This window comes from Pseudomonas sp., from assembly GCF_036404235.1.
Lineage (GTDB): Bacteria > Pseudomonadota > Gammaproteobacteria > Pseudomonadales > Pseudomonadaceae > Aquipseudomonas.
The window spans coordinates 1-41,647 of record NZ_DASWOT010000099.1 but is presented as its reverse complement, the minus strand read 5'-3'; the positions used below and the strand labels follow the sequence as shown (position 1 = coordinate 41,647).

At 58.2% G+C, this 41,647-nt stretch carries 26 protein-coding genes; 11 read left to right on the top strand and 15 right to left on the bottom strand.

Translation table 11 applies throughout. The annotated features are described in order from the left end of the window. Positions 1-324: 324 nt before the first annotated feature. The gene (locus VGC62_RS12625; protein WP_331187415.1) at positions 325-1,539 is read left to right on the top strand and encodes an MFS transporter; all 1,215 of its coding nucleotides are present in this window, start codon (positions 325-327) and stop codon (positions 1,537-1,539) included. Between the two features lie 185 nt (positions 1,540-1,724). Continuing rightward, entirely contained in the window at positions 1,725-4,346 is a 2,622-nt protein-coding gene (locus VGC62_RS12620; protein WP_414705789.1) for an autotransporter outer membrane beta-barrel domain-containing protein, read from the top strand. 248 nt (positions 4,347-4,594) lie between these two features. On the opposite strand, the gene glgB is transcribed toward VGC62_RS12620, so the two are convergent. The 3 genes from glgB to VGC62_RS12605 form a co-directional block, all read right to left on the bottom strand. Further along, positions 4,595-6,802 carry a 1,4-alpha-glucan branching protein GlgB gene (glgB, locus tag VGC62_RS12615; protein ID WP_414705790.1) on the bottom strand — a complete coding sequence of 736 codons (2,208 nt, stop codon included), beginning with the start codon at positions 6,800-6,802 and terminating at the stop codon, positions 4,595-4,597. Between the two features lie 62 nt (positions 6,803-6,864). Continuing rightward, positions 6,865-10,185, bottom strand: coding sequence for a maltose alpha-D-glucosyltransferase (gene treS, locus VGC62_RS12610; protein WP_331187413.1), 3,321 nt, complete (start codon positions 10,183-10,185; stop codon positions 6,865-6,867). A gap of 17 nt (positions 10,186-10,202) precedes the next feature. Continuing rightward, the gene (locus tag VGC62_RS12605; protein ID WP_331187412.1) at positions 10,203-12,239 is read right to left on the bottom strand and encodes an alpha-1,4-glucan--maltose-1-phosphate maltosyltransferase; all 2,037 of its coding nucleotides are present in this window, start codon (positions 12,237-12,239) and stop codon (positions 10,203-10,205) included. 472 nt (positions 12,240-12,711) lie between these two features. Between VGC62_RS12605 and VGC62_RS12600 the strand changes: the two genes are divergently transcribed. Further along, the gene (locus tag VGC62_RS12600; protein ID WP_331187411.1) at positions 12,712-12,900 is read left to right on the top strand and encodes a hypothetical protein; all 189 of its coding nucleotides are present in this window, start codon (positions 12,712-12,714) and stop codon (positions 12,898-12,900) included. A gap of 113 nt (positions 12,901-13,013) precedes the next feature. On the opposite strand, the gene VGC62_RS12595 is transcribed toward VGC62_RS12600, so the two are convergent. Continuing rightward, on the bottom strand, positions 13,014-13,535 hold the full coding sequence (locus VGC62_RS12595) for an MgtC/SapB family protein (RefSeq protein ID WP_331187410.1): 522 nt from the start codon (positions 13,533-13,535) through the stop codon (positions 13,014-13,016). Positions 13,536-13,691: 156 nt separating this feature from the next. Between VGC62_RS12595 and VGC62_RS12590 the strand changes: the two genes are divergently transcribed. Next, positions 13,692-13,940: a DUF3203 family protein gene (locus tag VGC62_RS12590; protein ID WP_331187409.1), complete on the top strand. Its 249-nt coding sequence runs from the start codon at positions 13,692-13,694 to the stop codon at positions 13,938-13,940. Between the two features lie 155 nt (positions 13,941-14,095). Next, positions 14,096-15,532 carry a GntR family transcriptional regulator MpaR gene (gene mapR, locus VGC62_RS12585; RefSeq protein WP_331187408.1) on the top strand — a complete coding sequence of 479 codons (1,437 nt, stop codon included), beginning with the start codon at positions 14,096-14,098 and terminating at the stop codon, positions 15,530-15,532. A 130-nt stretch (positions 15,533-15,662) separates the two neighbouring features. Here the strand turns inward: mapR and VGC62_RS12580 are convergent, their stop codons facing one another. The 7 genes from VGC62_RS12580 to VGC62_RS12550 form a co-directional block, all read right to left on the bottom strand. Next, positions 15,663-16,409 carry an SDR family oxidoreductase gene (locus tag VGC62_RS12580; protein WP_331187407.1) on the bottom strand — a complete coding sequence of 249 codons (747 nt, stop codon included), beginning with the start codon at positions 16,407-16,409 and terminating at the stop codon, positions 15,663-15,665. A gap of 197 nt (positions 16,410-16,606) precedes the next feature. Continuing rightward, the gene (locus VGC62_RS12575) at positions 16,607-18,097 is read right to left on the bottom strand and encodes an efflux transporter outer membrane subunit (RefSeq protein WP_331187406.1); all 1,491 of its coding nucleotides are present in this window, start codon (positions 18,095-18,097) and stop codon (positions 16,607-16,609) included. Further along, a complete protein-coding gene (locus tag VGC62_RS12570; RefSeq protein WP_331187405.1) occupies positions 18,094-21,201 on the bottom strand; it encodes an efflux RND transporter permease subunit in 3,108 nt (1,035 codons plus the stop codon). Before VGC62_RS12570 ends, VGC62_RS12575 begins: the two co-directional genes overlap by 4 nt. A gap of 112 nt (positions 21,202-21,313) precedes the next feature. Then, positions 21,314-24,409, bottom strand: a complete 3,096-nt coding sequence (locus VGC62_RS12565) for an MdtB/MuxB family multidrug efflux RND transporter permease subunit (protein WP_331187404.1) — start codon at positions 24,407-24,409, stop codon at positions 21,314-21,316. Continuing rightward, complete coding sequence (locus tag VGC62_RS12560) at positions 24,406-25,746, bottom strand: MdtA/MuxA family multidrug efflux RND transporter periplasmic adaptor subunit (RefSeq protein ID WP_331187416.1); 1,341 nt, start codon at positions 25,744-25,746, stop codon at positions 24,406-24,408. The genes VGC62_RS12565 and VGC62_RS12560 overlap by 4 nt, the downstream gene beginning before the upstream one ends. 208 nt (positions 25,747-25,954) lie before the next feature. Beyond that, a complete protein-coding gene (tpx, locus tag VGC62_RS12555; protein ID WP_331187403.1) occupies positions 25,955-26,455 on the bottom strand; it encodes a thiol peroxidase in 501 nt (166 codons plus the stop codon). 111 nt (positions 26,456-26,566) lie between these two features. After that, positions 26,567-27,484 carry a LysR family transcriptional regulator gene (locus tag VGC62_RS12550; RefSeq protein WP_331187402.1) on the bottom strand — a complete coding sequence of 306 codons (918 nt, stop codon included), beginning with the start codon at positions 27,482-27,484 and terminating at the stop codon, positions 26,567-26,569. Between the two features lie 129 nt (positions 27,485-27,613). On the opposite strand from VGC62_RS12550, the gene VGC62_RS12545 reads away from it, so the two are divergent. Then, positions 27,614-28,609, top strand: a complete 996-nt coding sequence (locus VGC62_RS12545; protein WP_331187401.1) for an aldo/keto reductase — start codon at positions 27,614-27,616, stop codon at positions 28,607-28,609. 354 nt (positions 28,610-28,963) lie between these two features. On the opposite strand, the gene VGC62_RS12540 is transcribed toward VGC62_RS12545, so the two are convergent. The 3 genes from VGC62_RS12540 to VGC62_RS12530 all read right to left on the bottom strand — a co-directional run bounded on the left by VGC62_RS12540 (position 28,964) and on the right by VGC62_RS12530 (position 35,101). Further along, complete coding sequence (locus VGC62_RS12540) at positions 28,964-32,656, bottom strand: translocation/assembly module TamB domain-containing protein (protein WP_331187400.1); 3,693 nt, start codon at positions 32,654-32,656, stop codon at positions 28,964-28,966. Continuing rightward, positions 32,653-34,383: an autotransporter assembly complex family protein gene (locus tag VGC62_RS12535; RefSeq protein WP_331187399.1), complete on the bottom strand. Its 1,731-nt coding sequence runs from the start codon at positions 34,381-34,383 to the stop codon at positions 32,653-32,655. Before VGC62_RS12535 ends, VGC62_RS12540 begins: the two co-directional genes overlap by 4 nt. Before the next feature lie 67 nt (positions 34,384-34,450). Next, complete coding sequence (locus VGC62_RS12530; RefSeq protein ID WP_331187398.1) at positions 34,451-35,101, bottom strand: GNAT family N-acetyltransferase; 651 nt, start codon at positions 35,099-35,101, stop codon at positions 34,451-34,453. 210 nt (positions 35,102-35,311) lie between these two features. On the opposite strand from VGC62_RS12530, the gene xthA reads away from it, so the two are divergent. Together xthA and VGC62_RS12520 are read left to right on the top strand one after the other, a co-directional pair. Continuing rightward, the gene (gene xthA / locus VGC62_RS12525) at positions 35,312-36,124 is read left to right on the top strand and encodes an exodeoxyribonuclease III (protein WP_331187397.1); all 813 of its coding nucleotides are present in this window, start codon (positions 35,312-35,314) and stop codon (positions 36,122-36,124) included. A gap of 176 nt (positions 36,125-36,300) precedes the next feature. Next, a complete protein-coding gene (locus tag VGC62_RS12520; RefSeq protein ID WP_331187396.1) occupies positions 36,301-37,650 on the top strand; it encodes a phosphate ABC transporter substrate-binding/OmpA family protein in 1,350 nt (449 codons plus the stop codon). A 219-nt stretch (positions 37,651-37,869) separates the two neighbouring features. Here the strand turns inward: VGC62_RS12520 and VGC62_RS12515 are convergent, their stop codons facing one another. Beyond that, positions 37,870-39,102: an acyl-CoA dehydrogenase gene (locus VGC62_RS12515; RefSeq protein WP_331187395.1), complete on the bottom strand. Its 1,233-nt coding sequence runs from the start codon at positions 39,100-39,102 to the stop codon at positions 37,870-37,872. A 159-nt stretch (positions 39,103-39,261) separates the two neighbouring features. Here VGC62_RS12515 and VGC62_RS12510 point away from each other — a divergent pair, with 159 nt between their 5' ends. From VGC62_RS12510 to VGC62_RS12500, 3 genes are all read left to right on the top strand, one after another. Then, positions 39,262-40,188 (top strand): LysR family transcriptional regulator, encoded by a 927-nt coding sequence (locus VGC62_RS12510; RefSeq protein ID WP_331187394.1) that lies wholly within the window; start codon positions 39,262-39,264, stop codon positions 40,186-40,188. Between the two features lie 168 nt (positions 40,189-40,356). Further along, on the top strand, positions 40,357-40,755 hold the full coding sequence (locus VGC62_RS12505; protein ID WP_331187393.1) for a MerR family DNA-binding transcriptional regulator: 399 nt from the start codon (positions 40,357-40,359) through the stop codon (positions 40,753-40,755). A gap of 41 nt (positions 40,756-40,796) precedes the next feature. After that, a partial coding sequence (locus tag VGC62_RS12500) for a hydroxymethylglutaryl-CoA lyase (RefSeq protein ID WP_331187392.1) occupies positions 40,797-41,647 on the top strand: 851 nt, incomplete at its 3' end.

Here is a 41,647-nt window from a genome sequence, read left to right as displayed (position 1 = left end):
AGAGATCCAGAGCAGATGCCACCCACTCAACGGGGATATTTTGAGTGAAGGTACTCAAGTCAGAGAAGTTGAAAAGGTCGCCGAGGTCGAGCAGGTGCTGTTGAACAGACATAAAAAATCCGATGCCAGATATCTGGTATCGGATTTTCTAGGAACCCTGGCGTGAGCTCAAATGCTTAAGTGAACAGCATTATGTCTTTGCGACGGGTTTTTTTATACACCTGTTTACCCCATGTACCCCGTTGAAATCGTTAGGCTGCTTTCTTTTATTGCGTTCACGGGCGATGATGATGGCACTCCCACCGCCTGCCAGCGAAGAGCCTAATGTCTGCCGCCCTGCCACCGCCAATGCCCGCGTCAAACGCCAACACCTTGGCGGTCACTCTGCAAATAGTTTCTATCGTTTTCTATACCTTTATTGCCTTCCTGTGCATCGGCCTGCCAATTGCCGTGATGCCTGGCTACGTCCATAACCAGCTGGGTTTCAGCGCAGTCGTCGCCGGCCTGACCATTGGCGCGCAATACCTGGCCACCCTACTCAGCCGTCCCGTGGCCGGCAGGATCTCGGACAACATCGGCACCAAGCGCGCCATTGTTTATGGCCTTAGCGGGATTGCCCTGAGCGGCGTACTGACTGTCCTGGCCAGCCTACTGGACAGCTTGGCGACGGTGAGTCTGACCATTTTGATCATCTCCCGGTTGTTTTTGGGCGTATCGCAAGGACTGATCGGCGTGGGCACGATCAGTTGGTGCATCGGCCAGGTAGGTCCGGAGCATATGGCCCGTTCGATCTCCTGGAACGGTATCGCCTCCTATGGCGCCATTGCCATCGGCGCTCCGCTGGGCGTCGTCATGGTGGACAGCCTGGGGTTCATTACCCTTGGTGTTGCGCTGACGATCATGGCCTGCGGCGCATTGTTGCTGATTCGCAACAAACCCTCAGTGCCGGTGATCCGTGGTGAACGAATGCCATTTTGGTCAGTGTTCGGACGTGTAGCGCCTTTTGGCCTGAGTCTGACCCTGACCTCAATCGGTTATGGCACGCTTACGACCTTCATTACCCTGTTCTATATCAGTCGCGGCTGGGACGGTGCGGCATGGTGTCTGACGGTATTTGGCATCTGCTTCATCGTCGCACGGCTGCTTTTTATCAATGCCATCAATCGTTTCGGTGGCTTTCGTTCGGCGATCACGTGCATCGCCATCGAAACCGTTGGGCTGCTGTTGCTGTGGGCCTCGCCGAACACGACATTTACCCTGATCGGTGCAGCCTTGACCGGGTTCGGCTTGTCATTGGTGTATCCGGCCATTGGGGTTGAGGCCATCAAGCAGGTCCCCAACAGCAGCCGCGGCGCAGGCTTGAGTGCTTATGCGGTGTTCTTCGATCTGGCGTTGGCTATCGCGGGGCCGCTGATGGGCGCCATCGCGTTGGGCGTGGGGTATGGAGCGATCTTTTTTTTCGCGGCGTTGTTATCGCTCGCAGGTCTTGCGTTGACGGTGTTGTTGTCTCGCCGCACGCAGATCGATACGTGGGTGTGAGGGCACGGCATGCGCGGAGCCTACTGGCGTAAGCACCATCGGTCGGTCAAGACATTGACGTAACCCGGTATGCGTCCTTGACTGAACATTGATCATACTGAAATGACTCAGTATTGCTGGACGGTCACCGGGTAGGTTTTGGATGTTCTTCGCTCTCCCTGACCCCACGCTCAGGGAGAGCGGACATGGACAACGTCCTCCGCAACAAAGGAATGCGTAGCGCCTGCTGGTTCTCGGCATCCATTATTCTTGCAGTGCCTATCGCTTCGCAGGGCGCCTGCAACCTGGTGTCCACGGTGGGCGGCGATACGCAAATCTGTGACAGCGGCAGCAGCGGTCCGCTGACCAACCCCGGCGGTAATAACGTACTCATCTTCCCTGCGGGCGGTACAGGTTCTATCGTTGGCAGCGTGACCTTTGGGGCCGGCAACGATCGTATCGATATGAATTCCGGCAGTATCGTGGGCGACTTCAATCAGGGCGCCGGGACGGATCAGTTCCGCATCACCCAAGGGACCATCACCGGCGACGTCAATCAAAGTTTTGATCCCGACGATTTCTTCATGAGCGGCGGCACGATGCGTTCGCTGACCCAAGGCGATGGTTTTGACACCTTCCTGATGACCGGCGGCACCATCACCAACGCATTTGAAGACGGTGATTCCGCTCGAATGACGGGAGGCACCATCGGCCGGGTAGACATGAAACTCGACGATAATCTTTTCGACATGTCAGGCGGGACCATCGTCAATAACCTCGTCACAGGTTTTGGCAAGGACACCATCATCGTGTCCGGCGGCCTCATCGGCGGCGCGATCAGTGTCAGCGGTGGCAACGACAGCATCACATTCAGCGGTGGCGAGGTACGCGGTGGAGTCCGCGCCAGTTTTGGCGATGACCTGTTCATCTGGCGCGACAACGGCTTTATGCGTGGCAGCGTATTGATGGGCGACGGCAACGACCGTGCAACAGTGGCTAACCTCACGGAGGCCAATCTCTCTTCGAATCCCCTGCTCGATGGCGGGGCGGGGGTCGATACGCTGACGTTCGATGCGACAAGCACCGCAGTCCCCAGCCGCTACATCAATTGGGAATCGGTAAGCCTGAACAACGCTTCCCACCTGGACCTGGCCGGTAATTTTGTGCTGGGTGACAGCGTCAGCGCAACGGGCGTATTGAATGTCGATGCCAGCAGTGTGGTGAGTTCAAGCGCAGGCTCGATTAGCCCCTTTGCCGCAGGCCAGCTTGCGACGCTGAACAACGCGGGCACGCTGGACATGACCACGGGTAGCAGCAGCGCGGTGGACACATTGACCGTGCGCGGCAACTACGTGGGTAACAATGCCCGGTTACTTCTGCAATCAGTATTGGCAGGCGACCAATCGCCGAGCGACAAATTGGTGGTGACGGGTGGCGCACTCGGTGGCACGACGCAAATCGACGTAACCAATCTCGGCGGAACCGGCGCTTTTACCGCACAAAATGGTATTGAGGTGGTGCAAGCCACGGACGGGGCTGTCAGTGATAACGCGGCGTTTTCCCTGAAGGGCTCGCTGTCGGCAGGCGCCTATCAGTACTACCTGTTCAAGGGCGGTGTGGACGCAGGCTCCGAGAACAACTGGTACCTGCGTTCGGCAGTGGTAGCCCCACCAGCCGCTCCAGCTGCGGTACCTCCCACCGAACCTGTTACGCCTACCGCCCCAACTGCCCCAACTGCCCCAACCGAGCCTACTACGCCTGCGGCTCCCGTTCCGCCGACGGCGCCGGTAATTGTTCCTGCCGCCACGGCGCCAGTGGCGGCCATTGGCACGCCGGTCTTGCCGGTTGCAGTCGTGGGTGCTGCGCCTATCACGTTGTATCGTCAGGAAGTGCCCAATTATTCAGTGGTGCCACCCGCCGTCACCGTACTGACCACCACGGTGCTTGGCACCTTTCATGACCGCCAGGGCGATCAAAGCCTGCTCGACGAGACGGGCGTGGTGCCCGCCGCATGGGGACGGATGTTGAGCAACGACTTCAAACAAAGCTGGTCAGGCACTGTCGATCCCAAACTCGACGCCTCAATCAAGGGCTATCAGATCGGCCACGACCTGTACGCACTTCAAACGGCTGGAGGCAGTAATCAGCGTCTGGGCCTGTTTGTCGCACACAGCCGAATGGACGGGCACGTTGAGGGCTTCGCCGAAGGCTTCGACAATCGCAAGACGGGCAAGATCAAACTCGAAGGCGATTCACTGGGTGCGTACTGGACGCTGATCGGACCTTCCGCCGGGTACGTTGATGCAGTGATCATGGGCACGCGGCTGGACGGTTATAGCCGCTCGGATCGCGGCGTGCGCATCGACACCCAAGGCCATGCGCTGAGTCTGTCGCTGGAAGCGGGCTACCCGATCAAGCTATCTCCCAATTGGGTGCTCGAACCGCAGGCGCAGTTCATCCATCAACGGATTCACCTGGATGCCCAGAACGACGGGATAGCCGAGGTGTCTTTTGATTCCGATGCGTACAACACCGCAAGAGTCGGCGCCCGTCTCAAAGGGCGTTATGTTGTGCAAGGCGTGCCATTCGAGCCCTACGCGCGCGCCAACCTGTGGCGCACATTCAATGGCACCGACACCGTAACGTTCGACCACGTGACGCGGGTTGAAAGCGATCATCAATCGACGACCGCAGACCTTGGGGTTGGGTTTATCGCAAAAGTGGGCAAAGGGGTGAGTCTGTATGCCAGCGCCGATTACAGCAGTAACGTCGATGACAACGACCTCAACGGCATCATCGCCAACCTGGGCGTGCGGGTGAGTTGGTAAGCCGCTCTTATTTCACTCCGTAGGAGCCGGGCTTGTCCCGCGACCGGCGGGGAACCCGGCGTAAAACCTGAGCACGCGGTGTGACAGACACACCGCGCAAACTGGCTTTACTGCCGCTGCGCGCCAGGTCGCGGGACAAGCCGCGCTTCTACACTGCGTGTTGGCCATAAAGCCCCTATAAATGAAGGCTCAGGAACGCATGCCCTGTGAGAGCGAGCGTGCTCGAAGGCTTCTGTGAAACGAGTGCATCAGTCCCCACCACCCACCGGCTTAAGAATCAAAACCGCCAGCGGTGGCAGGTTCAGCGACACCGAGACCGGCTGCCCGTGGCTCTTGATGTCGTCGGTATTCACGCCACCACCGTTGCCCATGTTCGATCCTGCGTACAGGCTTGCGTCGCTGTTGAGCAGTTCAGCCCATTTGCCAGTAAAGGGTACGCCAATCCGATAACCCTGACGCGGCACCGGCGTCAGGTTAGCGACCACCAATACAGGCTCGCCCGCCGCACTCCAGCGCAAATACGCATACACGCTGTTGGCGGCGTCATCACCAATCAACCACTGGAAACCCTGCGGCTGGCAGTCCTGCTCGTGCAGAGCCTTTTGCGAGCGATACAGCCGGTTCAAGTCCCTGACCAACGTGTGTACGCCCTTGTGCTCCGCGTACTGCAGGAAGTGCCAATCAAGTTCGGTGTCGTGGTCCCACTCGCGCCATTGCCCGAATTCGCAGCCCATGAACAACAGCTTCTTGCCCGGATGGGTCCACATGAACGCCAGATAAGCCCGCAGGTTGGCAAACTTCTGCCAGCGATCACCAGGCATCTTGTCGATCAACGAGTGCTTGCCATGAACCACTTCGTCATGGGAGATCGGCAGAATAAACCGCTCGGACCATGCGTATATCAAGCCGAAGCTGAGTTCGCCATGATGATGGGCGCGGTGAATCGGGTCCTGTTCGATGTAATGCAACGTGTCGTGCATCCAACCCATGTTCCATTTGTAGTCAAAACCCAAGCCTCCCTGCTGCACAGGTTGCGTGACGCCCGGCCAGGCCGTGGACTCCTCGGCGATGACCAATGCACCCGGTGCTTCGAGCTTAACGACATCGTTCAGATGACGCAGGAAATCGATGGCTTCCAGATTTTCGCGGCCACCGTAACGGTTCGGCACCCATTCGCCGGCTTTACGTGAATAGTCGCGATACAACATGGATGCCACGGCGTCCACGCGCAGGCCGTCAACGTGGAAATGCTTCAGCCAATGCAGCCCCGAGGCAATCATGAAGCCATGCACTTCAGTGCGGCCCAGGTTGTAAATCAGGGTGTCCCAATCCTGGTGAAAACCTTCTTGCGGGTTGCCGTATTCGTACAACGCGGTGCCGTCAAATTGCGCCAGACCGTGGGCGTCGGTCGGGAAGTGCGCCGGCACCCAATCGAGGATCACGCCGATGTCATTCTGGTGACAGGCATTGATAAATTCAGCGAAGTCGTGCGGTGAGCCGTAGCGTGCCGATGGCGCAAACTGTGACAGCAATTGGTAGCCCCACGAGCCGCCAAACGGGTGCTCCATGATCGGCATCAGCTCGATGTGGGTGAAGCCCAGGTCCTTGATATACGGAATGAGTTTGCCGGCCAATTCATGCCAGTTGTAAGGCCGATCAGGCTCGTCTTCACCGCCGTGATGCCACTGCCAGGAGCCCGCGTGAAGTTCGTAGATCGACAGCGGCGCTTTGATATCGTGTTTTTCGCCACGCGACTGCATCCAGTCGTTGTCTTGCCAGTCGAACTGTAACGGCGATGCCACGCGGGACGCAGTGTCCGGTGGCAGGGTTGTCGCCAGCGCCATGGGGTCGGCCTTGAGCGGCAAGATGCCATGCTGACCGAGGATTTCGTATTTGTATGCCTCGCCTGGCGTCAGACGCGGGATGAAAATCTCCCAGACGCCGGAGGGATTACGCTGGCGCATCGGGTGTCGCCGGCCATCCCAACTGTTGAAGTCACCCACCACGGAAACCCGACGCGCATTAGGCGCCCAGACCGAAAAACGTACACCGTCCACGCCTTCGACGTTGACCACTTGCGCCCCCAAGGCGCTGCTCAGGTCGCGGTGGTTCCCCTCGGCAAACAGATACAAATCCATTTCGCCCAACAGCAGGCCGAAGCTGTAAGGATCTTCAGTGATCTGCTCGCCGGTGGCCCAATTGATTTTCAATAGATAGGGTTGACGCGTTGGAAAACGCCCGGCAAAAAAACCGGGCTTGTCGCTCATGCTCAACTCGCCGAGGTCTTCGTGGTTGTCACGCGACAGCACCCGGACGCTCAGCGCGTTGGGCAGGTAAGCACGGATGATTTGTCCGTTCTCGCCATCATCGTGCGGGCCGAGCATGGAGAACGGGTCGCTGTGTTCGGCGCGGATCAACGCGTCCATGTCGACAGCGCTGGGCAACAACGCGTCCATGTCGACAGCGCTGGGCAACAACGCGGGGTTGCCTTTGCCCAATTGGTCAGACGCACTCATTTTCACTCTCCATCAGACAATGTCAGTAACCCACGCAAGCCTTGCAACGGCACGGACAACCAGGTCGGGCGGTTTTCAGCTTCATAGGCCACTTCATAAGCAGTTTTTTCCAAGGTGAATAACGCCAACGCAGCGCCCTCCCCCTTGGCATCTTTCCAGTCATGGGCCATGTCCACCGTGGCTTTGCGATAGCCGTCGATGAACGCGTCACGCGCCTGGCTTAAATAGGTTTGGGCAACACGCCGCCGAGCTGCGCTGGCCTCTGGTGAGTTGTCCGCGCTCTGGGCGTTGCGTACCGCCATTGCCGCAGCGTAGTCGAAAGAACGCAGTACGCCGCTGACGTCTTTGAACGGGCTGAATTTCCCACGACGCTCCTCCAGCGCACGCGCCGGTTCACCCTCGAAATCGATCAGGTACGCATCGCCTTTCACTACCAGCACTTGCCCCAGGTGCAGGTCGCCGTGGACACGCATGCGCAAGCCCCCGACCGATTGCTTCGCAAGGGTTTGCACATGCGCCAGTAGCTGTTTGCGCTTGTTCAGCAACTCACCCACCAGTTGCTGATCTTTGGGCTCCAACGTTGCTCGATGTTGCTCCAGTAAGTGCAAGGCGCGGTCCAATTGCGCGCTGACGCTCTTGGCCAATGCCTGGCTGTCCTTGATGCTGGTGTTCTCGGTCTTGAAGTCGGGGTTGTCGGTGGGCGCACTGAGCACCCCGTGCATTTCGCCCAGGCGTTGCCCCAAAAGGGCTGCGAACGCTTTGAGTTCCAGCAATGCATTGACGTGCTGTTCAATCTCGGAGCGGCCATGGGTCATCTCGTCGCGCACCGCGCGTTCAAGATTGTTTTGTGTCCATTCCCAGGCATCACCCTGATTGCTCAAATAACCTTGGGCAATCATCAGCAGATTGCTCTGACCTTTTGGGTCGAGCCGTACCACCGCACCGAGCAAAGGCGAGATGTGTCTATAACCAGCTTTGGTCAGATAGGCGCCCATTTCCAGTTCAGGATGAATGCCGGATGCAACCCGGCGGATCATTTTCAGCACCAACGATCCACCGACCACCACCGAACTGTTGGACTGTTCGGCAGACAGGTAACGCACTTCGGATTCGCTGTTGAGCCCTAGCGGCGCGAGTTGCGTGGTCTGCTCGAAGCGCAATTCACCGTCGCTGCAAGGCAGCACCGTTTCGTCATGCATCCCCTGAATCACCGCCCGGATGAATGTCTCCAGCGTAAATGCATCGGTGATAAACCCAACCTGGCGGCCCCGGCGTACGCGGGCCAGCGCCAATTGCTGTGGCAGCGCGGTGCTGATGTCATCCTCTGCCAGCAACCCGAAAGGCAACTGATAACGAACCGTCTCCCCCCCCGAGGTGACCTCGATTTCGCTGAGCAGCACAGGCCGCACTGCGTCGCCAAAACGAACGGCATACGCGATATGAACCTGATCGATGGCCGACCCCTTGCCAGCGAACCAGCGGCGCTTGGGCAGATAAACCGCCAACGACGCTCGCTCCATGGTATTGCGCAGCGGCTGGTCGAGCAGTTCTTCCAGGCGTTTCTTGAGCACCAGCGTCGGGAAGTCCGGCAGACTTTGCGCAGGTTCCACGTGCCAACTGGGCATCTGATTCTCGGTGGCCAGCAAGAACCAATAGAAGCCGTATGGCGCCAGCGTCAACAGGTAGGTCAACTGGCCAATCGGCGGAAACGCGCTGCCGCCGAGCATCTCGACCGGCACAGTACCCACGTAGAGCGACAGGTCCAGCTCAGCGGCTTGAGAAGCTCTCGACACGTTGGCTACGCACAGGATGATTTCAGTCTTGCCGTCTGGCCCGGTGTATTCGCGGGTATACGCCAGGATGCGGCGGTTGCTCGGCGAGAGCATTTTCAGTGTGCCCCGGCCGAACGCCTTCTGCTGTTTACGCACAGCCAGCATGCGCCGCGTCCAATTGAGCAATGAATGCGGGTCACGGTCCTGGGTTTCAACGTTGATCGACTGAAAACCATACAGCGGGTCCATGATCGGCGGCAGCACCAGGCTCGCCGGGTCCGCGCGCGAGAACCCGCCGTTGCGGTCTATCGACCACTGCATGGGCGTGCGCACGCCGTCACGGTCGCCCAGGTAAATGTTGTCGCCCATGCCGATTTCGTCGCCGTAATACAGGGTTGGTGTGCCCGGCATAGACAGCAACATGCTGTTGAGCAGCTCGACTCGACGACGATCGCGCTCAAGTAGCGGCGCGAGGCGGCGGCGGATGCCGAGGTTGATCCTGGCCCGGCGGTCGGCGGCATAGTAGTTCCACAGATAGTCACGCTCACGGTCGGTGACCATTTCAAGGGTCAGCTCATCGTGGTTGCGCAGGAAAATCGCCCATTGGCAGTTTTCCGGAATTTCCGGTGTCTGGCGCAGAATGTCAGTGATCGGAAACCGGTCTTCCTGTGCCACTGCCATGTACATGCGCGGCATCAGCGGGAAGTGGAACGCCATGTGGCATTCGTCGCCGTCTTTGCCTTTCTTGTCGCCAAAGTACAGCTGAGTGTCTTCCGGCCATTGGTTAGCCTCCGCCAACAACATGCGGTCGGGATAATTGGCGTCGATTTCAGCACGAATCTGTTTAAGAACAGCGTGAGTTTCTGGCAGGTTTTCGTTATTGGTGCCGTCCCGTTCGATGAGGTACGGGATTGCATCCAGTCGCAAGCCGTCAATGCCCATGTCCAGCCAGTAGCGCATGACATCGAGCACCGCTTTCATGACCTGGGGGTTGTCGAAGTTCAGGTCCGGTTGGTGAGAATAGAAGCGGTGCCAGAAGTACTGCCCCGCGACCGGGTCCCAGGTCCAGTTGGATTTTTCGGTGTCGAGAAAAATGATCCGCGTGCCATCGTACTTCTGGTCACTGTCGGACCAGACATAGAAATCCCGTGCCCTGGAGCCCTTCTTGGCCGCGCGAGCCTTCTGAAACCACGGGTGTTGATCGGAGGTGTGATTGATCACCAGTTCGGTGATCACCCGCAGCCCGCGCTTGTGCGCCTCGGCGATGAACTTCCTGGCATCGGCCAGGGTGCCGTAGTCGCTGTGTACACCGTGGTAATCGGCGATGTCATAGCCGTCATCGCGACGCGGCGATGGGTAGAATGGCAGCAGCCAAATGGTGTTGACGCCAAGCTTGGCGATGTAATCAAGTTTGGCAATCAGCCCTGGAAAATCCCCGATCCCGTCGTTGTTAGAATCGAAATAGGATTTGACGTGTACCTGGTAAATCACCGCGTCCTTGTACCAAAGCGGATCGTTGATGAAGGCGGCACTGCGAGGCTTTTTCGCCATTGTGACATCCCTTTTAATTATTGATTTGCGGCCTGGAAGCGCCAGATCCCAAAGGGCTGATAGGACGGGTCGATGCGCATGAACTGCGTTTTGCCGTACCAGTTCCAGATATGCCCGGTCATCAAATCCTCGCCTTGGGTGACCGCATCATCAGGCAGCCCGAGTTCCCACAACGGAAGTTCAAAATGTGCCTCTTGCGCGTTGAAAGGGTCGAGACTAACGGCCACCAGTACGAAGTTACTGCCATCGACGCTGCGCTTACCGAAATACAGAATGTTGTCGTTCCAGGCGTTATACAGCTTCAAACCAAGATGCGTCTGCAACGCCGGGTTTTGCCGGCGAATGCGATTGAGCTGGGCGATCTCGGCGATAATGTTGCCCGGCGCAGTAAAGTCCCTGGGGCGAATTTCATATTTCTCGGAGTCCAGGTATTCCTCTTTGCCTGGCACCTGTGCCGATTCACACAACTCAAAACCTGAATACATGCCCCACAAGCCGGAACCCATGGTCGCCAACGCCGCACGAATCAAAAAGCCAGGGCGGCCCGAGGTGTGTAGAAAGGGTGGGTTGATGTCCGGCGTATTGACGAAGAAATTCGGACGATAGCAATCGCGCCAAGGCACCTCGTTGAGCTGCGTCAAGTATTCGGCCAGTTCGGCCTTGGTGTTGCGCCAGGTGAAATAGGTGTAACTCTGCGAGTAGCCGACCTTGCCCAAGCGCGCCATCATCGCCGGTTTGGTAAAGGCCTCGGCCAGAAACATCACATCCGGGTGTTGGCTGCGAATGTCGGCGATCATCCATTGCCAGAAAGGCAGCGGCTTGGTGTGCGGGTTATCGACACGGAAAACCTTCACGCCCTCCTCGACCCAGCCCAATACCACATCGCGCAACTCCAGCCATAGGCTCGGAATGGCATCCGGCGCATAAAAGTCGACGTTGACGATGTCCTGGTATTTTTTTGGTGGATTTTCCGCGTAACGGATCGTGCCATCCGGCCGCCACGAAAACCAACCCGGATGCTCTTTGAGCCACGGATGATCCTGGGAACATTGAATGGCAAAATCCAAAGCGATTTCCAGGCCGTGCTCGGCAGCAGCGGCGACCAGATTGCGGAAATCCTCACGCGTGCCGAGCTGCGGATGAATCGCCTCATGGCCACCCTCGGCACCGCCAATTGCGTAGGGGCTGCCAGGGTCATCAGCCCCCGCCTCAAGGGCATTGTTAGGCCCCTTGCGATGAGCGCGGCCAATCGGATGAATCGGAGGGAAATACAACACGTCGAAGCCCATGTCGCGGATCATCGGCAAACGGCCATGCACATCGTTAAAGGTGCCATGACGTGTCTTGTCGTCAGTGATCGAGCGCGGGAACAGCTCATACCAACTGGCGAATTGCGCCAGCTCACGCTCGACGTCCAGCGGGAACTCAATGCTGCGGCTCAAATAGGCATGATTATCCGCCTGAGCCATCGCTGCTGCCGTTTCGCTGTGCAGCAGCAAAGCGACTTGAGCTTCCTCCTCGGAGTTTTCCAGAAACTGTTTCAGCACGGCCTCGATCTGCCCGCGCACTTGATCGTGACTGCGCCCGATGGCCTGCACCAGATGCAAGCGCCCTTCTTCCAGCTCCAGGCTGATCGAGACCCCCGCCGAGTACTTTTTCTCCAGCTCGTATCGATAGCTGGCGAATTGATCGATCCAGGCTTCCAGGCGGAATACGTAACGCGTCACGCGGGTCGGGGTGAACTCACCGACCCAACTGTCGTTGACCCGTTCGCGCAAGGGCGTGGTGTGCCAACCTTCTTCATCAATTGCGCGCCAGCAGACACGCACGGCCATTTTGTCGTGACCATCGGCGTAGACCTTACTGGTCACGGAAACCGGCTGGCCAATAATGGCTTTGGCCGCAAACTGACCGCCGTCGATGACCGGCGTGGTGTCTTCAATGACAATCCTCGGTAGCTGCAACGCTTGGGTCAGCGGCAGCGGTCGAGTTGGATGGGGGCTATCGGTGGCCAGAGAATCCGGACCGTACGGCTGATCAGCAGTCACATTCATCGAGCATCACTCCTCACGCCCTCAGGGACGCTCTTTGTGCGAGTCCATTTAAAATGTCCGTTAAACACATCATTGGGCGCGTGCCAGGTCGACCACACCCCGACATCGCCGCCGCATAGGTTCCGAACGGTTCGGACCTAAAAAAGTTCAACCCAATCGGTCCCGTGGCTATCGTCGCTATCGGCAACATAATCAGGTCAGGATGGCACGTTGACAGCCGTATTGTCTGGCGTCGTGTGTCCGCGTCTCAAACGCGCCCCGCAGGCGCCTAAAACTGATTAATCCAGAGCTTAATAGGGAGTTCGAAGCTGTGCTCGCCGCTCGCTGATAAGCGTGGGGTCAACCTATGTAAATAAAGCCAACCGTTAACTGCGCAACGGCTCACTAAAGTGCCCCCCGCCCAAAAAAACGTCCGGAATTATGGGCTGCTATTGGAGTCAGAGTCGTTGTACTGATTCAGGAGGGTGACGAAATGAACATTCCCATTCCCGCAGAAACGCCCGATCCCAATATCGATGACCCACAACTGCCTGTGCCAAAACCTCAGGAACTGCCGCCTGACACTGTGCCGCCAGTGATTGAGCCGCCAGTAGGCGACCCTCCATCGAAGGAGCCGCCCGCGATTCTTGGGGATGCATTTGCTGAAAATGATTTTATGTAGCTCTCGTGTTTGCCGTGCGACAGCGCGGGGTCTGGACGACAAAGCGGTTGCGGTAGGGGAACGAGGCTTGCCCGGATCTTCTGGGCCAGCCCTGCACTTGTTCCGCCACACGATCACGGCTGATGCGATCCGCCGTCTCGCTCCGACGGCGGATCAAAGCGATTAACGATCATCGGCATCAGGCTGAAAATACCCAACGCCAGAATCGTACTCAGTACCGCCGTTGCTTCCCGGCCCATGCCTGCGGCGATGCCTATAGCTGCCGTCATCCACAGCCCTGCTGCGGTGGTCAGGCCCTTGACCTTCGATACATTGATTTCATTACCCTTGAGAATCGTGCCGGCGCCAAGAAAGCCGATGCCGGCCACGATACCTTGCACCACGCGACTGAGGGCTGCGTCATCGGCGCCAGCCATGCGCGGCACCAAGACGAATAACGCCGCCCCCATCGCTACCAGCATGTGCGTTCGCACTCCGGCAGCCTTGCCCTTGTGTTCGCGCTCGAAGCCAAGAATCCCACCGAGAATCGCCACAATGAGCAGCCGCACGGTGACGCGCGTCAGCTGTGAGGGGTCAGCAATGTCGGAAAACTCTGCGTGAAGTGTGTCGACAACTTCCTGCCACCAACTGTTCATGTCTTTCCCTTTTTGCACAGGCGTAAGGGATGGACAGCAGCCTAGGGTCAGAGTGCAGAGGGGCAATTGCTGGCTACGGCTACCTGCGGTCAGACAATGAAGAACATTGCCGACCAAGCGCAGTCATAAACCGTATAGCCCGCAAGGAGAACGACCATGCCACTGGAATTCGACAGCACTCACCAATACTGCAGCGCCGTTATCGACGATATTGAATGCCGCAGCGCGGTGACCGATGTGGAAATCACTACCAACGACACAACGCACATGTCCGAGGCCAACATCGGCGGACACAAGGTGCCCATTACCGAAGCCGAAGCGGATGCCCTGACCGTGTATAAAGCCAAGGACCTGCGCCACCACACGATTGGCGTCGAACCGGGAGAAGATTCCCCGGTGATTTGATCACATCGGCTTTTGCCAAGCCCTGCGGGTAGAACGCAAAGAACATGTTCATCTGATCTGCTTTTTATAGAGCCATGTGACGCTGTTCCGAATACAGTTTTACGCTCATAGTCTGCGCTGACGGCTCCCCTCTACCCGCACGCCAGCGAGACACCATGAAGCGTTATGAAAAGTTTGCCGAAGACATCGCCGAACTGATCCGCAGCGGCGTGCTCGCTGCCGGGCAGCGCGTACCCTCGGTACGTTATGCCAGTCAAACCCACGGCATCAGCCCTTCTACCGTTTTCCAGGCGTATTACTTGTTGGAACGACGGGGCCTGATCCGAGCCAGGCCACGGTCCGGTTATTTTGTAAATGACAACTTCGTCGGGCCAAGCTTGTCAGCGCCTGAGTTGGAAGCTGTTCCCGCGGCAGAACAGGTTCGTGAAACCACCGAAGTGGATGTCAGCGAGTTGGTGTTCTCGGTCCTGGACTCCATCAAGGATCCTCATACTGTTCCGTTTGGCTCGGCGTTCCCCAGCCCTGCGTTATTTCCACTGCAACGGCTGGCACGCTCTCTGTCCAGCGCAACCCGTGACATGGACCCACGGGTCACCGTGACTGATCTGTCGCCGGGCAATCCCGTGCTGCGTCGGCAAATAGCGTTGCGCTATATGGTGGGAGGCCTGATGCTGCCAATGGAAGAGTTGCTGATCACCAATGGCGCGCTGGAAGCCTTGAATCTTTGCCTGCAGGCCGTCACTCAGCCCGCAGACCTGGTGGCGATAGAATCCCCCGCATTTTACGCCTGTTTGCAGGTGCTGGAGCGGCTGAAACTCAAGGCCGTGGAGATCCCCGTCCATCCGCAAAATGGCATCGACCTGGACGTGCTTGAACTCGCGCTGGAACGTCACCCGATCAAAGCCTGCTGGAGCATGACCAGCTTTCAAAACCCCACCGGCGCTCAGGTGCCCGAAGAGCGCAAGCGTGCGTTGGTCGAGTTGCTGCGCACGCATCAAGTGCCACTGATTGAGGACGATGTCTATGGCGAACTGTATTACGGCCAGCACGCGCCCAAGCCTGCCAAGGCCTTCGACACTGAAGGATTAGTGATGCATTGCGGTTCGTTCGCCAAGAGCCTGGCCCCCGGATATCGAATCGGTTGGGTGGCGGCGGGTCGGTTTGCGCAGAAAGTCGAACGCCTCAAACTGATGACGTCGCTGTGTGCTTCGATGCCCGCCCAGGCGGCGATTGCCGATTATCTGCAACACGGCGGCTATGATCGGCATCTGCGTAAATTGCGCAATACGCTCGAAGATCAATTGCGGGCGATGCTCGGTGCGGTAACGCGTTACTTCCCCGCCCAGACCCGCGTCAGTCCGCCTTCGGGGGGATATTTCCTGTGGTTGGAACTGCCCGAGCAAGTGGATGCTCTGAAGGTGTTTCATGCGGCGCTGGCTCAGGGCATCAGCATCGCACCGGGCCCGATATTTTCACCGACACGGCGATTTCGCAATTGCATCCGCCTGAACTACGGCACCCCGTGGACTGACACCTCGGAAACAGCCATGCAGACCCTGGGCAAAATTATTCGGTCGTTGATGGGTCATTGAGCCTGACACCCCGTTGGAGCGAGGCTTGCCCGCGAAAAGGCCAGCACATTCAGTAGATTTCCGAATGTGAGCGGCCACCTTCGCGGGCAAGCCTCGCCAACAGGGAAGATGTTGCTGTTGTAGCTCAGCGTCAACGTCCACCGCCCAAATCAATAAACGTCCCGGTCGAATACGATGCTTTGTCCGACAGCAACCATAGAATGGCCTCGGCCACTTCGTCCGCCAGGCCACCACGGCCCATGGGAATAGTGGGCTCAAGTTTGCTGACCCGGTGTGGGTCGCCGCTCAGGGCGTGAAACTCAGTGAAAATATAACCGGGGCGCACCGCGTTGACGCGTACGCCCTCGCCCGCCACTTCCTTTGCCAGGCCGATGGTAAAGGTGTCCAACGCGCCCTTGGACGCTGCGTAATCCACGTACTCGCCAGGCGAGCCCAGTCGCGCCGCCACCGATGACACATTGACGATGCTGCCGCCGTGCCCACCATGACGGGGCAACATTCGCAGCAGCGCATGTTTACTGCACAGCATCGGCCCGACTACGTTACTCATCATCATTTTGAGCAGGCGAAATTCCGACATCGACTCAACGCGCGATGCATGAGCCACGGTTCCAGCATTGTTGACCAGGGCGGTCAGCCGACCCAACTCAGTATCGATACGACCAAACAGGTGAATGATTTCGTCTTCGTTGCTGACATCGGCCTGTACAGCGATGGCGTGGCCGCCTGCTTCGCGAATCTGCCCGCACACCTGCTCCGCCGCCGCGTGGTTTGTTAAATAATTGATGCAAACGCGATAACCCTGCGCTGCCGCCAACAAGGCCGTGGCGGCGCCTATGCCACGCGACCCGCCAGTGATGAGTAGATTTTTGTCCATGGAGTGCTTTTCCGAATCGATGCCCAATGCTTTAGGGGTACACAGCGACAAATGTCAGACGGTGGTTTGGACCGGACACCGTTACGCTGCACTAATATCCGCTATGAAGCGCTTGGCTGGCAATGGATGCCCCAGGGTCTGTTGCCATTTCGTTGTGAGCGACAACGAAATGGCAACAGCATCGGCTGAGTTTTGCTCTATCGTTCGGTCAGCGTGGGGTCTGGATCATTCAGGCCACTTTGCGCGTTCCACCCCCCGCCTAACGCCGCAATCAGCTGGACACTGGCAATCAGGCGGCTTTGCAGCAGGGTCAGCACACTTCGCTCGTTGCTCAACGCCGTGGTTTGCACGTTGACCACATCCAGATAACCAATTAACCCGGCCTTGTACTGATTGCTGGTCAGACGCAGCGACTCGCGGGCGGCCGCCAACGCTTCGGCGCGCACCCCTGCCTCCTGCTCGTAGACCTTGAGCTGGACCATGTAGTCCTCAACTTCGCGAAAGCCGTCGAGTACGGTCTGGCGATACTGAGCCACGGTTTGATCGTAGACGGCCTCGGTGCGGTCGACTTCTGCCCCGCGCTGTCCGCCGTCGAACAGGGTCATTGCCAACTGCGGCCCCACTGACCAAAAACGGTTCGGCAGGCTGATCCAGTTAGTGAACGTGCTGCTGCTGTAACCGCCGTTCATGCTCAGGGTGAAATCCGGGTAATAGGCCGCTTTCGCGACGCCGATGTTGGCATTGGCCGCCATCACCGAACGCTCGGCAGCGGCGATGTCCGGGCGGCGCTCCAGCAATTGCGACGGCAGTTGCACCGGAATCGGCGGCAGGATCGGAATATCTTTGCTTGTCTGCAAGCTGAAATCGGCAGGTGCCTGCCCCATCAACACAGCGATTGCGTTTTCGAATTGTGCGCGTTGCCAAGCCAGATCAATCAGATCTGCCTGCGTACTCTTAAGCTGGGTTTGTGCCTGCGCTACTGCATCGCGTCCAGAGACCCCTGCGCGATACTGATTTTGCGTCAGGTCCAGCGAGCGCTGATAGGCCACAACCGTTGCTTCGAGCAGGCGTTTTTGCTCGTCAATCACCCGCAATTGCAGGTAGTTCTGCACCAGTTCCGATTGCAGGCTCAGTCGCATCGACGCCAGATCGGCAAGGCTGGCCTGTGCGCTGGCCGTATCAGCCTCCAGACCACGGCGCAACTTGCCCCAAATATCGGCCTCCCAACTGACGCCCAACTGAGCCGAATAGGTATCACGAATCCCGCTACTTGAACTGCTCAAGCTCGAACTGCTGCTGCCGGTGCCCTGGCTGGATCGGTTTTTGCTCGTAGTCAGGTCCAGCGTCGGGAAAAACGCGCCACGCGCGCTGCGCACCAACGCCTGTGCCTGGCGGTACTGCGCTTCGTACTGGGCGACGGTTTGGTTCGAGCTGTTGAGCTTGACCACCAGCGCGTTTAGCTGCGGGTCATCGTAGATTTCCCACCACGCACCCCGGGTAATGGCATCGCTGGGATTGGCCTGAGTCCAGCCCTGAGCTTGTTTGAACTGCGCAGGCGCATCCATTTTTGGCGTGTGATAGTCCGGACCGACAGCACAGCCGCCCATTAGTAGAGCGCATATGCCGATGCCCAAGCGTCGTTTGAGGGGGAGCCGCTGTTCCAGGGAATAATGCAAGCGATCGGTCATAGCGGAGTTTCCAGGGCAGCATCGGTCCGCACGCCACGCCATGTGTTGACGCGACGACGCAGACGGTCGAGATAAAGGTAAACGACAGGCGTGGTGTACAGCGTAAGCATCTGGCTGAGAATCAGCCCACCGATGATGGTCAATCCCAGGGGGCGACGCATCTCCGCACCTTCTGCACTGCTCAGCAACAACGGGACAGCGCCCAGAATGGCCGCCAGAGTGGTCATCAAAATCGGTCGCAAACGCTGCAAACAGGCGTGACGGATCGAGTCCAGGGGAGTCATGCCCCCTTCACGCTCAAGTTGCAGGGCCAGATCGATCATCAGGATGGCATTCTTCTTCACCACGCCGATCAGCAGGAAAATCCCAAGCAGCGAGATCAGGCTGAACTGCCCGCCCGTCAGGTAGATGCTGAGCAACGCACCGACGCCCGCCGACGGCAGGGTCGAGAGAATGGTCAGCGGGTGGACGTAGCTTTCATACAGAATCCCCAGCACCAGATACACCGCCACCAGCGCACCTAGAATCATCCACGGCTGGCTCTTTTGCGTGGCAGCGAAGGCATCGGCGGTACCCGCCATTTTGGCGATGATTTCTTCCGGCAAGCCCACCGCCGCAATCGCCCGCTCAATGGCGACCGTGGCCTGATCCAGCGACACGCCTTCAGCCAGGTCGAACGATAGGTTGTCGGAGGCGAACTGGCCGTCATGCGCCACACGGTCAGCTTCCAGGCTGCGCTCGTAATGGGCAAAGGTCGACAGCGGTACCCGCGCACCGTCGGCGGTGATCACCTGCACCTGCTCCAGCGTAACCGGGTCCTGGGCATATTTGGGATTGACCTCCATCACCACCTGATACTGGTTCAGTGGATCGTAGATGGTTGAAACCTGACGCTGGCTGTACGCGTTATTGAGCATGGTGGTGACCATGTTCATGTCGATGCCCAGACGCTTGGCGGCGTCGCGGTCGACCTTCAGGGTCACTTGTTGGGTACCGCCGCCGTCATTGGCATCGATGGCGGTCAACTCCTTGAGCGATTTAAGGGCTGCGACCACTTTCGGGTACCACAAGCGCAGGCTATCCAGATCGCCGCTTTGCAGGATGTACTGATACTGCGAGGTGGTCTGCTCGCGACCGCCGCCCAGTTGCAAGTCCTGGTCGGGGGCCAGAAAAAGCCGCCCGCCCGGCACCTTCGGCATTTCCTTGCGCAGGCGCTCCACCACGGCCTCGGCGCCGATGCCGCGCTCCTTGATCGGCTTGAGGCGCACGATGATGAATGCGTTGCCCGTTCCGCCGTTGCCCCCGATAAAACCTGCAACGCTTTCCACTGCGGGGTCTTTGAGGATCGCTGTGCGGTAGATGTCCATCTTCGGCTGCATGATCGAAAACGACAGACCGTCGTCGCCACGCACAAAGCCCATCAGTTGACCTGTGTCCTGTTGCGGCAGAAAAGTCTTGGGCACCACGATATACAGCGCGATGTTGACACCGACGGTAACCAGCAGCGTCAGCAGGGTCAGGCGTCGATGCCGCAGCACCCAGCCCAGGCTGCGGTCATAACCTGCGACCATGCGGTCGTTGATGCGCTGGCTCCAGCGCTGCAAACGGTTTTCCTGCCCCGGCACGTGCGGCTTGAGCCAGCGCGCACAGAGCATCGGTGTCAGCGTCAGGGACACAATCAGCGACACCACAATTGACGCCGACAAGGTGATCGAGAACTCGCGGAACAGGCTTTCCACCAGGCCGCCCATGAACAGGATCGAAATGAACACCACCACCAGCGACACGTTCATTGACAGCAAGGTGAAGCCGACTTCCTTGGTGCCCAGAAAGGCGGCCTGCATCGGCGGTACGCCTTGATCGATGTGCCGTGAAATGTTCTCCAGCACCACAATGGCGTCATCGACCACAAGCCCCGTGGCCAGAATCAGCGCCATCAGAGACAGGTTGTTCAGGGAGAATCCGCACAGGTACATGATCGCGAAGGTGCCGACCAGCGACACCGGTACGGCAAGGGTCGGGATCAGCGATGCGCGGAAGTTACCGAGAAAGGCAAACACCACCAAAATCACCAGTACCACGGCGATCAGCAGGGTCATTTCCGCCTCGTGCAGCGTAGCCTTGATCACCGGCGAACGGTCCATGGCCAGATCCAGTTTTACGCTCGCCGGTAACACGGCTTGCAAGGCTGGGAGCTGCGCCTTGATGCTGGCCACGGTCTCGATGATGTTGGCGCCAGCCTGACGGTTGATCACCAGCAACACGGCAGCATTTTCATTGAAGAAGCCGCTGTTGTAGCGGTCTTCGACCGAATCCTTGACCTTGGCCACGTCCTTGAGGCGTAGCGCTGCACCGTTCTGGTAGCGAATGATCAGCGGCTCGTAATCCTTGGCCTTTTCCAGCTGGTCGTTGGCCTGCACCTGCCAGTTATGCTCGGCATCCTCCACTGACCCCTTGGGCCTGCGAACGTTGGAGCCCGTGATCGTGGTGCGGACTTCGTCCAGCGAGACGCCGTATTGGTCGAGCATTTTCGGTTCCAGCTCGACCCGCACGGCAGGCAAGGAGCTACCGCCAATCTGCACTTCGCCGACGCCGTTCACCTGGGACAGGCTTTGCGACAGGATGGTCGAGGCCAGGTCGTACAGTTCGCCTTTTTCCAACACATCGGAGGTCAGCGACAGGACCATGATCGGCGCCTGTGACGGATTGACCTTCTTGTAGGTCGGCATGCTGCGCATACCGCTGGGCAACAGGCTGCGCGAAGCGTTGATTGCGGCCTGCACTTCCCTGGCAGCGCCGTTGATATCGCGGTTCAAGTCGAACTGCAGGATGACCCGTGTGCTGCCCTGACTGGACCGGCTGCTCATGGTGTTGACCCCGGCAATCGCGCCGAGCGAACGTTCCAGCGGCGTCGCCACGCTGGAGGCCATGATTTCCGGGCTGGCACCGGGCAGCGACGCCGACACCACGATGACCGGGAAGTCCATGTTCGGCAGCGGCGCCACCGGCAGCAGACCAAAGCTCATACCGCCCAGCAGCATGATTGCCAGGCTCAGGAGCATGGTCGCCACGGGTCTACGTATGAACGGAGCGGACAGATTCATGGGCGACAGCCCCGAGCATCAAGCTGCAAGCTGCCAGTAAAAGCAACGGCCCTCGCGGTCCCGCTTCTAGCTTGCAGCTTAGCGCTTGAAGTTTGCAGCTCGAACGCGCCCCTCACAGCGCCACCTCGGCCTTGGCCTGACGACTGAATCGACGCGCCAACCGATCAAAAAACAGATAAATCACGGGGGTAGTAAACAGCGTCAAGACCTGACTCACCAGTAACCCGCCGACCATCACCAGCCCCAATGGTTGACGCAGTTCAGCCCCTGAGCCTGTGGCGAACATCAACGGGATGGCGCCGAACAGCGCCGCCATGGTGGTCATCAGAATCGGTCGGAAGCGCAGCAGCGCCGCCTCATAGATCGCGGTTTCAGGGTCCACGCCCCGATTGCGTTCGGCGTCCAGCGCAAAGTCGATCATCATGATCGCGTTCTTTTTGACGATACCGATCAGCAGAATAATGCCGATTATCGCGATCATCCCCAGGTCGTTACCACTGAGGATCAGCGCCAGCAGCGCACCGATTGCCGCTGACGGCAGTGTCGACAGAATGGTGATCGGGTGAATGTAGCTCTCATACAGAACGCCCAGCACGATATACATCGTCACCACCGCCGCCAACACAAGCAGTAGCGTACTCGACAGTGAAGCCTGGAATGCTTCGGCAGCGCCCTGGAACTGGGTCTGTACGCCAATCGGCATACCGATGTCTTTTTGCACCTGTTCGATGACCTGCACCGCCTTGCCCAACGCCACGCCCTGAGCCAGATTGAATGACATCATCACTGCCGGGAACTGGCCGATATGTGCAATCGCCAACTGCGCCTGGCGTTGTTCAACCCTGGCCAGACTGGACAGCTTGACCTGCCCGCCGTCGGTGGTCTTGACGTGGATCTGCTCCAATGCCTGTGGGCCGAGGTCGGCGCTGGAGGCCGCCTGCAATACCACACGGTACTGGGTGGCCTGTGTGTAGATGGTCGAAATCTGCCGCTGACCGAATGCGTCATACAGCGCATCGGTGATGTTGGCGACTGTTACGCCGAGACGGCTCGCGGCGTCGCGGTCGATGTTAAGAAACACTTGCAGGCCCTTGTCCTGCAAGTCGCTGGCGACGTCGGTCAGTTCGGGGCGTTGACTCAATGCCTCCACCAGCTTGCCGCTCCATTGGGCAAGCAGCTCGGAATCCGGCGAAGACATGCTGAACTGATACTGCGTGCGGCTGACCCGATCCTCGATGGTTAAATCCTGCACCGGCTGCATATAAAGACGGATGCCCGGCAGGTCTGCCAACTGAGGTTGCAGACGTTGAATCACCTGCGCGGCGGTCAAATCGCGTTGCGCGTGGGGTTTGAGGTTGATCAACAAACGGCCGCTGTTGAGCGTGGCGTTGTCGCCGTCGACACCGATGTAGGACGAAAGGCTGGCCACGGCCGGATCTTTCAGAATGATGCTGGCTAAAGACTGTTGGCGCTCGCTCATTGCCGCAAACGAGACCGATTGCGGCGCTTCGGAAATGCCCTGGATCACGCCGGTGTCCTGCACCGGAAAAAATCCCTTGGGTACGGCCAGATACAGCACAACCGTAATCCCCAACGTAACGACGGCCACTAGCAGGGTCAACGGCTGATGCTTGAGCACCCACTTCAACTTGCGCCCATAAGCGGCGATCAGCCAATCGATCCACGCACCACTGGCGCGATAGAAACGGCCCTGGTCTTTCTCCTTCGGTTCGCGCTTGAGCAAACGCGCGCACATCATTGGCGTCAGGGTCAGCGATACCACCAGCGAAATCAGGATCGCCACCGCCAAGGTGATGGCGAACTCGCGGAACAGGCGCCCCACCACATCAGCCATGAACAGCAACGGAATCAGTACCGCAATCAGCGAAATGGTCAGGGAGATCAGGGTGAAGCCGATTTGTTTCGCGCCCTTCAACGCAGCCTGAAGTGGCGTCTGGCCCTCCTCCAGATGCCGGGATATGTTCTCCAGCATGACAATGGCGTCGTCGACCACAAAACCGGTGGCGATGGTCATGGCCATCAAGGTCAGGTTGTTGATCGAGAACCCGGCCAGGTACATCACGCCGAACGTGCCAATCAACGACAATGGCACGGCCACTGAAGGAATGATCGTGGCACTGAAGTGGCGCAGAAACAGGAACGTCACCAGCACCACCAACACCACAGCGATCAGCAACTCATGCTGCACATCGGTCACTGCGGCGCGGATGGTCTGGGTGCGGTCGGTCAGCACCGTCACGTCCAACCCAGCGGGCAGGTTATCGGTGATGCTGGGCAGCAGGGTCTTGATCCGGTCGACCACGTCGATGACGTTGGCCCCAGGCTGACGCTGAATATTGAGCAACACCGCCTGGTTTTCGTTGGCCCAGGCGGCGAGACGGTCGTTTTCAGCGCCGTCGACGATCTGTGCAACATCCTTCAAGCGCAACGGGCCGCCATTGGCGTACGCCAGGATCAGGTTGGCGTACTCCTCAGGAGACTTGAGCTGATCGTTGGCGTCCAGCATCGACACCCGGGTTGGGCCGTCGAAGTTACCCTTGGGCGTATTAACGTTAGAGGCGCTGACCAGCGTGCGGACATCGGCCAGATTCAGGCCATTGGCCGCCAGCGCATCCGGGTTGACCTTGATCCGTACGGCCTGACGTTGACCGCCCGCGATCGTGACCATGCCGACGCCGCTAATTTGGGCGATCTTCTGCGCCATGCGCGTATCGACCAGATCATTGAGTTTGGGCAAGAGCATGGTTTTCGAGGTAATTGCCAGCGTCAGTACCGGGGTATCGGCTGGGTTGACCTTGTTGTACACCGGTGGCGCGGGCAAATCGGTCGGTAACAGGTTGGTCGCGCCATTGATCGCCGCCTGCACTTCCTGTTCGGCGACATCCATATTGATGTCGAGGCTAAAACGCAAGGTGATCACCGAAGCGCCGCCAGAACTGGTAGAGGCCATTTGGGTCAGCCCTGGCATTTGCCCGAACTGGCGTTCAAGGGGCGCGGTCACCGCACTGGTCATCACCTGCGGGCTGGCGCCGGGATACAGGGTCATCACACGGATGGTCGGATAATCTACCTGCGGCAAGGCGGAAACCGGCAGCAAGGTATAGGCGATCAGACCAGCAAGGACAATCGCCAGCATACTCAGCGTGGTCGCAACCGGCCTCAGGATGAACAGGCGAGACATGTTCATACGTCGTCTGTCTTCACAGTACCGACTGCTGCGGAGTCACTCGATTCCTTCGACGGCTGACCCTGCAAATGCTGGCCCGGCGTCGTTGGCACATCCTTGCTGTCGTTGACCACTTCGACATCGCTGCCGTCCTTGAGCCGATCGGTGCCTTCGAGCACGACCCGGTCGCCTGCCGCGAGGCCCTCAGTGATGACCGTCGAGGTTTCGTCGCTCGCACCTGTTTTCAACGAGCGGATCTTGACCTTCTTGTCGCCGTCCATGACATAAGCAAAGGTGCCGTTGACGCCGAACTGCACAGCAGGTGTCGGGATCAGCACCACGTTTTTCAGGGTATCGGCGCGCAGACGCACGTTGACGAACTGGTTGGGAAACAGCACTTCATCCTGATTGTCGAAGCGCGCCTTGAATTTCAGCGTGCCGGTGGTGATGTCGATCTGGTTGTCGAGGCTGGCCAGCACGCCGGTGGACTGCAGTTTCACATCGCCACGATCCCACGCTTCCACTGGCAGCTTGTCGCCGCTGCGATAACGGCTGATGACCGCCGACAAGTCTTTCTCTGGCAGGGTGAAATTAACGGTGATGGGTTTGGTCTGCGTGATGACCGCCAGCGCGGTGGTGTCGTTGGCCGCAACCAGGTTGCCAACGTCCAGTTGGCGCAGGCCGATGCGCCCCGAAATGGGTGCTCGAATGTTGGCGAAATCAAGGTTCAACTTCGCGTCACCGACCGCTGCCTGATTGGTTTTGATCGTGCCCAGGTATTGACCGACCAACGATTCGGCGGTGTCCAGCGTCTGTTTTGCAATGCTGTCTTCTTTGTACAAATCCCGATAGCGCTGCACATCGATCTGCGCGTTCTTCAGCAGCGCCTGGTTCTGCAGCAACGTGCCCTCGGCCTGTTGCAATGCGATCTGATAGCTGCGCGGATCGATTTGCGCCAGCAGGTCGCCGGCCTTGACCAATTGTCCTTCCTGGAAATTGAGTTTGACCAACTCCCCCGCCACGCGGCTGCGCACGTTGATAGTGTTCATCGCCGTGACGGTGCCGAGCGCCTTGTAGTAGATAGGGAAATCGCTCGTGGTGGCCGGCGCCACGCGCACAGGGACCGGGCCGGTTGCGCCGCCAAAACCAGGCCGGCTGGCAACCCCTTTACCCGCTGCGCTGCTACGGCCAGCACCTTTGTGGGCCTGCTCGCCGGTTTGCGTGGTGGCGCCTTTTTGCGGCGAGGCTCCCGGCCAATACCACCAGCACAGACCCGCAATGATCAACAGAACCAACAGGCTAATCAGCCAGCGACGGGAGTTACGAGGACCAGACGATTGCATGTATAAATTGACCAGTGTGCGCGTGAGCGTCTTCGGGAGGCTGAACAATAAGCATAGATAGGTGCCCTGCAAAGCGCCTTTACCGGCAATTTACCTAGTGCTTACTTTGGTTAAAGTGCTGAAGCATAAATAGAAACGGCCTGATCAGGTCAGGCCGTTCAGCACTGTTATGTATCAGCGCTGTGTGTCGCCTGCATACCGACTCGTCGGTGCGACAGACAACTTACTTCAATACCGCCAGTGCTGCGTCGTAGTTCGGCTCTTGGCCGATCTCGGGAACAAGTTCGCTGTGCAGCACTTTGTTGTTTTCATCCAGGACCACGACTGCGCGGGTCGTCAGACCGACCATTGGGCCGTCGGCAATGGCAACACCATAGTCCTTCATGAACTCGGCGCCACGCATGGTGGAGAGGTTTTTGACGTTTTCCAGGCCTTCGGCACCGCAGAAACGGGCTTGGGCGAACGGCAGGTCAGCTGAAATGCACAATACCACCGCGTTGTTCAGATCATTGGCCTGGGCATTGAATTTACGCACTGAGGTGGCGCAGGTCGGGGTATCGACGCTTGGGAAAATATTCAGCACCTTGCGCTTGCCAGCGAAGGTTTCCAGCGTTACATCTGCCAGGTCACCACCGACCAGTTTGAACGCAGGAGCGCTGCTGCCAACTTTTGGCAATTCACCTTCGATCTGAACCGGATTGCCGCGACGCGTTACTTGAGCCATGAGCTGAGTCCTTGTTTTGGGTTGCAATTCTGGGTTTCGGGAAAACCGGAAGTTAACCACGAAAGTGATTAGCGACCTATGGGTGTCAACGAATTTGTTCGCACGCTCAGGTCACGCACCGGCTTTATCCAGCAGCCCCGGTTTAGCACACAATTCCACTAGCCAGTCGATGAATACCCGCACCCGCCTCGACATTTGCCGGTGCGCAGGGTACAGCGCGGTCAACGGTAGCAATGGCTGCGGGAATTGACCGAGCACTTCTACTAGAGCCCCGCTGCGCAATGGTTGCGCGACATGGTAGTAAGGCGTCTGTACCAAGCCGTAGCCTGCCCCGCAAGCGGCCAGATAACCATCGGCGCTATTGATCGACAACGCCTTGGGCATGCTGAACTCCCGCTCTTTGCCATCGACAATAAACTCCAGGCCATAGCGTTTGTTGGAGCCGCTGGAAAAATATTCGATGACCCTGTGCTGCGCAAGGTCATCAAGCGACAACGGCGTGCCATAACGCTCAAGGTATTCACGACTGGCACACACCACCTGACGCATTTGCGCCAAGGGCCGCGCGACCAGGGACTGGTCCAGCGATTGACCACCTCGGACCACACAATCAACGCCTTCACGGATCAAATCTACCGGGCGATCGGTCATGCCTACTTCCAGTTCGATCTGCGGGTAGCGTTGGCTGAATTCGGGCAGCGCGGGGATCACGATCAACCGCCCAAGCCCTGCCGGTATGTCGATGCGCAAGACGCCTTTGGGCGCACTGCCGATGGCCGAGAACGCACTTTCGGTTTCTTCCAGGTCGCCCAGCAAGGTGACGCAACGCTGGTAATACGCCTGACCGTCAAGCGTCGGGCTGACGTGTCGAGTGGTACGTTGCAGCAACTGAACGCCCAAATGCGCTTCCAGTTGCTTGATGAGAATGGTCACCGAGGCGCGAGGCATGTGCAGGTCATCGGCGGCCTTGGCGAACCCGCCAAGTTCGACAATGCGTGTGAACGCACGCATGGCATTGAATTTATCCAAGGCACTCCCTGAGTATTCATCGAGGGTTTATTTAGAAAATCCAAACAGTGAAAGCACTTTTACCCGGTTTATCCTGAATCTGTCGAGGAGTAACAATACTGAGTCTTTTCACTCAAGAAGGATTCTTTCATGCAAACGCGTCAACTCGGCAAGAACGGACCCCAGGTCTCTGCCATCGGTCTCGGCTGCATGGGCATGACCGACTTTTACACCACCGGAACCGATACGCAGGAAGCCATCGCCACGATTCACCGTGCGCTTGAGCTCGGCGTGACCCTGCTCGACACCGCCGACATGTATGGCCCACACACCAACGAAGAGCTGATTGGCAAAGCGCTGCAAGGCAAACGAGACAAGGTGTTCCTGGCCAGCAAATTCGGCTTCGTGCGTGACCCCAATGATGCTACTGCCCGGGGTGTAAACGGCAGCCCGGAATATATCCGCAAGGCCATCGAAGGCACCCTGCAACGGCTGAAAATCGACGTACTGGATCTTTACTATCAGCATCGTATCGACCCGAATATCTCGGTCGAGGAGTCCGTGGGCGCCATGGCGGAACTGGTCAAGGAAGGCAAGGTTCGCTATCTGGGGCTGAGTGAAGCCTCGGCCGCCACCCTTGAGCGCGCGCACAAAGTGCATCCGATCACAGCGTTGCAGACCGAATATTCATTATGGAGTCGCGACCCTGAAGAAAACGGTGTGCTGCAAGCCTGTCGTCGGCTTGGCATCGGTTTTGTACCCTACAGCCCACTGGGCCGTGGTTTTCTGACCGGCACGTTGAAAAGCCCCGATGACTTCGCGGCCGACGATTATCGCCGCAGCAGTCCACGTTTTCAGGGTGAGAACTTTGCAAAGAACCTGTTGCTGGTCGAGAAAGTGCAGAAACTGGCGGTCGACAAAGGCGTCACCGCAGGACAGTTAGCGCTGGCCTGGGTGCTGGCGCAGGGCAACGACATCGTGCCGATTCCTGGCACCAAACAACGCAAATACCTGGAAGAGAACGTCGCGGCACTTGAGATCAAGCTCAGTGCGCAAGAGCTGAAGGCGCTAAAGGATCTGTTCCCAGTCGATGCAGTCGCCGGCGAGCGCTATACCGAAGCATCATTGAAACTGGTTAACGGCTGATCTAGCTGCAGGAGCCACCGTGTTGGCGAGGCGGCCAACACGGTGCGCCGGTGACACCGCCTCGCGAACACGTTCGCTCCAGCGCGTTGCGATGACGGCTCAGGCAAGCATCCGTAGGAGCCGGGCTTGTCCCGCGACCGGCGGGGAATCCGTCGTAAAACCTGCGCACGCAGTGTGACAGGCAGACCACGTACACCGGGTTTACTGCCGCTGCGCGCCAGATCGCGGGACAAGCCACGCTCCTATAGGGCGTTCTGGCCCTTTTGATACCACCTGCTGAAAGCTTGACCGGGAACAGAGTATCTACCGCTGATCAACCGCCAAGTTGAAGACATCCACCTGATCCAGATCGCTTTAGAAATCGCGCTTGTAGAAAATATCCAGCGAACTCGCCACCCCGCTCGCCACCTCCAGATACACCTTCTTGCTCAAGAGGTAGCGCAAAGTCAGGGTGTTCTGCGGATCAAACACCCCGACCCCGTAACGCAGGCTGAGCTTGTCGGTGATTTTGCCACTGGCAACCACGGCAGTTTTATCGCCGCTGCCGGACGTGTCCAGGTCAAAATCCTTGATCCCCAGATCAGTGGCCAACTTACCCGCTGTTGATGAACCGCCCGCCAGCCCAAGGGCCAGCGCTGCCTGGGCCAGCATGTTGCTGTCTTCGCCATTGGTGCTCAATGGACGCCCCAACACCAGATACGACAGCGCCTGCTCCTGGCTCATGGCAGGCTCTGAAAACACCACCGTCGTCGGCTGCTCGGCGTTGCCGGTCAGCCTGATCCCGGCGATCACATCGTCGGTCTGGCGAATCGCTTCAATATCCAGGTAGGGCTGGTCGATGGGACCGGCGAACAGCAGACGGGCCTTGCGAATCGTCAGTCGCTGCCCGTAAGCCCGATAGCGTCCCTCGTTCAGGTTCAGCTCGCCGCGGGTATCAAGGTTGTCACCGATGTGTACATGCCCCGCCAGATTGGCGGTCAAGCCAAATCCATTGAATGTCAGCTTGTCCTTGCCCACTTCTACATCGATATCCATCGCGATTGCCATTGGCGACTTACCGGCTTGCGTCTGTTGACCAACGATCACCGTATCGTCCGAGACCTTGACAGTTGAAGGCGGCAACTGCCGGACAGTGATGTCGCCGGAGGGGATCAACACCTTGCCCGCCACAGCCAGCTTATCGCCCTGGAGAGTGATTTTTAGGTCAGGCGCGGCTTCCAGCGTGGCGTAGGGCTCAACGGTGATGGGTAGGCGCGAGCCTTTGAGGCTGACATCCACGTTAAGCGCCTGCGCCCACGCTATTTGACCGGCCAACGTGCCCTGGCCATTTGGCCCGCTGGTCCAGCGCCCTTGCAGTTGAACGTTTTCACCGGCGATGAGCGCCTGAACGTTGAGCTTTTCGAGGCTGATGGGCAGTTCCGGCCCGGAGACTTCGCCCTCGCTCAGAACCACATTGCCGTTGATCTGTGGGGCCAACAGCCCGCCCGAAATACGTCCACTGCCGTCGAGATGTCCGTTGAGCTTCTCCACCACGGGTACAAAAGGACGTGCTACCGAAATGTCCAGGCCGGACAGGCTGAAGTCTCCGTTGATGGTTTTATTCCTGGCCAACGGATCGATGGTGGCGTTCAGTTGCAGCGAACCCAATTTGCCGCCGCGAAAATCCAGATGGGTATCGACGCGCCGGGGTTTGAACGTACTGGTCAACTTGAGGCTTTCATAGGGGAAGTCCAACCACTGGTTTTTGTCGCGAACCCGCAGCGTGCCGCCGCTGGCATCTACCATGATTTGCCCGTTGGGCCCCGATGCTGGCAGATCAAGTTGCAGGTCGGCGTTGAGCGCACCCTTCCAGGCGAAATCCCTAGGCAGCCATTGCGCCAGGCTGTCCAGCGGGAATTGCTTGAGGTGGTAGCGCAGCCGAGGCTCTGGCATCAACCGTTGATCTTCACCACAAAGACTGGCGGGCCCTGACAGCCAGCAATGGGCACCAAAGTTGATCTTGCCGTCCGCCAGCCGCTCCAGCCTGGCGGGCTGTTGCAGCCGCCAATCCTGGCCTCCGGTCTGAATGTCGCCACTGGCAAGCGTGCCCCGCCAGTTGCCTTTGTCCAGATTGCCGTCCAGTGCAAGGGCCAGCTTGAGCAGTGGTCCTTGTAGATCGAGTTTCATTTGCTGGCGTTTGACGTCGCCTTGCCCATTGACCGTTAAAGTGCCCAGAGCCGTATCACCGGCCTGAATACCAGCAGCTTTCAGGTCGATGACCGCACGCTGGGCAGCGTCGAGTTTCGCCGCCAGCGTCAGGGTTTGCAGGTGATTGTCTTCGAACCCCCATTGCGAGCCTTGCAGGGCAAACTGACCTTGTGGCGCCTGCACCGTACCTGTCAGGTCGAAACGCCCTTTGGCTTGACCCTGCAAGCGCGGCCACAGTTGCGCAAGACGTGGCAAGTTCAGGTCCAGTTGAGCGACGAGCTTTTGTTGCAGGCTGCCGCTGCCGTGAATCCGGTTGTCGCCCAGACGAATCTCCAGCGTGCTGACGTTCCACTTCTCGCCCGCTCCGTCGGCCTTGACCTGAAGCACCGCTGGCTGCCCACGCAGGCGACCCTTGAGGTCAAGATCGGCGTTCACACTCAGTTGTTGGTTGCGCAAAGATCCACTACTGCGCAACGGCCCAGCGAGCGTACCGGGCAGTTCGGCCACCCAATACGAAGGGTCGAAGGCGCTGAGGTCCAGAGCTGTGTCCCAGGCGATCCCGTCGGCGAACTGCACGTTCAAGCGTCCACCCGCCTTGCCTTTGCCAGCAACCAGCTCCAGTTGCGGCAGAAAAATTTGCTGCAAATCGCCACTGAACGGGCTGTTGAGGCTAAAGGGGCCAGCCGGTCCGGTAAAATCGCCCGCGAAGTTGCCCAGGTATTTGCCGTCGGTGTAGGAAATCTCGCCATTGAACGCATGGACTTTGACGTCAGGTTCGGCGATTACCGGATAGAGCCGATGCCACGGAAAATCCAGCCAGTCGATTTTGGCGTCTGCACTCAGACCTTTCTGCCAGTCGAGCTTGCCACTGAGCTTGAGCCGTTGTTCGGCGCTGCTGGTCAGGTCAAGTGCCGCCAATTCAGCGCCGTTAGCATCGACCCGTCCTTGCACGGCCAGCGTGATCGGCCCTTGCTCGGCAGGTAGGCTGGCATTGCCCAGAATCGCGTAGCCGTTGGCGAGGTCGCCTTTGGCATTGAGCGTCAGTTGATTGAGTTGCAGGGTCTCGGGCAAGTGCGCAGCAGGTTTGAACTGCTCGGCAGTGATGGTCACTTCAGCAGGCAGGTGGTCAGCCAGTGGCTGCAGTTGGCCGACCAGTTTGGCGTTGAGATAGCCGCTGCTTTGCGCGTTGAGCGTGAGTGTTTTCAGGAGGTCGCCACCGATATTCAGTGCCAGCGACAGCGGTTGACCGTCCACCGCAGGCAATTGCAACTGACCTTGGGCGGTCAACGGCCAATCAGCCTCGGGTTTTAAAATACCGGTGAGCTCCAGTGTCAGATCATCGCGCTGTAGATACGCAGAATCGATCTTCAAACCATCAACGGTCCAATGCGCGGCAAGCTTCAGATCACGCAGTTGCTCTGCGCCGTCCAACTGCACGCTGCCAATCTGCACATCGCCCAGCTCAATCGCCAACGGCAGTTTGAGGTCGGGCAAGCTGATCGGGCTGTCGTCTGCCGGACTGGTCGACGGCGCAAGTTGCAGCCGAATATCGCCCGCCTTGAGTGTATTGATGCACAAAGTCATGCGCGCCAGACAGCCGAGGGACCAGTCAAACACTGGCGCGTCGATCTCCACCTTGAATGCGCCCTGCTCCCAAATCAGGTGATCGGCGCGCCATTGTGCGCCCAGACGCCCCGTAAAATTGTCCACTTGCAAACCGGGCACCAGGCCCATCGCCCAACGGCTTCCCGTTTGCGTGCCCAGGACCAGGCTCAAGCTGGCCACCAGCAAAACCAGAATCAAAACAACGCTGATCGCGCTGATTTTTGCAACACGTTTGAGTCGTACGGTATGAGTCACAGTTCAGGTCCCATCGAGAAGTGCAGACGAATACCGCCGTCGTCATCCAATGCGTGGGCGAGGTCCAGGCGCAACGGCCCTACAGGTGAGACCCAGCGAATACCAATACCAACGCCGGTTTTCAGGCTCGGCAGTTCGAGATTATTGAAGGAGTTACCCTGATCGACAAAGGTCGCGATACGCCACTTTTCGGCAATTGAATATTGGTATTCGGCGCTGGCAGCCACCATGTATCGACCACCGATTTTGTCGCCATCGGAGTTTTCCGGGGAGAGCGACTGGTAGTCATAACCCCGTACGCTCTGGTCGCCGCCGGCGAAGAAGCGCAGCGACGGCGGAATCGACTGGTAGCCGTTAGTGGCGCTTCCGCCGACCTGGACGCGCCCCAGAAACCGATGGTTTTGCCACAACGTGGTCAGGCCTTTGATCATCGCTGTGCCGCGCAGCAGGTTGGCGTCGGAACCCAAACCTTCTTTGGCCACCTGAGTCTCGAACTGCAACCGATAGCCATTGTGCGGATCGACGAGATTGTCACTGCGCAGGTAGGAATAACTGACGCCCGGCATCAGCAGCGTGCTCAACCCCGCGTCATCACCGAGCTGATATTCTTCACGTTGCCATTTCAGGGAAATCACCCTTTCCCAACCGCTCGGCAATTTGCTGTGCCACTCGGGGCCTACCGTCAGCAGCTTGCTCAGGCTGTCGGTATCTGCCATTTCTTCATATTGATAGCCACCGGCCAAACGCAGTTTGTCGGTCAGTGGTGGGTCTAGCGGAACGTCGTACCACAGCCCGACGTTTTGTTTGGGGGCGGACAATTCCATTTCGGCACCGTAGCTGTGGCCCTGCGCGTTGACCCAATGCCGCGTCCAATTGGCTTTGGCACGTGGCCCGACATCGGTGGAGTATCCAAGGCCCAGGCCCATCGTCCGCGGTTTACGGGTCTGCAACTGGACCTCTACCGGAATCACCTCGCCTTGCGCGGCGGTGGGCGCAGCGTCGACCCGCACACCCTCGAAATAGCCGCTGGCCTGCATGGCCTGATTGAGTTCGGCAATCAGTTCTGAGTCGTAGGGGGTGTTTTCCTTGAACGGCACCATGCGCCGCAACAAGTCGTCATCGAAAGGAGCGTCGCCGCTGAATGAGACCTTTCCCATCGAGTAGCGTGGGCCGCTGTCGTAGATCAGTTCGATATCCGCCACGCCTGCTCGCGGATCTACAGACAAGCGTTGGCTGGTGAAGCGCCCATTGAAAAATCCATAACGAGCGGCCTGATTCTGGATTAGGCGCTTGGCGTCTTCGTAATGGCCATGATTAAGAACAGCGCCGGTCTTCAGCTCGTCGCTCTTGGGTACGCGAAAGGCTTTGAGCTGACTGGCCGGGCCGTCGACACGCAAAGTGACCGTGCGCAGATGAACCGGCTCGCCGGGCTGGACATTCAGGATCAACTGCGGGGCTTGGCCCGAGGTTTTGATTTCGCTGTCGATCTGCGCCTGGTAATAACCCAGGGCCTGGGCGGCTTTTTGCGCCTGCTCGATAGCGCCCACACTGAAGCGCTCAAGCGCGTGTTCATCGCGCTCGCCAAGATCGCCCACGTACCCTTCGATGTTGGATTTGAGCGCAGCGTTGGAAGGTTTGATCCGCACGTCCAGTTGGTCGGCAGCAAATGCCGTAACACTGGAGAACATAAGGAGAAAACCGCTGGTGAATCTACCGGGAAACTTCATAGGCGCGGATGCTAACACGAGCTGCGGGGGCTACTGGAACCGGCTTGAGATCAGAAGTTTCCTGCTTTCACGCCATCGCTTCGCGTGAAACCTGGGGATTAGGATGAAAGAACACGTGTTCTCGGATTGGTCCTACAGCAACTTCTCCAACTTCCTCATAACCCTGTCGTTTGTAGAACTCCAGATAGTGAGTATTCCCCGTATCGAGGACGATGCCCTGCGAGCGTTCGTCCTGCGCGCACCACTCATGCAGCGCCTGAAGCATTTGCTCGCCGTAGTGCTGACCCTGGAAGTCCGGATGAATGCCCAGCAATGGCAACACGTGTACCGAGTCGGACGGCAGGCACGCCAGCACGGCCTGGTAATACTCAAGATAACGCTGGGTGCAACGCAGCCCCGTGCTCATCACCATGCGCAAACGCCACGCCCAGCTTTCGGTGATGCCCAGCCGACGTTGTGGCGGCGCAATCAGCACAACGCCGATCAAACGATCCTCGACGAACAGCCCCAACGCCGGCAAATCTTGCAGGAAGTGCTGTTTGACCAGTTCGCGAATGGTCGCCCGTACCCGGTGTTCATATCCTGAGCGTCCGGACTCAAAGAGGTAGGCAAAGCTTGGTTCATGTCGATACGCCTGATACAGCAGCGATCGCGACTCTCGTGAATAACCGCTGTCGAGCTGGCGGATTTCTGCGGGCGCAGGTGTAGATACAGGCATGTGATCGACCTCGTAATGACGACGCCCGATGGGCAGCGTTTGCAATCTCAGGGCTTCGAGTCAAGGCTGGGGGTGACAGTTCAGGTTTATTTTGCCTCGCCTGCAGACAGCGTAGCAGTTGGCGCGGGCGGCAAAGCCCATCGATACTGCGCTGGCCGTAGCCGGAAAGGTCGGCTAGCATCGCTTTTTGCTTTCTGCCAGGTGCCGCCCATGAAACTTGTGTCTTTCAACATCAATGGCCTGCGCGCCCGTCCGCATCAGCTGGCGGCGCTGATCGAAAAACACCAGCCGGACGTTATCGGCCTTCAGGAAACCAAAGTCTCCGACGACCAGTTCCCCCAGGCCGACATCGAAGCCCTGGGTTATCACGTACATTTCCATGGACAGAAAGGCCATTACGGCGTCGCCCTGCTCTCGCGCCAGCCCCCGCTGACCTTGTATAAAGGCTTCGAGACTGACGACGATGAAGCGCAAAAGCGTTTCATATGGGGTACTTTCGCCGACCGCAATGGCGTGCCGGTGACGATCATGAATGGCTATTTCCCACAGGGAGAAAGCCGCGACCATCCGACCAAATTCCCGGCCAAGCAACGTTTCTACGCAAACTTGCAGCACTTGCTGGAAAGCCGTTTCAGCAATGATCAGCCGTTGGTGGTCATGGGTGATGTGAACATTTCTCCGGAAGACAGTGACATTGGCATCGGACCGGATAATGCCAAGCGTTGGCTTAAAACAGGCAAATGCAGTTTTCTGCCCGAAGAGCGTGAGTGGATGGCCAAGCTCAAAAGCTGGGGTCTGGTAGACAGCTTCCGTCATCTTTATCCGGAAGTAATCGATCAGTTCAGCTGGTTCGACTACCGCAGCCGTGGCTTCGAAGACTCGCCCAAACGCGGTCTGCGCATCGACTTGATCATGGCCTCCCACGGATTGCAGCCACGGATCAAAGCCGCAGGTGTGGATTACGACCTGCGGAGCATGGAAAAACCATCGGACCATGCACCGATATGGCTAGAGTTGAGTTGAAATATCTAACGTTTCTGTAGGGGCGAACGTGTTCGCGAAGCTTTCCCCGGTATGGCTGGCTATCGCTTCGCCGACAAGTTGGCTCATACAGACGCTAGGCAGTTATGAGTTGTCATATTCCAGTAACGCAGCTGTCTTATTCTGCCGGCATTGCCGCCGATAAGAAGATCTCGCACATGCTGCGAACGCTCTGTTTTCGAACACTCCTGACTCTACTCATTACAGTGTTCTCCCTGTCGGCGCAGGCGGCCCTGCCCGTTCCGTCCGACGGCTCCCCGGCATTGCGCATCCAGGGCTCCAATACCCTTGGTGCTCAGCTCGGCCCCGCCTTGGTCGAGGGGCTTATGGCCCAGCAAGGCCTGCAGTCCATCGAAAAACATCCTGGTGCCATGCCCAACGAAATGCGCATTACAGGCCGTACAAGCACCGGCCAGCGGGTCAGCATTGATGTTGCCGCGCATGGGTCCAGCACCGGATTCAGCGCATTGCAAGCTGACAAGGCAGACCTTGCCGCCTCCTCACGGCCCATCAAAGACAGCGAACTCAAAGCGTTAAGCGCATTAGGTGATCTGAAAAGTCACGATGCCGAGCACGTTATCGCCATTGATGGCGTCACGGTCATCCTGCACCCCAGCAATCCCCTGCGAGAGCTGAGCACCGCCCAATTGGCGGAAATTTTTTCGGGTGAAGTCCAGGATTGGCAGCAGCTCGGTGGATCGGCCGGGCCCATTCATGTGTATGCGCGGGATCAGCAATCAGGCACCTATGACACCTTTAATGAGCTGGTGCTGGCCAAATTCGGAAAAACCCTGGTGCGTGATGCCAAACGTTTCGAGTCCAGCGAGCAGTTGTCGGACGAAGTCAGTCAAGACCGTCAAGGGGTTGGTTTTATCGGCCTGCCTTACGTGCGACGTGCCAAGGCAGTAGCGATTACCGATGGCGAGTCCAACCCCATGCTGCCAACCATGGGCTTGATCGCCACCGAGGACTACCCGCTGTCGCGCCGCTTGTATTTCTATCTGCCGCCGCAGTCCAGACAACACTGGGCCAAAGCGTTGGTGCGCTTCGCCCAGAGCGCTGCCGGCCAGGCCATCGTCGCGAACAATGGCTTTGTCGCGCAGACAGTGCAGTCGGTCAAGGTGCGGGCAACGTCCGAAATGCCTGCGCAATATCAAAGTTTGACGCGTAAAGCCGAGCGGCTTTCAGTGAATTTTCGCTTCGCCCAGGACAGCGCGTCGCTGGACAACAAGGCGCAAATCGACCTGCAACGGGTGGTGGATTATTTGCAGGCTCACGACAAGCTCAATCAACGAGTCACGCTGGTGGGGTTCGGGGATGCCAAAAGCGACTCGGCAAGGGCCCAACTGCTGTCCAAATTGCGTGCAATGGCTGTGCGACGAGAGCTGCTCAAGCGCAATGTAATTCTGCGCGAGGTACTGGGGTTCGGGGATGAAATGCCGGTCGCGACCAATGAGGGCGACGAAGGCAGGATCAAAAATCGGCGGGTGGAGGTTTGGGTGGAGTGAATTTGCACCCAATCTGGATCTGCGCGACGAGCTTCGCGAGCAAGCTCGGCGTCCACAGAAACAGGCGCCGCTGCCGCAACAGGAATCGGCGATCCCTGTTGAAGCGAGGCTTGCCCGCGACGCTTTCCGGTTCGGCACCGACGTGCTGATTTAACAAGCTCTTCACAGCAAACAGGCCGCCATCGGCCTCGCATCAAAGGATGATTTGCTGTTGGCTAATCACCGCTGCTCACTGCGCAGCATTTCCCGGGGCACGTATTTGCCTATTTCATATTTGCCAATCGCTGCACGATGAACTTCATCCGGGCCGTCTGCCAGGCGCAAGGTACGTTGCATGGCATACATGTAGGCCAAGGGGAAATCCCCCGACACGCCTGCTCCGCCATGAATCTGGATCGCCCGGTCGATCACCCGCAGCGCGACATTCGGCGCGACTACCTTGATCTGGGCAATTTCACTCTTCGCCACTTTGTTGCCCACAGTGTCCATCATGTACGCCGCTTTGAGGGTCAGCAGCCGCGCCATGTCGATTTCCATGCGCGAATCGGCAATCTTGTCGATGTTGCCACCCAACCGCGCCAAGGGACGACCGAACGCTGTACGTTGCACTGAGCGTTTGCACATCAACTCAAGCGCACGTTCCGCCATGCCGATTGAGCGCATGCAATGGTGAATACGGCCAGGCCCAAGACGCCCCTGAGCAATTTCAAAGCCACGCCCCTCGCCCAACAATACGTTTTCGTAAGGCACTCGCACGTTGTCGAACAACACTTCGGCATGCCCATGTGGCGCGTCGTCGTAACCAAATACCGGCAGCGCTCGCACGATGGTCACGCCCGGCGTATCGATGGGCACCAGAATCATCGAGTGCTGTTGATAGCGCGGGCCATCGGGGTTGCTCAACCCCATGAAAATCATGATTTTGCAGCGTGGATCACATGCCCCGGAGGTCCACCATTTGCGGCCGTTGATCACCCATTCGTCACCGTCGCGGGTCGCGCGGGCCGCCATGTTGGTGGCATCAGAAGAGGCGACATCCGGCTCGGTCATGGCAAACGCGGAACGGATTTCACCACGCAGCAGCGGCGCTAGCCATTGCTGTTTCTGGGTTTCGCTGGCATAGCGCACCAAGACTTCCATATTGCCGGTGTCAGGCGCCGAACAGTTGAACGGCTCAGGCCCCAACAGCGAGCGGCCCATGATTTCGGCCAAAGGCGCGTATTCCAGATTGCTCAACCCGGCGCCCATTTGCGATTGCGGCAAAAACAGATTCCACAACCCTAAAGCTTTGGCCTTGAGCTTGAGTTCTTCCATGATCGCCGTTGGCTGCCAACGATCGCCTTCGGCAACCTGACGCTCAAAGACAGGTTCGGCGGGATACACGTAGGTGTCCATGAATGCGGTGACGCGCTCGCGCAGTTCCTGAACCTTTGGAGAGTAAGCGAAATCCATGGGCAGCTACCTTCTGGGGAGGTTATGTAGGTCTTGGCGCCGATGCTAGAACACGCCTTACCATTTATCTAACCTATTCTCGGCGTGTATTAACATTCATAACCGATATATGATCGGGCCATTCACCCCATAACAAAAAACAGCACGAGGCGCGCAGCAATGAACCTGAGCAAGGTCGATCTCAACCTCTTTATTGTCTTTGACGCCATCTACACCGAAGCCAATCTGACTCGCGCCGGCCAGATCGTCGGCATCACCCAACCTGCCGTATCCAATGCATTGGCCCGTTTGCGGGAAACCTTCAACGACCCGCTGTTCGTGCGAACATCACAGGGCATGGTGCCGACGCCGATGGCTCAGAACATCATCGGTCCGGTGCGCAACGCGTTGTCGCTGCTGCGTGTGTCGGTGCAGGAAAGCCGCATCTTCAACCCCTTGCAGGCCAACAAGAATTACCGCATCAGCATGACCGACCTGACCGAAGCGGTGATTTTGCCGTCGTTGTTCCAGCGTCTACGCCGCCTGGCGCCTGCCGTGGTGATCGAAAGCTTCCTGTCCAAGCGTCGCGAAACGACCAAGGAACTGGCGGCAGGACGGCTGGATTTCGCCATCGACGCGCCGCTCAATACCGACCCGCAGGTGCGCCATGTCAAATTGATGGAAGACAAATACGTGTGCGCCATGCGCAAGGGCCATCCGCTGGCCAACAAAAACCCGATTACCCTTGATGATTATCTGGGGCTGACCCACATCCATATTTCAAGCCGCCGCGCCGGCCTGGGTCATGTGGACCTTGCGTTGGGCAAGATGGGCATTCAGCGCAAGATTGCCCTGCGCTCCCAGCATTACCTGATGGCGTCGCAGGTGCTGCAACAGACCGACATGGTGATGACCGTGCCTGAGCGTTTTGCCCGTCGCAATGACTTGCACTACGTCTACCTGCCCGTGAATGATGTGCCCACGGTCGAAAGTCATCTGTATTGGCACGAGAGCACCGATCAGGACCCTGCGAATCGGTGGATGCGCGAACAGATTATCGAGCTGTGTCAATTGCTGACGGCCAATGAGAAAACACTCGAAAGGTAATTAGCTTTTAATCTTATTTATCTGTTTTATAAGCAATTAATAAAAATACTTAATGTGAATTGTAGGATGCAGACAGGAGCTGAGCAGATACTTGAGGCGCCGCCATCTTGACGTTAACGTTAAGTGTGCCTTAGCTTAGCCCTTCGTTATCTTGGTACGAGCCTCTCCATGAGTAACCAGACTTACAGCATCTCCGACCTGGCTCGCGAGCTGGACATCACGACGCGCACCATTCGCTTTTACGAAGAACAAGGCATGCTGATGCCCGAACGGCGTGGCCTGGAGCGTATTTATACGGGGCGCGACAAAGTCACCCTCAAGCTGATTCTGCGCGGTAAGCGGATCGGGTTTTCGTTGGCCGAATGCCGGGACCTGATCGGTCTGTACGACCCTGAAGGGGGGAATCAAAAGCAGCTCTACACCATGCTTGGCAAAATCGCCGAGCGCCGTGCCCAGCTGGATCAACAATTGCTGGACGTCCAACAGATGCAACTAGAGCTGGACACTGCAGAAGAACGCTGCAAGCTCGCGCTAGGAAAATCTGATTTAAATCAGATAACTAGCTAATAATCCTAAAATAAAAATCACACTAAAGAGTGGTCGTCGCAATGCCTCTTCCTCAACACGTTCGCCTGGTTGAAGTCGGTCCACGAGACGGGCTGCAGAACGAACCCACGCCAATCAGTGTGGCCGACAAGGTTAGCCTGGTAGACGCGCTGACCGATGCCGGGCTGAGTTACATCGAAGTTGGCAGCTTCGTCTCACCCAAATGGGTGCCGCAAATGGCAGGGACGGCCGAGGTGTTCGCGCAGATCCAACGCAAGCCAGGTGTCATCTATGCCGCGTTGGCGCCCAATTTGAGAGGCTTCGAAGACGCCCTTGCCTGTGGCGTCAAAGAGGTTGCGGTATTTGCCGCAGCCTCCGAAACGTTTTCCCGGCGCAACATCAACTGTTCGATTAGCGAAAGCCTTGAGCGCTTCCTACCATTGATGGAGGCTGCGCGCTTGCACGGCCTTGAAGTGCGTGGATATGTCTCCTGCGCCCTCGGTTGCCCCTATGAAGGTAGCGTGCCGCCCAAACAAGTGGCTTGCGTGGCCAATGAGTTGATTGCAATGGGCTGCTATGAGGTTTCGTTGGGTGACACCATCGGCACAGGCACACCGGGCGCGACGCGGGAATTGTTCGAGGTGGTGGCCGGGCAGATTCCCCGCAGCAAACTCGCTGGCCACTTCCACGACACCTATGGCCAGGCATTGGCGAACATCTACGCCAGCCTGCTCGAAGGCATTCAAGTGTTCGACAGCTCAGTGGCAGGCTTGGGTGGCTGCCCGTATGCCAAAGGAGCGACCGGAAACGTTGCAACGGAGGACGTGGTGTATATGCTCAACGGACTGGGCATCGAAACCGGTATCGACCTGGACAAGCTCATCATGGCAGGCCAGCAAATATGCACGGCAGT

Coding starts and splice junctions, on each gene's coding strand:
- VGC62_RS12605 (WP_331187412.1), bottom strand. CDS start 12,239: ATGAATGTGACTGCTGATCAGCCGTACGGTCCGGATTCTCTGGCCACC.
- VGC62_RS12590 (WP_331187409.1), top strand. CDS start 13,692: ATGCCACTGGAATTCGACAGCACTCACCAATACTGCAGCGCCGTTATC.
- mapR (WP_331187408.1), top strand. CDS start 14,096: ATGAAGCGTTATGAAAAGTTTGCCGAAGACATCGCCGAACTGATCCGC.
- tpx (WP_331187403.1), bottom strand. CDS start 26,455: ATGGCTCAAGTAACGCGTCGCGGCAATCCGGTTCAGATCGAAGGTGAA.
- VGC62_RS12625 (WP_331187415.1), top strand. CDS start 325: ATGTCTGCCGCCCTGCCACCGCCAATGCCCGCGTCAAACGCCAACACC.
- VGC62_RS12580 (WP_331187407.1), bottom strand. CDS start 16,409: ATGGACAAAAATCTACTCATCACTGGCGGGTCGCGTGGCATAGGCGCC.
- VGC62_RS12530 (WP_331187398.1), bottom strand. CDS start 35,101: ATGCCTGTATCTACACCTGCGCCCGCAGAAATCCGCCAGCTCGACAGC.
- VGC62_RS12600 (WP_331187411.1), top strand. CDS start 12,712: ATGAACATTCCCATTCCCGCAGAAACGCCCGATCCCAATATCGATGAC.
- VGC62_RS12620 (WP_414705789.1), top strand. CDS start 1,725: ATGGACAACGTCCTCCGCAACAAAGGAATGCGTAGCGCCTGCTGGTTC.
- VGC62_RS12520 (WP_331187396.1), top strand. CDS start 36,301: ATGCTGCGAACGCTCTGTTTTCGAACACTCCTGACTCTACTCATTACA.
- VGC62_RS12505 (WP_331187393.1), top strand. CDS start 40,357: ATGAGTAACCAGACTTACAGCATCTCCGACCTGGCTCGCGAGCTGGAC.
- VGC62_RS12535 (WP_331187399.1), bottom strand. CDS start 34,383: ATGAAGTTTCCCGGTAGATTCACCAGCGGTTTTCTCCTTATGTTCTCC.
- VGC62_RS12510 (WP_331187394.1), top strand. CDS start 39,262: ATGAACCTGAGCAAGGTCGATCTCAACCTCTTTATTGTCTTTGACGCC.
- VGC62_RS12565 (WP_331187404.1), bottom strand. CDS start 24,409: ATGAACATGTCTCGCCTGTTCATCCTGAGGCCGGTTGCGACCACGCTG.
- VGC62_RS12575 (WP_331187406.1), bottom strand. CDS start 18,097: ATGACCGATCGCTTGCATTATTCCCTGGAACAGCGGCTCCCCCTCAAA.
- VGC62_RS12570 (WP_331187405.1), bottom strand. CDS start 21,201: ATGAATCTGTCCGCTCCGTTCATACGTAGACCCGTGGCGACCATGCTC.
- VGC62_RS12515 (WP_331187395.1), bottom strand. CDS start 39,102: ATGGATTTCGCTTACTCTCCAAAGGTTCAGGAACTGCGCGAGCGCGTC.
- xthA (WP_331187397.1), top strand. CDS start 35,312: ATGAAACTTGTGTCTTTCAACATCAATGGCCTGCGCGCCCGTCCGCAT.
- VGC62_RS12595 (WP_331187410.1), bottom strand. CDS start 13,535: ATGAACAGTTGGTGGCAGGAAGTTGTCGACACACTTCACGCAGAGTTT.
- treS (WP_331187413.1), bottom strand. CDS start 10,185: ATGGCGAAAAAGCCTCGCAGTGCCGCCTTCATCAACGATCCGCTTTGG.
- VGC62_RS12545 (WP_331187401.1), top strand. CDS start 27,614: ATGCAAACGCGTCAACTCGGCAAGAACGGACCCCAGGTCTCTGCCATC.
- glgB (WP_414705790.1), bottom strand. CDS start 6,802: ATGGACGCGTTGTTGCCCAGCGCTGTCGACATGGACGCGTTGATCCGC.